General features: G+C 32.3%; 59 protein-coding genes and 7 tRNA genes (2 of these 66 only partly in view). 23 read left to right on the top strand and 43 right to left on the bottom strand.

Going from position 1 to position 57,671, the window contains the following annotated elements; all coding sequences use genetic code 11:
* A tRNA-Glu gene (locus tag HMPREF9943_RS05905) sits at positions 1-26 on the top strand; it begins 50 nt to the left of the window's first position.
* A 55-nt stretch (positions 27-81) separates the two neighbouring features.
* Here HMPREF9943_RS05905 and HMPREF9943_RS05900 read toward each other — a convergent pair.
* A tRNA-Gln gene (locus HMPREF9943_RS05900) sits at positions 82-157 on the bottom strand.
* A gap of 47 nt (positions 158-204) precedes the next feature.
* Here HMPREF9943_RS05900 and gltX point away from each other — a divergent pair.
* Complete coding sequence (gltX, locus tag HMPREF9943_RS05895) at positions 205-1,656, top strand: glutamate--tRNA ligase (RefSeq protein WP_004803044.1); 1,452 nt, start codon at positions 205-207, stop codon at positions 1,654-1,656.
* A gap of 38 nt (positions 1,657-1,694) precedes the next feature.
* Here the strand turns inward: gltX and HMPREF9943_RS05890 are convergent, their stop codons facing one another.
* The 8 genes from HMPREF9943_RS05890 to HMPREF9943_RS05855 form a co-directional block, all read right to left on the bottom strand.
* Positions 1,695-2,195: a prolyl-tRNA synthetase associated domain-containing protein gene (locus HMPREF9943_RS05890; protein WP_004803043.1), complete on the bottom strand. Its 501-nt coding sequence runs from the start codon at positions 2,193-2,195 to the stop codon at positions 1,695-1,697.
* Between the two features lie 50 nt (positions 2,196-2,245).
* Positions 2,246-3,178: a cysteine synthase A gene (cysK, locus tag HMPREF9943_RS05885; protein WP_004803040.1), complete on the bottom strand. Its 933-nt coding sequence runs from the start codon at positions 3,176-3,178 to the stop codon at positions 2,246-2,248.
* 131 nt (positions 3,179-3,309) lie between these two features.
* Positions 3,310-3,714, bottom strand: a complete 405-nt coding sequence (locus HMPREF9943_RS05880) for an RrF2 family transcriptional regulator (protein WP_004803038.1) — start codon at positions 3,712-3,714, stop codon at positions 3,310-3,312.
* A 94-nt stretch (positions 3,715-3,808) separates the two neighbouring features.
* Positions 3,809-4,675, bottom strand: coding sequence for a class II fructose-1,6-bisphosphate aldolase (fba, locus tag HMPREF9943_RS05875; protein ID WP_004803034.1), 867 nt, complete (start codon positions 4,673-4,675; stop codon positions 3,809-3,811).
* A 79-nt stretch (positions 4,676-4,754) separates the two neighbouring features.
* Positions 4,755-5,195, bottom strand: coding sequence for a hypothetical protein (locus tag HMPREF9943_RS05870; RefSeq protein ID WP_004803033.1), 441 nt, complete (start codon positions 5,193-5,195; stop codon positions 4,755-4,757).
* Positions 5,196-5,407: 212 nt separating this feature from the next.
* Positions 5,408-6,136, bottom strand: a complete 729-nt coding sequence (locus HMPREF9943_RS05865; protein WP_004803030.1) for a TrmH family RNA methyltransferase — start codon at positions 6,134-6,136, stop codon at positions 5,408-5,410.
* Positions 6,123-7,100: a tetratricopeptide repeat protein gene (locus HMPREF9943_RS05860; RefSeq protein WP_004803027.1), complete on the bottom strand. Its 978-nt coding sequence runs from the start codon at positions 7,098-7,100 to the stop codon at positions 6,123-6,125. The genes HMPREF9943_RS05865 and HMPREF9943_RS05860 overlap by 14 nt, the downstream gene beginning before the upstream one ends.
* Complete coding sequence (locus HMPREF9943_RS05855) at positions 7,087-7,353, bottom strand: hypothetical protein (RefSeq protein ID WP_004803026.1); 267 nt, start codon at positions 7,351-7,353, stop codon at positions 7,087-7,089. Before HMPREF9943_RS05855 ends, HMPREF9943_RS05860 begins: the two co-directional genes overlap by 14 nt.
* Before the next feature lie 79 nt (positions 7,354-7,432).
* Between HMPREF9943_RS05855 and HMPREF9943_RS05850 the strand changes: the two genes are divergently transcribed.
* Positions 7,433-8,236: a putative RNA methyltransferase gene (locus HMPREF9943_RS05850; RefSeq protein ID WP_004803024.1), complete on the top strand. Its 804-nt coding sequence runs from the start codon at positions 7,433-7,435 to the stop codon at positions 8,234-8,236.
* Positions 8,237-8,244: 8 nt separating this feature from the next.
* Here HMPREF9943_RS05850 and HMPREF9943_RS05845 read toward each other — a convergent pair whose 3' ends face one another.
* Positions 8,245-8,652, bottom strand: a complete 408-nt coding sequence (locus HMPREF9943_RS05845; RefSeq protein ID WP_004803022.1) for a GNAT family N-acetyltransferase — start codon at positions 8,650-8,652, stop codon at positions 8,245-8,247.
* A 534-nt stretch (positions 8,653-9,186) separates the two neighbouring features.
* Between HMPREF9943_RS05845 and HMPREF9943_RS05840 the strand changes: the two genes are divergently transcribed.
* Positions 9,187-9,963 carry a hypothetical protein gene (locus HMPREF9943_RS05840; protein ID WP_004803016.1) on the top strand — a complete coding sequence of 259 codons (777 nt, stop codon included), beginning with the start codon at positions 9,187-9,189 and terminating at the stop codon, positions 9,961-9,963.
* Here the strand turns inward: HMPREF9943_RS05840 and HMPREF9943_RS05835 are convergent.
* The 4 genes from HMPREF9943_RS05835 to HMPREF9943_RS05820 all read right to left on the bottom strand — a co-directional run bounded on the left by HMPREF9943_RS05835 (position 9,960) and on the right by HMPREF9943_RS05820 (position 14,470).
* Positions 9,960-11,999, bottom strand: coding sequence for an FtsX-like permease family protein (locus HMPREF9943_RS05835; protein ID WP_004803015.1), 2,040 nt, complete (start codon positions 11,997-11,999; stop codon positions 9,960-9,962). The genes HMPREF9943_RS05840 and HMPREF9943_RS05835 overlap by 4 nt on opposite strands.
* The gene (locus tag HMPREF9943_RS05830) at positions 11,989-12,747 is read right to left on the bottom strand and encodes an ABC transporter ATP-binding protein (protein ID WP_004803012.1); all 759 of its coding nucleotides are present in this window, start codon (positions 12,745-12,747) and stop codon (positions 11,989-11,991) included. The genes HMPREF9943_RS05835 and HMPREF9943_RS05830 overlap by 11 nt, the downstream gene beginning before the upstream one ends.
* A 74-nt stretch (positions 12,748-12,821) precedes the next feature.
* Positions 12,822-13,817 (bottom strand): sensor histidine kinase, encoded by a 996-nt coding sequence (locus HMPREF9943_RS05825; protein ID WP_004803009.1) that lies wholly within the window; start codon positions 13,815-13,817, stop codon positions 12,822-12,824.
* Positions 13,814-14,470 carry a response regulator transcription factor gene (locus HMPREF9943_RS05820; RefSeq protein ID WP_004803007.1) on the bottom strand — a complete coding sequence of 219 codons (657 nt, stop codon included), beginning with the start codon at positions 14,468-14,470 and terminating at the stop codon, positions 13,814-13,816. Before HMPREF9943_RS05820 ends, HMPREF9943_RS05825 begins: the two co-directional genes overlap by 4 nt.
* 142 nt (positions 14,471-14,612) lie before the next feature.
* On the opposite strand from HMPREF9943_RS05820, the gene HMPREF9943_RS05815 reads away from it, so the two are divergent.
* Positions 14,613-14,688, top strand: a tRNA-Lys gene (locus HMPREF9943_RS05815).
* 5 nt (positions 14,689-14,693) lie between these two features.
* A tRNA-Leu gene (locus HMPREF9943_RS05810) sits at positions 14,694-14,776 on the top strand.
* Positions 14,777-14,852: 76 nt separating this feature from the next.
* On the opposite strand, the gene HMPREF9943_RS05805 is transcribed toward HMPREF9943_RS05810, so the two are convergent.
* The 5 genes from HMPREF9943_RS05805 to HMPREF9943_RS05785 form a co-directional block, all read right to left on the bottom strand.
* Entirely contained in the window at positions 14,853-15,146 is a 294-nt protein-coding gene (locus tag HMPREF9943_RS05805) for a DUF898 family protein (protein ID WP_004803005.1), read from the bottom strand.
* A 147-nt stretch (positions 15,147-15,293) separates the two neighbouring features.
* Entirely contained in the window at positions 15,294-17,183 is a 1,890-nt protein-coding gene (locus HMPREF9943_RS05800; RefSeq protein ID WP_004803003.1) for an extracellular solute-binding protein, read from the bottom strand.
* 1 nt (position 17,184) lies between these two features.
* Entirely contained in the window at positions 17,185-18,021 is an 837-nt protein-coding gene (locus HMPREF9943_RS05795; protein ID WP_026624039.1) for an ABC transporter permease, read from the bottom strand.
* Complete coding sequence (locus tag HMPREF9943_RS05790) at positions 18,021-19,607, bottom strand: ABC transporter ATP-binding protein (RefSeq protein WP_040402702.1); 1,587 nt, start codon at positions 19,605-19,607, stop codon at positions 18,021-18,023. Before HMPREF9943_RS05790 ends, HMPREF9943_RS05795 begins: the two co-directional genes overlap by 1 nt.
* Positions 19,608-19,613: 6 nt before the next feature.
* Positions 19,614-20,147: a helix-turn-helix domain-containing protein gene (locus HMPREF9943_RS05785; RefSeq protein WP_004802997.1), complete on the bottom strand. Its 534-nt coding sequence runs from the start codon at positions 20,145-20,147 to the stop codon at positions 19,614-19,616.
* Positions 20,148-20,296: 149 nt separating this feature from the next.
* On the opposite strand from HMPREF9943_RS05785, the gene HMPREF9943_RS05780 reads away from it, so the two are divergent.
* The 15 genes from HMPREF9943_RS05780 (at position 20,297) to HMPREF9943_RS05710 (ending at position 32,192) form a co-directional block, all read left to right on the top strand.
* On the top strand, positions 20,297-20,770 hold the full coding sequence (locus HMPREF9943_RS05780; protein WP_004802996.1) for a biotin transporter BioY: 474 nt from the start codon (positions 20,297-20,299) through the stop codon (positions 20,768-20,770).
* A 147-nt stretch (positions 20,771-20,917) separates the two neighbouring features.
* Complete coding sequence (gene acpP / locus HMPREF9943_RS05775) at positions 20,918-21,145, top strand: acyl carrier protein (RefSeq protein ID WP_004802993.1); 228 nt, start codon at positions 20,918-20,920, stop codon at positions 21,143-21,145.
* Between the two features lie 41 nt (positions 21,146-21,186).
* Entirely contained in the window at positions 21,187-21,606 is a 420-nt protein-coding gene (gene accB / locus HMPREF9943_RS05770; RefSeq protein WP_004802992.1) for an acetyl-CoA carboxylase biotin carboxyl carrier protein, read from the top strand.
* Entirely contained in the window at positions 21,599-22,957 is a 1,359-nt protein-coding gene (gene accC / locus HMPREF9943_RS05765; RefSeq protein WP_004802989.1) for an acetyl-CoA carboxylase biotin carboxylase subunit, read from the top strand. Before accB ends, accC begins: the two co-directional genes overlap by 8 nt.
* Positions 22,950-23,813: an acetyl-CoA carboxylase, carboxyltransferase subunit beta gene (gene accD / locus HMPREF9943_RS05760; RefSeq protein WP_004802988.1), complete on the top strand. Its 864-nt coding sequence runs from the start codon at positions 22,950-22,952 to the stop codon at positions 23,811-23,813. The genes accC and accD overlap by 8 nt, the downstream gene beginning before the upstream one ends.
* Positions 23,814-23,815: 2 nt before the next feature.
* Positions 23,816-24,763 (top strand): acetyl-CoA carboxylase carboxyltransferase subunit alpha, encoded by a 948-nt coding sequence (locus tag HMPREF9943_RS05755; protein ID WP_004802986.1) that lies wholly within the window; start codon positions 23,816-23,818, stop codon positions 24,761-24,763.
* 12 nt (positions 24,764-24,775) lie between these two features.
* A complete protein-coding gene (locus HMPREF9943_RS05750; protein WP_004802985.1) occupies positions 24,776-25,684 on the top strand; it encodes a beta-ketoacyl-ACP synthase 3 in 909 nt (302 codons plus the stop codon).
* 9 nt (positions 25,685-25,693) lie between these two features.
* On the top strand, positions 25,694-26,629 hold the full coding sequence (locus HMPREF9943_RS05745) for a nitronate monooxygenase (RefSeq protein ID WP_004802983.1): 936 nt from the start codon (positions 25,694-25,696) through the stop codon (positions 26,627-26,629).
* Positions 26,626-27,675: an NAD(P)H-dependent flavin oxidoreductase gene (locus tag HMPREF9943_RS05740; RefSeq protein ID WP_004802981.1), complete on the top strand. Its 1,050-nt coding sequence runs from the start codon at positions 26,626-26,628 to the stop codon at positions 27,673-27,675. Before HMPREF9943_RS05745 ends, HMPREF9943_RS05740 begins: the two co-directional genes overlap by 4 nt.
* Positions 27,672-28,604 carry an ACP S-malonyltransferase gene (locus HMPREF9943_RS05735; protein ID WP_004802976.1) on the top strand — a complete coding sequence of 311 codons (933 nt, stop codon included), beginning with the start codon at positions 27,672-27,674 and terminating at the stop codon, positions 28,602-28,604. The genes HMPREF9943_RS05740 and HMPREF9943_RS05735 overlap by 4 nt, the downstream gene beginning before the upstream one ends.
* A complete protein-coding gene (fabG, locus tag HMPREF9943_RS05730) occupies positions 28,588-29,340 on the top strand; it encodes a 3-oxoacyl-[acyl-carrier-protein] reductase (RefSeq protein WP_004802974.1) in 753 nt (250 codons plus the stop codon). The genes HMPREF9943_RS05735 and fabG overlap by 17 nt, the downstream gene beginning before the upstream one ends.
* 9 nt (positions 29,341-29,349) lie before the next feature.
* On the top strand, positions 29,350-30,585 hold the full coding sequence (gene fabF / locus HMPREF9943_RS05725) for a beta-ketoacyl-ACP synthase II (RefSeq protein ID WP_004802972.1): 1,236 nt from the start codon (positions 29,350-29,352) through the stop codon (positions 30,583-30,585).
* Positions 30,585-31,010, top strand: coding sequence for a 3-hydroxyacyl-ACP dehydratase FabZ (gene fabZ / locus HMPREF9943_RS05720; protein WP_004802969.1), 426 nt, complete (start codon positions 30,585-30,587; stop codon positions 31,008-31,010). Before fabF ends, fabZ begins: the two co-directional genes overlap by 1 nt.
* Entirely contained in the window at positions 30,997-31,659 is a 663-nt protein-coding gene (locus HMPREF9943_RS09710; protein ID WP_004802967.1) for a biotin--[acetyl-CoA-carboxylase] ligase, read from the top strand. The genes fabZ and HMPREF9943_RS09710 overlap by 14 nt, the downstream gene beginning before the upstream one ends.
* A 53-nt stretch (positions 31,660-31,712) precedes the next feature.
* The gene (locus HMPREF9943_RS05710) at positions 31,713-32,192 is read left to right on the top strand and encodes a MarR family winged helix-turn-helix transcriptional regulator (protein WP_004802964.1); all 480 of its coding nucleotides are present in this window, start codon (positions 31,713-31,715) and stop codon (positions 32,190-32,192) included.
* 12 nt (positions 32,193-32,204) lie between these two features.
* Here the strand turns inward: HMPREF9943_RS05710 and HMPREF9943_RS05705 are convergent, their stop codons facing one another.
* The 11 genes from HMPREF9943_RS05705 to HMPREF9943_RS05655 all read right to left on the bottom strand — a co-directional run bounded on the left by HMPREF9943_RS05705 (position 32,205) and on the right by HMPREF9943_RS05655 (position 41,861).
* Positions 32,205-32,843: an HAD family hydrolase gene (locus tag HMPREF9943_RS05705; RefSeq protein WP_004802962.1), complete on the bottom strand. Its 639-nt coding sequence runs from the start codon at positions 32,841-32,843 to the stop codon at positions 32,205-32,207.
* Entirely contained in the window at positions 32,836-34,113 is a 1,278-nt protein-coding gene (locus HMPREF9943_RS05700) for a galactokinase (protein ID WP_004802960.1), read from the bottom strand. The genes HMPREF9943_RS05705 and HMPREF9943_RS05700 overlap by 8 nt, the downstream gene beginning before the upstream one ends.
* Positions 34,113-35,120, bottom strand: a complete 1,008-nt coding sequence (locus HMPREF9943_RS05695) for an aldose epimerase family protein (protein ID WP_004802958.1) — start codon at positions 35,118-35,120, stop codon at positions 34,113-34,115. The genes HMPREF9943_RS05700 and HMPREF9943_RS05695 overlap by 1 nt, the downstream gene beginning before the upstream one ends.
* A 121-nt stretch (positions 35,121-35,241) precedes the next feature.
* Positions 35,242-35,317 (bottom strand) — tRNA-Val (locus HMPREF9943_RS05690).
* A gap of 4 nt (positions 35,318-35,321) precedes the next feature.
* Positions 35,322-35,397 (bottom strand) — tRNA-Glu (locus HMPREF9943_RS05685).
* Positions 35,398-35,399: 2 nt separating this feature from the next.
* A tRNA-Asn gene (locus HMPREF9943_RS05680) sits at positions 35,400-35,476 on the bottom strand.
* Positions 35,477-35,567: 91 nt separating this feature from the next.
* Complete coding sequence (locus tag HMPREF9943_RS05675) at positions 35,568-37,202, bottom strand: N-acetylmuramoyl-L-alanine amidase family protein (protein ID WP_004802955.1); 1,635 nt, start codon at positions 37,200-37,202, stop codon at positions 35,568-35,570.
* Between the two features lie 93 nt (positions 37,203-37,295).
* The gene (locus HMPREF9943_RS05670; protein WP_026624051.1) at positions 37,296-38,792 is read right to left on the bottom strand and encodes a hypothetical protein; all 1,497 of its coding nucleotides are present in this window, start codon (positions 38,790-38,792) and stop codon (positions 37,296-37,298) included.
* Entirely contained in the window at positions 38,779-39,891 is a 1,113-nt protein-coding gene (locus HMPREF9943_RS05665) for a metallophosphoesterase family protein (protein ID WP_004802951.1), read from the bottom strand. Before HMPREF9943_RS05665 ends, HMPREF9943_RS05670 begins: the two co-directional genes overlap by 14 nt.
* A gap of 79 nt (positions 39,892-39,970) precedes the next feature.
* Entirely contained in the window at positions 39,971-41,173 is a 1,203-nt protein-coding gene (locus HMPREF9943_RS05660; protein ID WP_004802949.1) for an NADP-dependent isocitrate dehydrogenase, read from the bottom strand.
* A 4-nt stretch (positions 41,174-41,177) separates the two neighbouring features.
* On the bottom strand, positions 41,178-41,861 hold the full coding sequence (locus HMPREF9943_RS05655; protein ID WP_004802947.1) for a GntR family transcriptional regulator: 684 nt from the start codon (positions 41,859-41,861) through the stop codon (positions 41,178-41,180).
* Positions 41,862-41,982: 121 nt separating this feature from the next.
* Here HMPREF9943_RS05655 and abc-f point away from each other — a divergent pair, with 121 nt between their 5' ends.
* Together abc-f and HMPREF9943_RS05645 are read left to right on the top strand one after the other, a co-directional pair.
* Complete coding sequence (gene abc-f / locus HMPREF9943_RS05650) at positions 41,983-43,836, top strand: ribosomal protection-like ABC-F family protein (protein WP_004802946.1); 1,854 nt, start codon at positions 41,983-41,985, stop codon at positions 43,834-43,836.
* Positions 43,837-43,952: 116 nt separating this feature from the next.
* Positions 43,953-46,211, top strand: coding sequence for a hydratase (locus tag HMPREF9943_RS05645; protein ID WP_004802945.1), 2,259 nt, complete (start codon positions 43,953-43,955; stop codon positions 46,209-46,211).
* 63 nt (positions 46,212-46,274) lie between these two features.
* Here HMPREF9943_RS05645 and HMPREF9943_RS05640 read toward each other — a convergent pair whose 3' ends face one another.
* The 13 genes from HMPREF9943_RS05640 to HMPREF9943_RS05580 form a co-directional block, all read right to left on the bottom strand.
* Positions 46,275-46,739: a GNAT family N-acetyltransferase gene (locus HMPREF9943_RS05640; protein WP_004802941.1), complete on the bottom strand. Its 465-nt coding sequence runs from the start codon at positions 46,737-46,739 to the stop codon at positions 46,275-46,277.
* A 68-nt stretch (positions 46,740-46,807) separates the two neighbouring features.
* Entirely contained in the window at positions 46,808-48,889 is a 2,082-nt protein-coding gene (locus tag HMPREF9943_RS05635) for a glutamine synthetase III family protein (RefSeq protein WP_040402696.1), read from the bottom strand.
* A gap of 119 nt (positions 48,890-49,008) precedes the next feature.
* Positions 49,009-50,439: a PTS sugar transporter subunit IIC gene (locus HMPREF9943_RS05630; RefSeq protein ID WP_004802937.1), complete on the bottom strand. Its 1,431-nt coding sequence runs from the start codon at positions 50,437-50,439 to the stop codon at positions 49,009-49,011.
* A gap of 178 nt (positions 50,440-50,617) precedes the next feature.
* Complete coding sequence (locus tag HMPREF9943_RS05625) at positions 50,618-51,139, bottom strand: hypothetical protein (protein WP_004802933.1); 522 nt, start codon at positions 51,137-51,139, stop codon at positions 50,618-50,620.
* A gap of 65 nt (positions 51,140-51,204) precedes the next feature.
* Positions 51,205-51,909 carry a GntR family transcriptional regulator gene (locus tag HMPREF9943_RS05620; protein WP_004802932.1) on the bottom strand — a complete coding sequence of 235 codons (705 nt, stop codon included), beginning with the start codon at positions 51,907-51,909 and terminating at the stop codon, positions 51,205-51,207.
* A gap of 57 nt (positions 51,910-51,966) precedes the next feature.
* Positions 51,967-52,512, bottom strand: coding sequence for a phosphodiesterase (yfcE, locus tag HMPREF9943_RS05615; RefSeq protein ID WP_004802930.1), 546 nt, complete (start codon positions 52,510-52,512; stop codon positions 51,967-51,969).
* Positions 52,509-53,264 (bottom strand): exodeoxyribonuclease III, encoded by a 756-nt coding sequence (locus HMPREF9943_RS05610; RefSeq protein WP_004802928.1) that lies wholly within the window; start codon positions 53,262-53,264, stop codon positions 52,509-52,511. The genes yfcE and HMPREF9943_RS05610 overlap by 4 nt, the downstream gene beginning before the upstream one ends.
* An 86-nt stretch (positions 53,265-53,350) precedes the next feature.
* Entirely contained in the window at positions 53,351-53,962 is a 612-nt protein-coding gene (locus HMPREF9943_RS05605) for a GyrI-like domain-containing protein (protein WP_004802925.1), read from the bottom strand.
* A gap of 127 nt (positions 53,963-54,089) precedes the next feature.
* A complete protein-coding gene (gene galE / locus HMPREF9943_RS05600; RefSeq protein WP_004802923.1) occupies positions 54,090-55,103 on the bottom strand; it encodes a UDP-glucose 4-epimerase GalE in 1,014 nt (337 codons plus the stop codon).
* Between the two features lie 9 nt (positions 55,104-55,112).
* Positions 55,113-55,586, bottom strand: coding sequence for a peptidylprolyl isomerase (locus HMPREF9943_RS05595; RefSeq protein ID WP_004802920.1), 474 nt, complete (start codon positions 55,584-55,586; stop codon positions 55,113-55,115).
* Complete coding sequence (locus HMPREF9943_RS05590; protein WP_004802919.1) at positions 55,576-55,863, bottom strand: hypothetical protein; 288 nt, start codon at positions 55,861-55,863, stop codon at positions 55,576-55,578. Before HMPREF9943_RS05590 ends, HMPREF9943_RS05595 begins: the two co-directional genes overlap by 11 nt.
* A 289-nt stretch (positions 55,864-56,152) precedes the next feature.
* Positions 56,153-56,785, bottom strand: a complete 633-nt coding sequence (locus tag HMPREF9943_RS05585) for a DUF421 domain-containing protein (RefSeq protein ID WP_004802917.1) — start codon at positions 56,783-56,785, stop codon at positions 56,153-56,155.
* Positions 56,786-57,142: 357 nt separating this feature from the next.
* On the bottom strand, positions 57,143-57,671 hold the 3' portion of the coding sequence (locus HMPREF9943_RS05580; RefSeq protein WP_004802915.1) for an acyl-CoA thioester hydrolase/BAAT C-terminal domain-containing protein. Its footprint extends 332 nt past the window's final position; only the last 529 of its 861 coding nucleotides appear in the window; its start codon lies beyond the right edge, outside the window; the stop codon is at positions 57,143-57,145.

Raw genomic sequence — 57,671 nt, 5'->3', positions numbered from 1 at the left:
GGGTTCGAACCCCCTACGGACTACCAAAAAAAAGAAAAAAGAAAGCCAAGCTTTCTTTTTAAAATGTCATTATATAAAAAATGGCTGGGGTAACTGGATTCGAACCAGTGAAATGGCAGATTCAGAGTCTGCTGCCTTACCGCTTGGCTATACCCCAACAACAATGTTTATTATACACAAAACAAAGGAGATGTAAAGAAGAAAATGAATAAAATCAGAACAAGATTTGCTCCTAGTCCTACAGGTTATATGCATATAGGGAATTTGCGTACTGCTTTATATTGTTATTTAATTGCTAAACATCAAAATGGAGATTTTCTTTTAAGAATTGAAGATACTGATCAAAACAGAGAAGTAGATGGTGCTGTTCAGATTATTTATGATGTATTAAATGAAACCGGATTACATTATGATGAAGGACCCGATAAACCGGGCGATACCGGTCCTTATGTACAATCAGAACGTTTACCTATTTATAAAGAATATGCTTTAAAGCTTATTGAACTTGGAGCAGCTCATTATTCTTTCTCTAAAAAAGAAACATCAGATACTCAGACATTTGAAATGAGAGATCCGGATCGTTATCTGAGTAAAGAAGAAATTCAAGCCAAATTAGATGCCGGAGAAGAATATGTTATTAGGCAGACTATCCCTGAATCAGGAACTGCTTCATTTGATGATCTGATTTATGGTCATATTGAAGTCCCTTGTGATACCTTAGATGATAATGTATTACTTAAAAGTGATGGCTATCCAACATATAACTTTGCGAATGTTGTTGATGATCATTTAATGGGTATTACAGATGTCGTCAGAGGAAATGAATATCTTTCTTCTACTCCTAAATATAATCTCTTATATAAAGCATTTAACTGGGATCCTCCCAGATATATTCATCTTCCTCCTGTTATGAAAGATGAACAGCATAAACTTTCTAAAAGAAATGGTGATGCTTCTTTTCAAGATCTTAAAGCAGAAGGATTTCTTTCTGAAGCGATTATTAATTATATAGCTTTATTAGGATGGGCTCCTATGGATGAAGAAATCTTATCTTTAGATGATTTAATCAAACAATTTGAAATAGATCGTATTTCTAAAGCACCTGCTATCTTTGATAAAACTAAACTTAAATGGATGAATGGTGTCTATCTTAGAAAGATGTCTTTAGATACATTCCATGATACTATAAAGCATCTTTATCCAAAAACCATTACTAGAGAAGCGGATCTAAAAGAAGTTTCATTAGTATTACAGCCTCGCTTAGAAAGAGTGAATAAAGAAGATATAAAAGAGTTTGTAGATTTTATCAATGAATGTCTTCCTTTTGATGCCAATATCTATACTCATAAAAAGATGAAAACAAATCCATATAATTCATTAGAAGCCTTAAAATTATCATTACCTGCAATGGAAGCATGGGAAGATTATAGTGATGATGAAGGCATGATGAATATGCAAATAAATCTTGCTAAAGAACAGGAATTAAAGAATGGACGTATTATGTGGCCTATTCGTGTTGCTTTATCTAATAAAGCCTTTACTCCGGGAGGATCAGTAGAAATCGCTCATATCCTAGGTAAAGAAGAAACAATTAAAAGATTAAAACAGGCTATCAGTGATTTAGAGGATTATGTAAAAGAAAATCCGGAAAACTAAAAAGGATCAATGACCATTAATGTCATTGACCTTTTTATTTATTCCCCTAGCAAATGAACAATCTGATAATTATGCTTTACATAAGGTAAGAATACTTCAATAATATCTTCTATTCTTATCTTTAAAGTACTGGTATTATCACAAGGATGTACGCCTATATAATCTTTTTTTAGGATATCTTCATCAATTAATAATTGAACATGATTCTCTTGATCATTCATTAATCCTAATACACTTAAACTGCCCGGCAATATATCTAAGTATTCAAGCATATGCTCATTATCAGAAAATGATAAGCGAGAGGAATAAATCTGATGGGATAATTCTTTTGTTTTAAACTTCTTATCACCCGGCATCATCAATAAATAAAAAGATGTCTGCTGACGATTACACAATAAAAGATTCTTACAGATAGAGACAGCTAATAGATCTTCTATCTTTTTTAATCCTTCCATAGTATCTATAGACTCATGATCACATAAACGATAACTTATATTCAAATTATTCAATAATTTATATGTACGCTCTTTTCTATTCATAAGTTCTCCCTTACTTACTATATAAGAAACTCATCAAATGATGAGTTTTCTTATATTTCAAACAATGGTGTAGAAAGATATCTATCTCCTGTATCCGGTAAAATAACAACAATCATCTTACCTTCATTTTCTTCTCTTGATGCCACTTCAATAGCTGCTTTAACCGCTGCACCTGATGAAATACCAACAAGTACTCCCTCATGCTGTCCGATCTCTCTTCCCAGCTGGAAAGCATCATCATTAGAAACAGTAATAATTTCATCATAAACATCTGTATTTAATACCTTAGGTACAAATCCTGCACCGATTCCCTGTATCTTATGCGGTCCTCCATGTCCCTGTGATAAAACAGGAGAGCCCTCCGGTTCTACTGCAATAACCTGAATACCCGGCTTCTTTTCTTTTAAATAACTACCTGTACCGGTAATAGTTCCTCCGGTCCCAATACCGGCTACCAGGAAATCAACCTGACCATCAGTATCTTCAAATATCTCCGGACCGGTACTCTCATAATGAGCAGCAGCATTTGACGGATTATCAAACTGTCCCGGAATAAAATGATTAGGATATTTTTCAGCCAATTCATTAGCTTTATGAATAGCACCGCTCATACCGGTAGCCCCATCTGATAAAACCAACTCTGCTCCATAAGCCTTCATAAGCTGTCTTCTTTCAATAGACATTGTTTCCGGCATTACAATAATTAAATGATATCCTCTTGCTGCAGCTACACTGGCAAGACCAATTCCTGTATTCCCTGATGTAGGTTCAATAATCACTGTATCACTATCAATTAATCCCTGAGCTTCTGCATCATCAAGCATCTTCTTTGCGATTCTATCTTTAACACTCCCTGCCGGATTAAAATATTCCAACTTTGCCAGCAACTTTGCCTTTAAATGATATTTCTTTTCTAAATGTGTTAATTCTAATAATGGTGTATGCCCAATTAACTGATCTGCACTTGTATAAATATTTGACATAGTATTTCTCCTTTATTACCCTAAAAACAAATAGGTTTATATGTTTATATATGTAATCATATACCTCTGTTATTTCTTATGCAAATAAAATGATAAAAATATTTATCCAATATAAACAGATGAATTTACTATTAAATAATATAATCATTCCCTATATGTCCGGCTTCCGTTAATTCATCTAATGTAATATTTTCTAAATAGTCTTTAACAACCTTATATAATCCTTCCCAGATAGGTAATGTTTGAGAATCATCAGATAAACAAGATACCGGAGCTAACGTTCCCTCACTAATTTCTAAGATACTTGCGATTGTATATGTTTCCGGTTTTCTCACTAAACGATATCCTCCCCCTTTCCCTCTTAGTCCTTCTACAAAATGATTCTTTGATAATGATTTAATGATTATTTCAAGATATTTTTCACTAATATTCTGTCTTTGCGCTATTTCTTTAAGAGGTATATATCTTTGCGGATCATGCTCTGCTAAGTCTATCATAACTCTAAGAGCATAACGTCCTTTAGATGATATCATCATACTAACATCTCCTTTTCTATAAACCTATTATATAATAGGGTAATTTAATGTACAATAAAAAGGAACCGGATTATCCGATTCCTTAAATTACTTATTAAGCTTTTCCAATTGAACCAAAGCAAGTTAAACGATCTTTTACACCGGCTCTAATAGCTTCAAATCCAGGATTTAATAATTTACGAGGATCATATCCTTTACCCTGCTGATCTTTGCCTTCTTCAATATACTTTCTAGTAGCTGCTGCAAATACTAGCTGCAATTCAGTATTAACATTAACCTTAGATACACCTAAATTAATAGCTTTCTTAACCTGTTCATCAGGAATACCGGAACCGCCATGTAATACTAATGGCAAATCTCCTACCTTTTCCTGAATAGCTGCTAATACATCAAACTGTAATCCGGCCCAATTTGCAGGATACTTACCATGGATATTTCCAATACCGCAAGCTAAGAAATCAACACCTAAAGCCGCTACCTGTGCACATTCATTTGGATCTGCACATTCACCAGTTGAAACAACACCATCTTCTTCACCGCCGATGCCGCCAACTTCTGCTTCTACTGAAACACCTTTAGCATGACATAATGCTACAATTTCCTTAGTCTTTTCTACGTTTTCTTCAATTCCATAATGAGACCCATCAAACATAATTGAAGAGAATCCGGCTTCTAATGCAGCCTTAGATCCTTCATAAGTTCCATGATCCAGATGCAAAGCAACCGGTACAGTAATATTTAATGAATCAACCATCGCACTAACCATCGCAACAACTGTCTTAAAGCCGGTCATATATTTAGCTGCACCCTCAGATACACCTAAAATTACCGGAGCCTTTAATTCTTCACATTCAAGTAAAATAGCTTTTGTCCATTCCAAATTATTGATGTTAAACTGTGCTACACCGTAATGACCGGCTTTAGCTTTCTTTAACATTTCTGTTGCTGATACTAATCCCATTTTAATCTCTCCTTTTTCTTTCTTTATGAGTTCATCATACACTTTTTTAGCCATGTTTTAAAGTATTACAGTAATATTTTTAGAAATTATCAGTCTTATTCCTCATTCGATAAAAAAAGTCTCCAATAAACAAGCCAATAATAGAAATACTCCCCATTATTAATATCATTCCCCATTCAGGTTCATTAAGATGCTTAGAAGAAATGTTATTGGCCATACTGAAAGTTCCATATTCTGCCAACATATACATAATACCGAAAAATAAACTTACCAACCATTTCTTATGCCCCCAATAATCATTCTTACCTATAATAACAGATAAGACAAATGATGTAACAGGAAAAATAATCCATAAATATAGCAAACAAAATCCCAAAACATCAGTATCACTTGTAAAAAACCAAAAGACAATCATTGAAAATACCCATATTATTAAATAAGATAAGATAATCATCAGTTTTGATTTTCTATCATTTCTTTTAACAGTATTCATACTCTTTTTTAAATGCTTATTATCCATTTGCTTTCTCCTTTCAGCCAATAATCAAAAAATACAGCAAACATTCATCCCGGTAATATCAGGATAAGAGTTCTCTATTTTTGAGTCAGATCCTTTTCTTTATCCTGTTGCCAATATCAAGTTCCATCATCCATACCATCTTTCTATTTCCATTAGAAGAGAATATATCGTATTCGTCTAACAAACTTCTTCTACATCCTACTAAAAAGCTTTTACAATATCTTCTTATCTTTAAATTTATCTTTAGAGAAATGATATAAACCTATTCCTATTGACTGAGATAAATTTAAAGAATCAATCAAATGAGAATGAGGAATAAATACAGACTGACCTATTTTTAAATAAGAATCATCCAATCCTTTACTCTCATTTCCAAAAATCAATGAATGTTTTTTATTTGTTTGAAGATCATGAATATTTTTTGCTCCTTTGAGCATAAAAGGGTAAAATTCATGATTAGGATATTTCCTATAATAATCATCAAAACTTTTAAATCTTTGAATATGTATTGAGAATAATGATCCCATGCTGGCTCTGATAACTTTTGGATTAAAATAATCACAGGCAGGTTCAATAATTGCCAGATTAAAATATTCAAAGCCGGTCATTGTCCGGATAATAGTCCCTAAATTCCCCATATCCATTGGATTAACTAAGACAACATGATTATCATCCATCAAAGCATCTTCATAAACATTAAATATACCTACTGCAAAACAATTATCTTTAGGGGATAGCTTAGCAATCGTCTGATTATGTACCGTTAAAGGGATATGATACAGATTACACAATTCCTTAATTTTAGGATATCCTCTATTTTCTGTAATAGTACTATCTACAACTACTCTTTTTACTATCTGAGGTTTTCTTTCCAATAGTTCTATTGTTGGAAAAACACCCAAAGTATAGGATTCCTGACTTCCTTTTTTATATAATTTCATACTGTCCTCTTAACTGATTCAATAATTCTTTACTATAACGGTGATCTTCATTAATACCCTCAAGCATATATACTAATGCTTCAGCCGAGGATCTATCACCTAAATAATAAGCATAGCTATAACATTGAATAGCCTTATCCTTATTAATAACCGTTCCGCTTCCATACTGATAACAATATCCCAATTTATAAAGACATTCTTTATGAAAGAATACCGATCCTTTCTTATAAAATGTATAAGCTTTAAAAAAATCATTATTCTTTCGATAATACTCTCCTAATAAATAATAAGCTCTAGGATCTTCACTATCACTTAGATATTCAACAGAATCATTCACATTTCCCTGATTCATTTCTATCTTTCCTAATGCATAAAGGCATTCATTCTCTGATAAAGAAGCACCCTTTCGATAAAAATCAATAGCCTGTTTTTTATTAACAGGTGTTCCTAAACCTAATTCATTCATCATACCTAAATAATAATAGCTTTCATCATCACCTAAATACTCTAATTTTAAAAACAGTTCATAAGCTCTTTCATAATCCTGAATAACACCTAAACCATCATAATAAGCAAAAGCAATCACTCTTAAATCTTTAATACTATCTCTCTCTAGAGCATACTGATAAGCTTCTTCTAAATTAATAATCTCTATATTCCAGTCTATATGATAAATAATATCATTCATCATAGCTACTATAAACAAAGCATCATTTTCATCCATAGAATGATAAGTATGTAAATAATCCACCTGATCTTTAATAGAAATATGTCTATTTAAAATAAGCTGATCTGCTGCTCCTGCTTTTAAAGCCTCTACCATTAAATAAGATTCTTCATAATAATCTAATGAATAAGAGTTAATCTTTTCCTCAAACTCTTCTATATTCCATAAGATTGTTAAATCTTCTTTATCAATTAAATCTAAACATAACTCTTTAATTTTAGTATTATATATTTTCATTAATCTCTTTAACTTCTTTATATTCTCTCTCACATGATTTTTTTAATGTTTCAATATGATGTCTATCGAAAGAAGCTCCCTTATCTATTAAATCTAATAACTGCTGATACTTTACAATACATAATTGTAATAATGATGCTTTAATTTTATAATCAGGTTCATCTAATGACTGCTGATGTATTTTATTCAATGATTTATATTGTTCTTTAAACTGAAGATTATAATCTATTTTATGCTTCTTAAATAATCTCATACGTATCACCCACAAGTATTATACCTGATTTCCATTAAAATGGAAATATGCTATAATGTATCAAAAAAAGAGGTATCTTATGAGTATAGCATGTCCTAAATGTCATTTAGAATTGAAAAAGACTGATAAAACATATCAATGTATGAATCATCATAGTTATGATATAGCAAAAAGAGGTTATATTAATCTCTTATTAAATCCTGATAAATCTACAAATCATCCGGGTGATTCTAAAGAATCATTGATATCCAGAAGAGCTTTTTTAAACAAAGGATACTATGATCCTATATTATTAGAATGTACTCGTTATATAAAACAGCATACCTCTCATCCATTAAATCTATTAGATCTCGGATGCGGAGAAGGATACTACAGCAAGAAAGCAAAAGAAATATTAGGAAATACACATCATTATTATGCTTTAGATATCTCTAAGACAGCTATTGATATGGCAACAAGATATGACAAAGACATTACCTGGATGGTTGCTAATAGTAAGAATATTCCGATTACCGATCATTCATTGGATGTTATTATGGCATTATTTACAGTTGTGAATAGTGATGAAATAAAAAGAACACTAAAAAAAGATGGCTATATGATACATGTTACAGCTAACAGAAACCATCTTCTTGAAATAAAACATCTTATTTATGATGAAATTATAAATAAATCTGATAAATTTATCAGACAGCCCTTTAACATATTAGAAAGCTATGATTTTATAAAGAAAATATCTATCGGTAATAAAGAAGATACTCTTAATCTCTTAAAGATGACACCTCATTACTATCATATCAAGAAAGATAAGCGTTATATCTTAGATACACTTAATAATCTTGATGTTACTATTGACATAAAAATCACTATCTATAAGCCCTAAGAGGATTTTTATATTTCCTTATACATTAATACATGTAAAACCCCTTCATCATCATGAGTTTGATCTGTCTTCCTATAACCCAAACTCTCATAAAAATGAGAAGCTCTTACCTGTGCCTCTAAATAAATCTTATCTGTTTGATGCTTTAATAAAGATTCTGCTTTATCCATTAAAAGACTTCCCAAGTGTTTTCCTCTCGCTTCTTTTTTAACTGCTACCCTGCCAATATACCATTTATCATTCTCTTTAAAATATCTTAGGGTTCCTAAAGGCAACTTATTTTCATAAACAACTAAAAAGAAACAGGCTTGATCAATATCATCAAACTCTTCATTAAATCCCTGCTCTTCTATAAATACCTGTTCTCTAATATTCTTAACATCCTGATGTAAATAATCATAGATCTTTATTTCCATAGCCAATCTCCTTTTTTACAGTATAGAATAATTGTTTATAAAAATAAACTAATAGACTATTAAATAGTTTCTTGATAAAAAATTAGCTTTTATATTGAAATCGGTTTCATACTATGATAATATTAAGATAAATATAAGTTGTTCATCATATAATATAATAGAAAAGAAAGGTGATTCAAAATGTACAATTAAATCCCACATTTTAACAATTCATCGATAAAAAAAGGAGTGATAAAGTATATGTTTAAAAAAATTGTTATAGTATTATTAAGTTTCTTATTTATAATCAGTGGCTCATTAAAACTTACTAATGCCAAAAAGCAAAATGACTACTTATATAAAGCCCTTTTAACTGCATTAAATAATAATAGTCAAATTATCATTAAAATTAACAATTGATAGTATTAATTATTCTAGTGTAGATTTTTCTTGTTCATTTCAATTAATATGTAAATGGGATTACGGTAAGGACACAATATATTTTGATACTCACTCATTTTTTAGAACATTATCTTCATAGGAGAGATGACTATTATGAAAAAATATTCTCATTATACTATGCCTTATATCGGTTATTGTTTAATTACTATTTTTCATTATATTATCATTCGTTATTATCTTTGGTATAATAATGGACATCAGACACATAGTATTTTAAATTATGAATTAACTGTTATAGTATTAGGATTAATAGCCGGTATATGTCTATCTATACCTATCTATCTTTATATAAAAAGCAATGCTTATCTAGATAAGCAAACAATCAGAAGAAATAATCTGATTCATTTTTTTATTTTTATCATATTAATTATGGTCGGATTAAAGTTCATTGGTTATATTGATCACTGTAATATTATTTTTTCACCGGCTGTTAGTGTCTGGGGCAGTCTATTTATCTTTACTTTTATTCAGTCATATTTATCAGATCAAAAGACTTTTAATATCTCTAAGCCTCTTCATTTCGTTTTACCATATATGGGCATACTGACAATGAGCATTAATTATACTCTTGTTGCCAAAACAGGTATATATCTTAGAAGAATACTTGCAAGTGATATCATCCAGAAAACTTATATGATACCTTTAGGACTACTATTATTTATTCCTATTTATTTATGGCTGATAGGAAAACAAGATTCTTCTTATCTCAAAAAAACGGTACCTATTCATATAATAATATTTACTGTTATAATAATTATTTGCTTTAAGATTCTAAAGATAGGCTATATTTTTCTTATCATGTATAGTGTTCCTTTAGGTATATGGTTAGGTTTATTTATTATCTCATTAAGTAAAAGGAATCTAGTTTAACTAGATTCCCTTAACATATGCAGACTCATACGATAAGTCACAAAGAAATATCCACCATAAATCATTAGGAATAGTGCTCCAATCATAAGCGTACTGCTTAAGAGATATTTTGCACTTACTAATGCAGTAGATGTTAATAAGAACATACTGAATTTTATCCCGGCAACTGAATGAATAATTGCTAAAATAAGCGGAATCATAAACAGAATAAATATCTGTTTAAATAGAGAGTGCCTAAGCATCATATCATCCGCACCTAATCTTTTAAGTATTTCATAGCGATTTAATGAATCACCGGTATGAGATAATGCTTTTAAAGCCAGAATAGCTGCTGAAGAAATCAGGAAAACAATTCCTATATATAAGCCGATAAAAGTTGCCAGCAAAGATAAGCCTACAGATGAAAGCTGATTTTCTATTTTGCTTCGAAGCAAATAACCGCCGATACCTTCGGGATTATTAGTTATCATTGAATCTATAGATTTTTTAAACTGATCCTCTGTTTTTCTATTATCTGATGAATGATAATTACCAATCAGCAGTTTTGTATAAGGCTTCATCTTCGAAACTACATAATCAGGAACAATCAGAATACCCGGATTTGTACCTTTATCCATACTTACAAAGCCATTCTGACAAGAATTATATTTAGAAGCTAATTTATAGCCGTTGATAGTTAATGATGGCTTATCTTTTAATCCCTTATTCTGATAGCTGGCAGGTATATCATAATCTGTTAAGATCATATATTCATTATTAAGTGTATACTGTTTATGATGATATATTTTTGCTACTTTATTGTAGTCACTAATACTCATCATTGACCATCCGGCATTATTAATAGTTTCTAATTCTTTTTCATAATTTTTATATTTATCACCAAGTAAAGCCTTGTAGCTCATATCATTTTGAGAAGCAATGAATGCTTTTATATATATATATTCCTTTGACTGTTTATCAATATCAAATCCCGCTTTTTTCAATAGCTCGGGAATGTTCCTATCTTTCTTATCCCTGGTATAAAAAATAGCACAGTAATCAGCCGGTGATTTGCCGGATGCCTGATCATTTAAAGTTTGTCTGATTGTCATTGCGGTAGAAAGCATACAGATAGTAATAAATAAAGAAATACAGATAATAGACATTGAAACAACCATGGTATTCATCTGAGAAGATAGCTGCTTAAAAGTAAATATATTTAATCTTCTATTATATCTTTTAGTATGTTTTAGTATAGTTAAAACAATTGTAGTTCCTGAATAAAAAATAAGGAAAGTTGCAATGATTCCTAATCCGATTGGAATAAGTATACCTTCACCGTAATTTGATCCTAATCTTAATATTTTAAAAAAGGTTTTTGAATCAACAACCATATAATAAGCACTGATAGAACAAATAATGCCGGCAATTAAAAGAAGAGCTGAAATAATAGGATTTTTAAATCTTATTTTTTCATTTTCCTGTTTACATAATAATGTAATAATCTTAGATGATGAAATGGATAATGTATTAAAAATCATTACCAGTAAATATAGTACACCAAAATAGAGTATAGTCTTTATCATAGCTTTCATAGAAAAAACAAAAGCAAATTTCTTTACATCCGCAATAAACATATTTGCAACAGCAATTCCCATAATCTGAGAAAGAGCACTTCCTAATAATAACCCTGTTACTAAAGACAATGTACCTACCATAAGTGTTTCTAAAAAGAGAATAAAAGAGACTTTCTGTTTAGTCATTCCTAAAATCAAATAGATTCCAAATTCTTTTTTTCTGCGTTTAATTAAAAACTGATTGGCATAGATAATTAAGAAACCTAAAACCATTGATACAAACACACTGACTCCTGAAAGAACAGCAACAATCAGACGAATAATTTCTCTTTGATCTGATGAAATCTTCATCATAGCAGTTTGTGTTTCTATTGCATTAAAAACATAGAAAATAGCAACACCTAAAGCAACAGTAAAGAAATAAACACCATAATCTTTGATACTTTTTCGGATATTGCGATAAGCTAATTTAAAAATCATTTAAATCACCGCCCAGTAATGTTTCAACATCAATGATCTTATTGAAAAATGTTTTCCTATCATCTTCTCCTTTATAGATTTCATGGAAAACTTTTCCATCTTTGATAAAAATAACTCTAGAGGCATAAGAGGCACTTAAAGCATCATGAGTAACCATTAAAATTGTTGCATCATGTTCTTTATTTAAAAAATTCATTTTTTCTAATAAAAATTTAGATGACTTGGAATCTAATGATCCTGTCGGTTCATCAGCTAAGATAAGTGCCGGTGCAGTAATCAAGGCTCTCTGCGCGGCAACTCTCTGTTTCTGTCCGCCACTCATCTCATAAGGATACTTATTTAAAACATCTTTAATATCCAATTCTTGTGCCAGTTTTTCTATCTTTTCTTTCATCTCTTTTTCCTGATGAGAAATAGATAAAGCCAGTGAGATATTTTCATATCCTGTTAAAGTATCAATCAGATTAAAATCCTGAAAAATAAATCCCAGTTCTCTTCTTCTAAAAGAAGCAAGCTGCTTATCTCTTAAAGAAGTAATATCTAATCCATTCACATAAATATGTCCGCTTGTCACTCGATCAATAGTAGAAATACAATTTAATAAAGTTGTCTTTCCCGAACCGCTTGCTCCCATAATTGCTACAAACTCACCTTTTTCTACATTCATAGAAAGATCATCTATAGCTTTAGTGATATTTGATTTGTTTCCATAATATTTTTCAATGTGTTCCACTTTTAAAATATTCATAGTTATTTCCTCTCTTTCATCACCTAGTCTATAGTAATTGATAAAGCAAGTCGTTTGTTTAATATGATTTAATCTTACAATTTTGTCACATAATAATCATTTTTATGAAATATAATACTAACTAATGTATATTGATTCTCTTTTGATTCAATCTTTATCTCATGTCCTAAAGCATCACATAATTTCTTAACAATAAATAGTCCCATCCCTGTAGCTTTAGTTTCTATATGTCCATTCATACCTGTATATGACTTATTAAAAATTAAAGGCAGATCACTTGACTTAATACCTATCCCATTATCATAAATGCTTAAAACAGTCTGCTGAGCATCTTCTTTACAGCTTATTTTAATATAAGGAAAATCACTTCTATATTTCATAGAATTAGAAATAATCTGATTAATAATAAATTCAAGCCATTTATTATCACTCATCACCGATGATGATAAATGATCTATCTTTAACTGAAAATGATATCCCAGTAATTCATCTTTATTCTTTACTAATACATGATTAACACATTCATCTAATGATACTTCCCTAATAATATAATCCTGTGTTGTACTTTGACTTCTTAAATAATAAAGAACCTGCTGTGTATAGTTCTCTATTTTCTTAAGCTGATAAACAGCTCTCATATTCCCTAAATTATGAAACATTAAAGAAAGACTGGAAATAGGTGTCTTCACTTCGTGAATCCACACCTCTATATATTCCTTAAAGTCCTGTACTTCTCTAAAATAATCATATATCTTTTCATTCATTGATTTATTAATCTGATATAAAGAATGATACATGATCTTCCCTTCATAAAATGAAGGTTCTTGCATTGTCTCAATAATTAAATATTTCTGATCCAATTCCTGTAGTCTTTCTTCAAACTTATGATAATAAGGAATCTTTCTAAAATAGTCATAAAGTATCATACCGGTAAATACAATAAGCGTTAATACTATCTGTGCTATTAAATAAGATTCATCAATAAAAAATACTCTGCCCATAAAATATTCTAATATCATTAAAATGATAATAGCACCTATATGACATAAATGATCTTTTAAATAGCTCATAATAATAAATAACCCTGTCCTTTTCTTGTTACAATAGAATCCTTATATCCCAATTCATTTAATTTATTTCTTAATCTGGAGATATTCACAGTTAAGGTATTATCACTTACATATTCTTTATTATCCCATAAATCAGTCATCAGCTCATCTCTTGTTACAATATGACCTAAATGATTAAACATATAATTAAAAATAATCATTTCATTCTTTGTCAGAATAACCTCTTTATTAGAAGTACTTAATATTCCTTTATTAAGATCTACATAAATATCATGATAATAAGAATCCTGTTTAGTAGCAGTTCTCTTTAAGACAGCCTGTATTCTAAGTAACAATAAAGTAGGATTATAAGGCTTAGTAATATAATCATCAGCTCCATAACTCATAGAGAGTACTTCATCAGCTTCATTATCCTTGCTGGTAACCATAATCACAGGCATCTGTGTGTGCTTTCTAATCTGCTTTAAAAGCATTTCTCCATTTAAATAAGGTATTTGAATATCCAATAATAATAAATCAGGCTTATTCTCTAAGATATAATCTAAGGAATGTTCAAAATCCTTAAGAATAAGTACTTCATAATCTGCACTCTTTAATAAAATTTCTAACTCTTTCCGAATAGTTATATCATCCTCTACAATCATAATTTTCATAATCATAGCCTCCTTTTCCTATTATAAAAGAAAGTCTTTTTTATGCAAAGGAAAACTCTTTATACTTAATATCACTTTTATTAAAAAAAGCTTGCATAGAATATACATAAATGTTATATTAGCAATGGTTCTTTTTAGCAGTGACTCGCTAGCTCAGTCGGTAGAGCATCTGACTTTTAATCAGAGGGTCAGGAGTTCGAATCTCCTGCGAGTCACCATCCATGCGGATGTGGTGAAACTGGCAGACACGCTAGACTTAGGATCTAGTGCTTCGGCGTGCAGGTTCAAGTCCTGTCATCCGCACCATTTATAAATCAGCACATATGTGCTTATAAACAGACCATTAGACAAATGCCTAATGGTCTTATTTTTAATATATTTATTAATGTGTATGCTTAATCTTCCATTGTCTTAATTTAATACCTACCCAAAATCCATAAATACCAAATGTAATATAAGTAAGGATCAGCCATTTAATCCAATTACCGAATAACTGAACAGCTGTTCCATCAAAATGAAGCCTATGCCCATTAATTACTGTATGATTAATTTCCCATCTGTATATTAATGTATAAGCCCAAGGCAAGCATATTCCTAATGTTATTATTGTTATGGCTATTCCCAATATTCTATAAAATATAAGTTCTATTAATCCCCCATCAAAATAACTATCCATTTTTTTATTCTCCTTTTATTTACATTGTCAAACATCTGTTTGCAGATTCATTTTACCTATTTCTACGTTTTGTAAAGAATCTCTTGTCAAATACCTGCTAAAAACTCATAAACATCAAATGTAATACAGACAGTAACTAACAGGCTGTTAGTTATTGCTGGCGGATATTTTAACCCCGGACCATAAATTTGCGATTTCTTTTCTTGTTTTTTCATTATATTGGAATACTTCATCATTTTTATAGTTCTCTCTTGGTATATAAGCATTATTGCCCTTAAATGTTCCCTGTGAAAGCTGTAAAGCGGCTTCTTTATTAGGTGAAGTATAGCCAACATATTCTGAATTCTTAATAGCTGTCTGTTCCTCAGTAATATAATTCATAAATTCATAAGCTAAATTTACATTACGAGCATTCTTAGGAATACACATACTATCCGTCCAAATATTCGTACCTGACTTAGGAAGATAGAATCCCATATTCTTATTTTGACCCATAATATAAGCAGCATCTCCTGAGTAAACTAATCCTAATGCTTTTCTGGCATGTGCCATATTATCTATAATTTCATCTGTTACAATTTCCGGACTCATTGTTTTAACTGACTTAACCAACCAGTTATATGCTTCATTGAGTTCTTTTTTACTCGTAGTATTCATAGAATAGCCTAAAGCTTTTAGTGCCATCATAAACGAATCTCTTTCTGAATCATATAAATAAATTTGTCCTTTATATTTAGTATTCAAAAAGATATTAAATCCTTGTTTCTCTAAATCATCTAATGATACTTTTCTCTTATCATAACAAATACCAACACTACCCCAGAAATAGGGTATGGAATACTGATTCTTTCTATCAAATGAAAGATCAAGAATAGATGGATTTAAAACATTAAATGTATCATCCAGTTTACTGCGATCTATTTTCATCAACAGATTCTCTTGTATACATCTTTGAATCATATAATCACTAGGTATTAATAAATCATAAGATTCTCCATTAGCTACTTTAATATACATCTGTTCATTAGATTCAAAGTTATCCATAACAACCTTTGCTCCGGTAGTCTTTTCAAATTCAGTAATCACATCTTCAGAAATATATTCACCAGGCATATAAATATGCAGAGTCTGTCCGGAAAACGGTTTTTTAGAAACACTATTAATTCCAAATAATGAAATAATTAAAGCAGATGCAATCACGAAGCTTCCTAAATAGGTCGGCCATCTCTTTTTGATTACCAGATCTTTTGACTGATTCATTCTTTTTTCTTTAATCATTGGTCTTATATTCACAATAATAAGAACTGCTGTAATCAGTAATACAATAACTGTATTGATTGCATTGACACTCGGATTAACCCTCTTACTCATTGTATAGACCATGATACTCAGATTCTTAATACCTCTTCCGGTTACAAAATAAGAGATAATAAAATCATCAAATGACATTGTAAAAGCAATTAATGCCCCGGAAATAATACCCGGCATAATCTGAGGAACAATCACCTGAAAAATAGCTCTGGCAGGAGATGCTCCAAGATCCATAGCAGCATCAGCTAAATTAGGATCTAATGATTTTACTTTAGGCATAACTGATAAAATAACATAAGGAACACAGAATGCTATATGAGCAAGCAGTAATGTTATAAAGCCTTTTGATATATTTAAAGTAATAAATAAAAGCATAAAGCCAATAGCTGTTACAATATCAGGATTCATTAAGGGAAAATCATCTATTATAGAAATAAAGCGTCTAATTTTTTTACCTGACTGTGATAAACCAATAGCTGTAATAGTTCCCATCATTGTTGCAATCAATGTCGCAAGTATTGCAATAATAATTGTAATATATAAAGACTCCATCATACTATGATTCTTAATCATAGCTTCATACCACTTTAATGAAAACCCGGTAAAATGAGTTAATGACTTGGTACTATTAAATGAAAATATCATCATAAAAAGAATAGGCATATAAAAGAAGATAATAGATAAAACCAGTAAAATCTTTAGAAATGAATTCTTTCTTTTCTGCATCTTATTCATCCCCCTTTACTGCACCATAGGACTCCGCTTTTCTTACAAGCATCATCAAAAGCATCATAATGACTGCAATGATCATTGAAATAGCGGAACCGAAATTCCATTCACCTACTGTAATAAATTGATTTTCAATAACGTTACCAATCAAAAAATACTGACCTCCTCCTAATAGCTTAGGAATAAAGAAGGAACTTACTGCCGGCAAGAATACTAATGTAATGCCCGAAACAACGCCTGAAATAGATAGCGGAAAAACAACCCTTAAAAATGTTGCCTTAGGATCAGCCCCTAAATCATGACTGGCCTCAATAAGTGATTTATCCATCTTTGATAAAGCCGTATTAATCTGTAATATCATAAATGGAAGAAAATTATAAACCATACCAATTAATACCGCTGTTTCAGTATAAAGGAGTTGAACATGCTTAAAGCCAAGCAGATGTAAAAAACCGGTAATAATACCATCACTTGATAATAATCCTATCCATGCATAAGTACGTACAAGCATGTTAATCCACATGGGTAAAGTAATTAATAACACCAGCAGCCTCTGTTTTTCAGGCTTAGTCTTAGAAATATAATAAGCTATCGGATAACCTAGAATCAGACAGATAACTGTTGTTTTAAAAGCAATAACTAAAGATCTCCATAAGATCAGCAAGAAATCAGAATCTGTAAAGAAACGAATATAATTATTAAAGGTGATTTTAAAAGTAATAATACTGTTTCCTGTTTGCATCAATGAATACATTGCTACAAGCAGCATCGGTAAAAGCAGCATTAACACACTCCAAATGATATAAGGAGTCACCAACTGTCTCAATTTCTTCATTAGAATCCCATTTTCTCCATAACATGAATATCTTCAGGGAAGAATGTAAGACCGACTTCTTTACCTTCTTCAACATAATCCGTTGTATGAATTTTAAATTCTCTTCCTGTAGTAGAGAAAGTAACTTTATATACACCTTCATTCATATGGTCAGGATCAAAGTCATAATCCACATATAAATCAATATCATCTTCCTGATCAGTCAGTTTCCATGCCTGAGCATTTGCCCAAGTCTTTAAATCAGTATCTAAAGCAACAGATTCTTCAATTTCATCCACTGTCTTAAAGAAATTAAATGCCGAAATAGCTTCATTGGCTTTCTTATTTTCAGTTACACGCTGATTAATAACCCAGATTTTTTTAGTAATTGATGTACCATTAGCAGTTGAGAAAGTAACCTGATATTCCCCTATTTCATTCGTAAGATTAGTATCAATATGAGCAATAGACAGATTATCTTCTGTTTCATTATCCCATGCCTGTGCATCCGCACGAGCAATAATCAATGCATCCTCAATACCTTCCATATCTTCTAAATCAAGATAGAAATCATTAGCACTGATACTTTCCTTACCATCATCACTAGTGACTGCATAATTCTTATTAACATGCATATTTACAGTAACCGTTGTTCCGGGAACCGTTTCAACCATAATTTCATAATGGACGCCTTTAAATAAAACAGATAGAACTTCTCCTGTCATCTTACCTTTTTCAATATCTACAATATCAATATCTTCAGGACGAATAACCACATCTACTTTCTCATTAGACTTAAAACCTGTATCTACACATGCAAAAGTAATATCATCAAATCTTACTTTTTTATCTTCAATCATTCGTCCGGGAATAATATTTGATTCACCCACAAACTGTGCAACATATTTATTGACCGGCTCATTATATATTTCCTGCGGTGTTCCTACCTGCTGTATTTCTCCATCTTTCATAACCACAATTTTATCACTCATTGTTAAGGCTTCTTCCTGATCATGAGTGACAAAGATAAATGTAATACCTACTTCCTGCTGAATTCTTTTTAATTCATACTGCATTTCTTTTCTTAGCTTCAAATCTAATGCACCTAACGGTTCATCTAATAATAATACTGCCGGCTCATTAACTAAGGCTCTGGCAATCGCAACACGTTGCTGCTGACCTCCTGATAAGAGAGTTACATTCTTCTTTTCATAACCCTCCAAGCCAATAAGCTTAAGCATTCTCATTACTTTCTGATCAATAATATCTTTTGAAACTTTCTTTATCTTTAATCCAAAAGCAATATTATCATAAACATTCATATGCGGAAATAAAGCATATTTTTGAAAAACAGTATTTAACTCTCTTTTATAAGGAGGAACATTTTTAATATCCTCTCCATTTAAAATAACCATCCCTTCGGTAGGTTCTAAAAACCCTCCTAATATACGTAATAATGTTGTTTTACCACATCCGGAAGGACCTAATAATGTCACAAATTCATTTTCATAGATATCCAGATCTACACCTTTTAATACAATCTGATTATCAAAACTCTTTACAATATGTTTAAATTGAATAATTTTCTTTTTATCGCTCATTTCCATTCCCCCTTAAAATTGAGGAGGAGTTGTAATCCATAAAAATACTGTATCCCTTTTTAAAGGATTATAGAGATAATGACTATGATGTCCGGACAAATAAAATGCCTCTTTAGCATTTACCCGATACTTTCTATTATCAGAAACAATCAATAGACTTCCCTTTAATATATATCCAAACTCTTCCCCATTATGTGTCATCAGACTTGTTTTACAGCCTGCATGAAGTGTTAATTTAATAGGTTCCATAGCATTCTTCTGTGCATTAGGAACAATCCACTCAACAATTTCATTCTTCCTCTCATCGATAAAAACATCTTCCTTTTTAAAAACAATCTTTTCTTCTTTATCATCTTCATTAAAAAAAGCTTTTAAGCTTGTTCCCAAAGCTTCTAAGATATCTTCTAAAGCTGAAAGATTAGGCGATGTCAGATCTCTTTCCAGCTGTGAGAGGAAGCCCTTGGTGACTTCACTGCGACTGGCCAGTTCTTCTAAAGTCAGACCATTCTTCTTACGTAAATCTCTGATTTTATGACCAATATTCATAATCCCTCCGTTTTATTAATTAAACTTTTTGTTTAATTTATTAAACCAAAAAACATTATACTCCAGTATACAAAATATACAATAGTTTTTTTAATCGTTGATTTGAAATTCAAATTAGTCTATAGTAGCTCTCAAAGGAGATGAAAACAATGAATCAAAGCAAGCCGTGGCTTATATCTGCATTATTTGGAGGATCGATCTATATCCTCTCCTCCATCAGTATTCCCCTGCCGGGAATGATTCCGATCACACTTATGACATTAGGTGTCTATATCTCTTCTATGCTGCAAGAAAAGAAATTTGCGGTTATGAGTATTCTTATTTTTCTTATATTAGGACCCTTTGCCAGAATTCCAACTATTACGGGAGGCTATTTATACAGCTTAATCCCGGCCAGCTATTTCATCAGTCACATGTGTTATCAAAAAGAGAAGAATGCTATGCTTTCTTTATTATTTGCTTCACTCTTAATTTATACAATTGGTACTATTCATTTCATCTTAATGACTAAATCACCATTGATAAATGCCCTTTTAAGCTGTGTTATTCCTTTCTTGCCGGGAGACTGTATTAAAATTATTATTTCTGTCTATATGAATAAAAAAATAAAAAAATATCTATAAATTTTTGTTATTATTTTGTATATCAAATTGTTGATATAATTAGTAAATATGATAAATTAGTTATATCTACTTATTTATATTTTGAATTTCAAATCTTTACAAATAAAAATATTCAGATATAATGTGCTCGTCAAGGAGGAAAAGATTATGACATTTGAAAAAGTAAAAGACTTAATTGTTGAATCATTAAACTGTGAGGAAGATATTGTTACTATGGAAGCTTCTTTAAAAGAAGATCTTGATGCAGATTCATTAGATGCTGTGGAATTAGTAATGGCAGTAGAAGATGAATTTGGTGTAGAAGTTTCTGATGAAGAAGCTGCTAAGCTTGTGACAGTTGGAGATATTGTCCGTTATATTGAAAGTCATCAGTAATTTTTTTAATTAAATACTTTGAATTTCAAAAGGAGGTCAATATGGACTCAGTCAAAGAACTAATGGATGCTTTTGAAAAAGCATCCATTACTAAAATGAAAGTCGAATACAAAGACTTAAAACTTGAATTAGAAAAAACATCGGGTGAAGTGATTACTGCTCAGCCTTCTATCAAACAGCCTGTAGAAGTTGTTAAAGAACCGGTTAAAGAAGAAACAGGCATTGCGGTCCATTCACCATTGGTTGGTATATTTTATGACTCCCCTTCTCCACAATCTCAGCCGTTTGTGAAAGCAGGAGATCATGTTTCTAAGGGAACAACCCTTTGTATCATTGAAGCTATGAAAGTTATGAATGAGATTAAAGCAGAAACTGATGGTACTATCAAACAGATTTCTGTAAAAAATGGTGATCTTGTAGAATTTGATCAGACTTTAATGATAATTGAAGAAAATGTTTAAAAAAATACTTATTGCGAATCGTGGTGAAATAGCGGTTCGTATTATCCGTACATGCAAAGAACTGCAAATTGCTACTGTAGCAGTTTATTCTACGGCTGATAAAGACTCTTTGCATGTTGCTTTAGCTGATCAGGCAATCTGTATCGGCGGTCCACAGAGTGCAGACAGTTATTTAAATATGCATGCAATTATTGAAGCTGCAATTGAAACAGGATGTGAAGCTATTCATCCGGGATTTGGATTCTTATCTGAGAATGCCCAATTTGCTCGTCTAGTTAAATCATGTCATTTAAAATTTATTGGGCCTGATGGAGACACTATTGATGCCTTAGGCAATAAATCAAAAGCAAGAGAATTGATGATAAAAGCTCATGTTCCCGTTGTTCCCGGCAGTGATGGCTCTATTGGCAGTTATGAAGAATTGGAAAAATTAGGAGATACGATCGGTTATCCTCTCTTAATCAAAGCCAGTGCCGGCGGAGGCGGAAGAGGCATGCGTAAAGCTTTCTCTAAAGAAGAGCTTTACGAAGCTTATACAACCGCTAAAGCGGAAGCTAAAGCCTGCTTTGGTAATGATGATATGTATGCCGAGAAACTGATTTTAAATCCTAAGCATATTGAATTTCAGATTCTCGCTGATGAACATGGACATATTATTCACTTAGGAGAAAGAGACTGTTCTCTGCAAAGAAGAAATCAGAAAATGATTGAGGAAGCACCTTGCCGTATGCTTAATGATTCATTAAGAAAACAAATGGGGGAAGCAGCTATTATGGCGGCTAAGAGTGCTAACTATACAAATGCCGGTACAGTCGAATTTGTATTAGATGAAAATCAGCATTTTTATTTTATTGAAATGAACACACGTATTCAGGTAGAACATCCTGTTACTGAAATGATTACCGGTATTGATCTTATTAAAGAGCAACTGCGGATTGCTTTTGGTATGAAGCTCTCTTACTCTCAGAATGATATTCATATTCAAGGATATGCGATTGAATGCCGTATCAATGCTGAAGATCCTAATCATAACTTCACTCCCAGTCCTGCTAAGATTCAATCATTACATTTCCCCGGAGGACCAGGAGTACGTGTAGACTCTTTTATTTATCAGGGTTATCAGATATCCCCTCATTATGATTCTATGCTCGCAAAAATTATTGTTCATGCACCTACTCGCTTAGAAGCTATTCATCGTATGAGAAGAGCGTTAAGTGAATTGCTAATTGAAGGACCACATACAACTCAGACATTAGAGTTTTATATTCTTTATTCTAAAGACTATCTTAGAGGAAAGTTTGATACATCATTTATTGAAAATCATTTAGAGGAGATGATCTCAAATGGATAAACTGTTAAAAAGAAGAAAACAGGAACTACAATCATTCAAAGATTATCTGGGTAAAAAAGATTTTTCCAAAACTAAAGAAATACCTGAAGGCATTTATACAAAATGTCCGGGATGTGGAGAACTCATACCTACAAGCACTCTTAAAGATAATCTTCATGTCTGTCCTCAATGCCATCATCATCTTTTTATAAACAGTCAGGAGCGTTTATATGAGCTCTACGATGGACATCAATATAAAGAGTACTATCGTTTTCTGGATACTAAAGATCCTTTAAGCTTTCCGGAATATAAAGATAAAATTGATATTGCTAAAAAGAAAACCGGCATGAATGACGGTATTATCGTTTCAAAAGGAAATATCGCTAAAACAAAAGTTGTCGTTATTGTGATGGATAATCGTTTTATGATGGCTTCAATGGGTAGTGTTATTGGAGAAAAAATAACCCGTGGCATTGAAATGGCTACCAAGAAGAAATACCCTCTTATTATCTTTAGTTCAAGCGGCGGAGCACGCATGCAGGAGGGTATTTTTTCCTTAATGCAGATGAGTAAAACATGTAATGCTTTAAAAAGACATCTAGATGCCGGTTTACTTTATATTTCTTATTTAACACATCCTACTTTTGGCGGTGTCACTGCCTCATTTTCGATGCTGGGCGATATTAATATTGCTGAACCCGGAGCATTAGTAGGATTTGCCGGTCCAAGAGTTGTCGAAAGTACAATGAAAACCGCATTACCGGAAGGCTTTCAGACATCTGAATTTTTATTAGATCATGGATTTATTGATCTGATTGTTGAAAGAAGTCAGATGAGAGATACACTGAGTAAACTCTTAACCATTCATGGAGGTTAATCATGAACTTAAAAGAAAAAGAAATAAAAATAGAAGAACTGGAAAAGAAGCTTTCTATTATTAAAAATGATGAAGCTTATAAAGATCATCTGGATATTAATCGTATTGAAGAAACTATTAATGCTTATAAAAAGACAGCTTATCAATCATTAAGTGCCTATGACCATGTTTATTTAGCCCGTAAAACAGAACGTCCACATATTCATGATTATATTGACAATCTATTTGATGATTTTTTTGAAATGCATGGTGATAGATATTTTAAAGATGATCAGGCAATTGTAGGCGGAATTGCTTATTTTCATCATATTCCTGTAACTATTATAGGACACCAGAAAGCCAGAAATCTTCAAGATAATATGAAATGTCAGTTTGGTATGGCTTCTCCGGAAGGATATCGGAAAGCTATCAGATTAATGAAACAGGCAGAAAAATTTCATCGTCCGGTTATTACCTTTATTGATACTCCCGGTGCTTATCCGGGTATTCATGCTGAGGAAAATGGAATTGGTGAAGCTATTGGTCAATCTTTAATGATGATGAGCAGTTTAAAAGTACCAATCATTGTCTTTGTGGCTGGAGAAGGAGGATCAGGAGGTGCTTTAGCACTTTCTATTGGTAATTATATTGCGATGATGGAAAATGCTGTCTATTCAGTATTATCTCCGGAAGGATTCTCCTCTATCTTATGGAAAGATGTTAAAGGAGAACGTATTGAAGAAGCCTGTGAAGTGATGAAGCTTACTGCTTCTCATCTTCTAGAATATTCTATTATTGATGAGATTATTCCCGAAGCTCCGGGTGGTATTCAAAACAATCCGGCTTACTCTTATCGTAAGATGAGAAATATTCTCTTTGATCAGCTGGAAAGATTAACTAGACTTTCAGAAAACCAGCTTATCAATGAACGTTATAAAAAATATCGTAAGATTGGTGAAATCTATGAATAAAAGGAGAAAACTATGGGATTAAAAATCATAAGTACAGGTTCCTATGTGCCAAAAAAAAGAGTCAGCAATGATGACTTAAGTAAGCTGGTAGATACCAACGATGAATGGATTACCAGTCGTACCGGTATTTCTTATCGCCATTTTGCTTCCGATCAAGATACTGTCGAATTAGCCTTTCTAGCATCTTTAAAAGCTATAGAGACTATTGATAAAAAGAAGATTGGAATCATTATTGCAGCTTCTATCACAAATCCTTATCATACTCCTTCAATAGCTTGTCTTATTCAAGAAAAACTCGGCTTACCGGAAGATATTTTAGCCTTTGATTTGAATGCAGCGTGTTCAGGATTTGTTTATAGCTGTCATGTCGCACATAGTCTATTATCTTCAAGTAAAAAGCCTTATGCATTAATTGTAGGAGCAGAAAAGCTCTCATCTATTATAGATTTTACAGATCGTTCAACATGTATCTTATTTGGTGATGGAGCAGGCAGTGCAGTCGTAGCATATCAGAAGAGTCCTTTTTATCAGATCACAGGATCTCAGGGAAATTTAGAAGCTTTATATGCTAAAGAATATCTTTCCATGCAGGGACGTGCTGTATTCCGTTTTGCTACTCATGTAATTGAGAAATGTATTATTGACTTACTTAATGTAAGTCAGCTGGATATAAATGATATTGATTATTTTATTATTCATCAAGCTAATAAACGTATTATTGCTCATGTTTATAAAAAACTGCATATTCCGGCGGATAAGTTCTATACAAACTTACAGGAATATGGCAACACTTCAGGAGCAAGCATTCCCTTAGCTCTTGATGAAATGAATCAGAAAAAACTTCTAAAAAAGGGAATGCGTTTAATGATGATAGGATTTGGCGGTGGTCTGACTTATGGCGGGAACATTGTCGAATGGTAGGAGAAAATTATGTGGTTAAATGAAAAATTCAATTTGAAATATCCTCTTATTCAAGGAGGAATGGCAAGAGTTGCAACAGGTCATTTTGCAGCTCAGTGTGCCAACGCAGGTATTCTAGGATTAATAGGTTCCGGCGGAATGACTCTCGAAATGTTAAAATCAGCTATTGATGAAGCAAAAACTTATACAGATAAAATATTCGGTGTTAATTTAATGCTTTTAAATCCGGATGCAGATAAACAGGCAGAACTTGTTGTCAAAGAAGGAATTAAAGTAGTAACAACCGGAGCCGGAAACCCCGGAAAATACATGAAGATGTGGAAACAGGCAGGTATTACTGTAATCCCTGTTGTTGCCAGTGTCGCAATGGCAAAAAGAATGGAACGTGCCGGTGCTGATGCAGTCATTGCCGAAGGATGTGAATCAGGCGGTCATGTAGGTGAATTAACTACAATAACTCTTGTTCCACAGGTTAAAGAAGCAGTCTCTATTCCTGTCATTGCTGCCGGCGGTATTGCTTCAGGCAAACAGGCATTAGCCGCCTTAGCTTTAGGTGCAGATGGCTTTCAGGTAGGAACAATTCTGCTTTCAAGTAAAGAAGCACCTATTCATCCTAATTATAAAGAAGCACTTCTTAAAGCAAAAGATACCGGTACAGTTGTAACAGGAAGAATTGCCGGTACACCGGTTCGTATTTTAAAAAATAAAATGTCAAAGACTTATATTCAAAAAGAAAAAGAAGGAGCTGATTTAATGGAACTTGAAAAGTTTACATTAGGAGGACTGGCTAGAGCTGTTATTGAAGGAGATACTGATACAGGATCTTTAATGGCCGGTCAGACAGCCGGTATGCTTCATTCTATTCGTCCATTAAATATAATCATTGAAGAACTCTTTAATGACCTCAAAAAAGAAAAAGAGAAGCTCCAAGAGGTGCAATTATGAAAATAGGTCCTTACGAACTGAAGATTCCTCTTATTCAAGGAGGAATGGGAGTGGGTGTTTCATTAGGAAATCTGGCCGGTCATGTTGCTTTCAATCACTGTATGGGTGTCATATCCAGTGCTCAAATCGGTTTTAAAGAAAAAGACTTTTATACCAATACTAAGAAAGCTAATCTAAGAGCTATTGATCAGGAGATTAAAAAAGCTAAACAGATTGCTTCCGGCAATGGCATAATTGCTATGAATATTATGACAGCTTTAAGTGATTATAAGGATCATGTTGTGCAAAGTGTTAAAAGCGGTGCAGATGCTATTATCTCAGGTGCCGGTCTGCCATTAAAGCTGCCGGAGTATGTTAATAAAGAAACTTTAATTGCTCCGATCGTCTCTTCCGGTAAAGCTGCCGGACTGATCCTAAAAAGCTGGGATCGTCATTATCATCGTATTGCCGATTTTATAGTGATTGAATCATCACTAGCCGGGGGTCATCTGGGATTCAAAAAAACTGATTTAATAAATCAGACTTGCCAGTCATTAGAAGAAATACTTAAAGATGTAAAAGAAATAATTATAGAATTTGCTTTAAAATATCACAAATCTATTCCTATCTTTGTGGCCGGAGGTATTTTTGACAGTAAAGATATCAGACATTTCATGATGCTTAATGCTGATGGTGTTCAGATTGGAACACGCTTTATAGGAACTCATGAATGTGATGCCTCACCGATTTATAAAAATGCTTTTATACAAGCCAAAAAGGAAGATATTACACTTGTTACATCACCTGTCGGGATGCCGGGAAGAGCTATGAGAAATGTCTTTATTCTAAAAACTGAAAAAGGTAAAATCCCTATTCATCGCTGTTTTAGATGTATATCTTCCTGTGATGTCATCCATGCTCCATACTGTATTACTGAAGCTCTTATTCGTGCAGTAAATGGAGATTTAGATAACGGACTGATCTTTACCGGAAGTAATGGATATCGTATTGATAAAATTATTTCCGTTAAAGAACTCATCAATGAATTGAAAGGAGCTTTTATATGAAAATAGGATTTATCTATGCCGGTCAAGGTAGTCAGCATCAGGGAATGGGTCAGGATTTTTATTTAAATAATAAATTCTGTCATGATTTTCTAGATCAGCTTTCTCCATCGGATTTTAATTTTAAAAAAATCATGTTTGAAAAGAATGATCTTTTAAATCAGACTGCCTATACCCAGCCATGTATGGGTGCAGCTGCTGTAATGACTACTCATATGCTTAATGAATATAATATTTATCCGGATTATGTCTGCGGTTTATCACTTGGTGAATACAGTGCTCTTTTTGCGAGCGGTGTTTTTGACTCTGATACTTTAATAAATACCTTAAAATTAAGAGGATGGGCAATGAAAACAGCCGCTAAAAATATTGACTGTGAAATGCAGGCTATTTTAGGATTAGATCGCTCTCTTTTAGAAGAAGCTGTTGATGAAGCCGCTTCTTTAGGTGTTGTCTCTATAACAAATTATAACTGTCCCGGACAGCTTGTTATTAGTGGAGAAAGACAGGCAGTTAAAAAAGCTGCTGAACTGGCTTTAGAAAAAGGTGCTAGAAAAACCGTTAAACTGGCGACAAGCGGTCCTTTTCATACCAAACTGTTATTACCTGCTTCACAGGTATTACATGACTATTTTAAAACTATTACTTTTAAGCCAATGAGAGTGCCTGTAGTTTTTAATACTTTAGGAAAAGAAAAAGAAAATGAAAGTATTCCTGAGCTTTTAGAAAAGCAGGTTATGAGTCCTGTTTATTTTGAAGATTCTATTCGTTATATGATTGATCAGGGAGTCGATACATTTATTGAAATAGGTCCGGGTAAAGTATTAAGCGGCTTTGTTAAGAAAATAAATAGAAATGTAAAAATACTTCAAGCTGAAGATATGAAATCGTTAGAAAAATGTAAGGAGGAAATCTATGGATCTGACAAGTAAAATAGCTTTAATTACAGGCGGTATTAAAGGTATAGGTAAAGCAACGGCTCTTACTCTAGCATCAAAAGGAGCGAACATTGTTCTTAATTATAGAAAAAATTCTAATAATGATGAAATAGCCTTAAAATTACAAAAAGAAATAGAGTCTTTAGGCGTTCAGGTACTGCTTGCAAAAGGTGATATTTCAAATGAAGAGGATGTTAAAGAGATATTTAAGCTGATCAAGGATCATTTTGGAAGACTTGATATTTTAGTCAATAATGCCGGTATTACCAGAGATAATCTGATTATTCGTACTAAAACAGAGGATTTTAATCAGGTTATAGATGCCAATTTAAAAGGAACATTTCTATGCATGAAATATGCCAGCAAAATAATGATTAAACAAAAATATGGAAGAATCATTTCTTTATCATCAGTAACCGGTATTATTGGTAATCCCGGTCAGACAAACTATGCCGCCAGTAAAGCAGGAATTATCGGTATGAGTAAATCTCTTGCTAAAGAACTGGGAAGTCGTCATATTACAGTAAATGTTGTTGCACCGGGATTTGTTGAAACAGATATGACTAAGAAATTAGATCAGGAATATCTGGAAAATATGATTCATCATATTCCACTAGAAAGATTGGGAAAGCCTGAAGACATCGCCTATGCTGTCGCATTCCTTGCAAGTGATGAAGCATCTTATATTACCGGACATGTCTTACAAGCTGATGGCGGAATGGCCATGTAGGAGGAGATTATGAAAAGAAGAGTTGTTGTAACAGGATTGGGCAGTATTAATGCGATTGGACACAATGTAGCGGAAACATGGGAAAGTATTAAGAATGGTATTAATGGTATTGATACAATCTCTCTATTTGATGCCGATCATATGAAAGTACAGCTGGCCGGTGAAGTAAAAAACTTAAATCTAAAGGATTATCTTAATCCTAAAGAAGCACGTAAAATGGATAGATTTACACAGCTTGGCATGATTGCATCTTTAGAAGCTTATAAAGATGCAAGACTCAATGAAAGCATTATTAATACTCATCGCTTTGGTGTAAATGTATCCAGCGGTATTGGCGGCTTAAAGACTATTGAAGATAATTATCAGAAAGGCTTAGAAAAAGGCTTTGATCGTGTTTCTCCTTTTTTTATTCCTATGGCTATCAGTAATCTGGCATCCGGTCAGATTGCGATTGCGATTAAAGCTCAAGGTATGGCCAGCTGTCCTGTAACCGCCTGTGCCGGAGGAACAAATGCAATCGGTGAAGCCTTTAGAATAATTAGAGATGGCTATTTGGAGATTATGCTGGCTGGAGGATGTGAAAGTTCAATTACCCCTCTAGGCATTGGTGGTTTTACTGCTATGAAGGCTTTAAGTGAAAGTCATGATAAGAATCGTGCTTCTATTCCTTTTGATGCTCAAAGACATGGATTTGTAATGGGAGAAGGTGCCGGTATTCTTATATTAGAAGAGCTGGAACATGCCTTAAAAAGAAATGCTCCTATTTATGCAGAAATAATTGGATATGGAGTCAGCTGTGATGCTTATCATATGACAGCCCCTTCTCCTAATGGAGAAGGCGGAGCTTATGCAATGGATAATGCCCTAAAAGATGCTGATATTGATTATCATGATATTGATTATATTAATGCTCATGGAACATCTACTTTATTAAATGATTCCGGAGAAACAGCTGCTATAAAAACAGTATTTAAGGAACATGCTAAAAAACTGTTCATCAGTTCTACAAAAGGAAATACCGGTCATTGCCTAGGTGCAGCCGGAGGCATTGAAGCTGTAATCTGTATCAAGGCATTAGAAAACAGCTATGTCCCGGCTACAATCAATTATCGGGAAAAAGATCCGGAATGTGATTTGAACATCACCCCAAACAAAGGACAGGCATTAAACATGCATTATTGTATGAGTAACTCATTAGGATTTGGCGGTCATAATGCTTCAATTATTTTTAAGGAGTACAAATAATGGAACTTAATAGTAATCAAATTCAAGCTATCAATCCTCATCGCTATCCCTTTGCATTAGTAGATAAAATCACTGATTACAAACCCGGTGAATATGCCAAAGGTATTAAATGTATCAGTGTTAATGAAATGCAATTTATGGGACATTTTCCCGAACATCATGTGATGCCGGGAGTCTTAATTGTTGAGGCTTTAGCTCAGACAGGATGTATTGCAATATTATCACAGCAAGAAAATAAAGGTAAGCTTGTCTTCTTTGCAGGTATCAATAACTGTAAATTTAAAGGTCAAGTCATTCCGGGCGATGTCGTTTCCTTAGAATGCAAGCTGGTAAGACAACGAAAAAATATTGGTATTGGAGAGGCAATCGCAAAAGTTAATGATAAAATCGTAGTTAAGGCGGAATTAACTTTTGCGATACAATAAAATGAATTATATTCATTTTGAGAGTCTTCCATCCACAAATGACTATGTTAAAGAACATTTAGATCAGCTAACCCCTCCCTGTATTATACATACTGATATTCAGACAAAAGGAAGAGGAAGAAGAGATCATCAGTGGATCTCTGAAAATGATTTGATGTTTTCTTATTTGACAGATAAAGAAGCCTTTCATGCTTCTATGCAAATGGCTTTATCAATTCTTTATACTCTTCATTTCTATCATTTAAAAGCCACTGTTAAGTGGCCTAATGATATCTTTATAAATGACCGGAAAATAGCCGGTATCTTAACAGAAACCCTAAATAAATATACAATCATCGGTACCGGTCTTAATATCACTAATAGCCTTTATCTTAGTCTGAATCATCTGTTAGAATATCAGATTTCATCAAAAGATTTACTAAATAAAATTATGGCATATTATACATTTCTGGAATCATTGTCTTTAGATGATATTATTCATACCATCAACAAATATTCATATCTCAAAAATAAAAAAGTTATTTATTTAAATTATGGAATCACTCAGTTTCTTCATCTAAATACCGATGGTACCCTTACAATTCTAGATGAGCATCAGAAAATACATCATATTATCTTAAATCAGCTCTCTTTATCTCAAAAAGAGTAGATATATGTTGAATTACAAAGAGTTTTACTATAAAGTAATATTTAAAGGAGAGAATGAATAAATTAATGGACACACGTGATGAAGAATTTATGGATGTGTTAACAAATGTTTTTAAGCTGGCGATGAAGACTCAGGAAGATTATCTAAAAAACAGTAAATTTCCTGAACTGTCTTTAACTGAAATACATGTTATTGAAGCGGCCGCAAAAGAACCTTTTCCAACCATGAGCAATGTTTCTCAAAGATTAAAAATCACTCTGGGTACTCTTACTACAAATGTAAAAACAATTATAAAAAAAGGTTTCTTATATAAAGAAACCTACGAAAATGATAAACGTTTTACTTTTCTTAGACTCACCAGTAAAGGTTTTGAAGCTTTAGAAGTTCATGATGAATTCCATAAAGAAATCAGAGAAATCTATAGACGCTATATTCCCGAAGAACGTTTCAATTGGGTACATGAAACTTTTATTCAAGTCGAAAATAGCTTAATAGACTATTATAAAACACTGAAACATTCAGAAAAAATCTGAATGTTTTTTGCTTTATAATTCACTGAAATCTGTAATAACTTTTATAACTCCGGGATAATGAAGATACTCTTCTCCCTTACCTGCTGTATCTAAAACAATAATATGACGACAGCCACAGGCATAAGCATTTTCAATACCGCTCTTTGAATCTTCAAAAATCAGACAATCTTCAATCGGAACCTGAAGATTCAAAGAAGCCTGTAAAAACATTGCTTTCTTATCATGATAATCTCCATTATCATAAACAATCAGATCTTTATCGAACCACTTTTCTAAATCAAATGATTTAATAAAGAAATCAATATTCTCTTTAATGGAGGCACTCGCAATAGTATGAGGTAAAGAAAGCTTTTCTAAATATTCTTCCGCTCCCTTAATCAAATGAAAGTTTTTCTGATCCTCTAAACAATATTCCCGATAATACTTTTCTTTAAGTAAAGAATAATAGTGAATCCTTTCTTCATCTAAACACTGACCTGAAAGAAAATAAATAATCTCTTTATTAGGAACACCATTAAAATATGTATATAATTCCTCTTTTTCTATTGGCTTATTTCTTAATAGAAGAGAAATTCGATTCCAGGCTTTAATATGCTTATCATTATCAATAAAAAGAGTACCGTTAAAATCAAAAATATTAGCTTTAATCAAAGATTTTCTTTCCTCCATATTTTCTTATCTTCAGCACATGACAGCTTCCCTTACCAAATACTTTCTCTATTTCTTTCTGATATATCTGTACATAATTATCACTCACAAAAGCCTGTATTGTACCGGCAAAACCTCCGCCATGAACGCGACAAACGCCCTTATCACCTAATATATCTTCACTTATAGCTAATCCTATAGAAATAGGCTGATGATGAGGTTCTATTGTTGTAAAGACATTCTGAAGGTATTTGTAGCTGCTGTTTCCTGATGAGGCAACAAAATGCTTGAATAAATCAAAATCTTTCTTCTTAAGTGCTTCTACAAGCTTTTCTACTCGTTTATTTTCTTTAAAGAAATGATAAGCTCTTAAAACAGCACGATCGCCGCACTGGATTCTCAGATCAGCAACTCTTTCCATAAACTTCTCTTCATCAACATCTCTTAAATATTCCTCATCAAAGACATGAGCTATAGATTTCATTTCTCTAGGAATAGCAGCATACTCATTAGTGAGTGAAGCATGAGATCCTTTTGTATCTACGATACATAAACTATGATGGAATATTCCAAAATCTATATCTATAGGTTCTACCAGTGGTGAATAAGGATCCTTAAAATCAATAGAAATTAATCCGCCTACTGCACAGGCACACTGATCCATTAAACCACATGGCTTACCGAAATAAACATTTTCAGCATATTGTCCCGCTTTCGCAATAGTCACCATATCAATAGACATATTATTATATAATCCATCAATAATAGTTCCGATAAGATCTTCAAATGCTGCTGATGAAGAAAGTCCTGCACCAATTAAAACATCACTCGTAATATAAGCTTTAAATCCGCCAACAGAATAGCCTAGTTCCTTCAATCTTGAAACAACACCTTTAATTAAAGCAGCCGATGTTCCTTCTTCTTCCTTCTTTTTTTCTAAATCATTTATATCTATCTCTTTAATATTAAAATCATCTGATACAACCTTAATAATATCTTTTTGTTTGCTTACCACCGCTATCGCATCTAAATTAATAGCTGCTGCCAGTACACGTCCATGCTGATGATCTGTATGATTACCTCCTACTTCACTCCTTCCGGCTGCCGTATACATCTCTATATCATCATCACCATATAAATGTTGATATTCTTTTAATGCCTGAATATAACGCTTATTCTGATAATCAATTAAAGAAGCATCTCCATAAAGATCTAATAAGATCTGATTATGCTTCTGAGATTCTAACTGTTTAATTAATGTCTGTATGTTCATTATCTTGTTTTAAATGTATATGATGTCTTTTCATCATATAACTGACCTTTCTTTAATATTGTTTTTGAATGTTCTTCTAAATGAATACTATCCGGCATATACTGTGTTTCTATACATAAAGCACTTCCGGCATTTAATGGTTTATTATTCTTTCCTATTCTGCCATCAAGATAGTTTGCACTATAAATCTGAGCCAATGGATAAGTTGTATTCACAGTGAGCTCTATTCCAGTTTTTTCACTATACAAAGTGACTTGATCTTTTGAATCATCAAAAATAAAAGGATGATCATAGCCATGCCCTATTTCAAGCTGTTTATTAGTCTGATAGATCATATCTTTAATCTTTGTTTCATGACGAAAATCAAAAGGTGTACCATCCACAGCAGTCAAAGTTCCCGTTACCAGTCCATTTGTATCTGACTCTGCCATAACCGATGACTTAATCTTTAAATAATGATTATCTATTTTATCAGGTATACCATCCAAATTAAAATAAGAATGATTGGTAATATTAATCAACGTATCCTGATCACCGGATGCCTGATAAGAGATTTCTAATGTCTCTTTATTTAAACGATAAGTAGTCCTCATTAATAAATTACCCGGAAAATTCTCTTCCCCATCCGGTGATAGATAAGTAAAGATAACGCTATCATCTTCAATTTTATAATTAAATAAACGATAAGAGAAGCCGTGAATTCCACCATGAAGAGTATTAGGACCATTATTAATCGCAAGATGATATTGCCGGTTATTCAAAGTAAATTGTCCCTTTCCTATCCTGTTAGCTACTCTTCCTACCAATGCTCCCAGATAGCCATCATACTTTAAATAATCGCTATAATCATCATATCCTAATACTACATCTTGTAGATTATGATGCTTGTCTTTAACCAGTATCTTTGTGATTGTACATCCTAAATTTAATGTATGAACTTCTAAATATTCATTTTTTAGAATAATTTCATCCAATACATTATTAATACGCTTAACTTCTGCTGCCATATTATATCCTTTCTAATAAGTTATCTAAACTAATTATATGGATACAAAAGCAGGTAGTCAATTGTTTACCGGAAATTTACTAAAACAATAAAAAAAGATGTATTTCTACATCAAATAAAAATGGTGGGAGCTAACGGGCTCGAACCGCTGACCCTCTGCTTGTAAGGCAGACGCTCTCCCAACTGAGCTAAGCTCCCATCATGGTGACGGATACGGGATTCGAACCCGTGAATGCATGCGTGAAAGGCATGTGAGTTAACCGTTTCTCCAATCCGCCACTGGCGCCTCAAGTAGGACTCGAACCTACGACCCCCTGATTAACAGTCAGATGCTCTAACCAACTGAGCTATTGAGGCATTCAATTATTGCTTAATTAATATACACTAGAATATATAAAAATGCAATACTTTTTATAAAACAATAGAAAAATAAGGCTGCTTATCAGCCTTATTTACGTGTTTTATCCCATTTTCCACTACCATTAACATGATATTTCCCAATCCACTTATTAGCCGACATTGCTCCTGATGATTCCAAATAATACCATGCTCCTTTATCCTTAATCCAGCCTGTAGCCATTGCTCCATTAGATTCCAGATAATACCATGTATCTTTGTATTTAATCCAGTCCGTAGCCATTGCTCCATTAGATTTTAGATAATACCATGTGCCTTTGTATTTAATCCAGTCCGTAGCCATTACTCCATTAGATTTTAAATAATACCATGTGCCTTTATCCTTAATCCAGCCGGTCTGCTTATTACCATTAATGTAATAATACCAGCTGCCATTTATTTTAGACCAGCCGGTCTTTACACTTGCTGATGTATTAAGAGATATCGGTGAATAATTTAGATATTTATCCTGATGATCAGGGTATTGTGTTGAATAAGGCATATTCTTATACACAGGAATATAAAGATTTTTCTTCTTCTCATCTAAATGATTTCTAGATACACAATAAGCATATGTCAGTTTTTTAGCTTCCGTGATTGGAGCATGAATATTCGTCATATACGAATGTGTATAAATCTTATATTTACTTGACTTATTAACATTAAATCTTTGTAAATATAATGACCACTGACCGCCTTTGATGTATTTATTTCCCAGATATTCCATACCTCCATAAATACTCTTTTCAACAGTATTCCAGCCCTGCTTTTTAGCATAATTAATACCATCCTGTGCTCCGCCATTAGCTCCAATATTAAAGATATTGTAATACTTTTTACCACTCTTATCACCGGATGCTTTACCGCCTTTATAACCTAATCCACCATTTTTACCCTGTTCGACAGCTGCTCGAGTTAAAGAGTTAAATAAAGAAACATCATATTTTCTTGAAGCCTGATAAAAAGTATTTGCATATTTTGATAATACTGTGCCACTTAATACTGATTTAGCATCCTGTAATACCTCTGAATCATTATAAGAAAGTTTATTAAAAACAATACCATTATAAGCATCTAAATAATTTCTAGGATCCATCAGATACTTTACTGTATCTAGAGAAGCTCTTCGCCATGAAGAACCTTCTAATACCTTAGGAGAAGTAATCAGATGAGAATTATTTGAACTAATTAAAGCTGACTTCTGAAACTGTGAAGCTGCAGTATTAAAATCAAGACCTGTCTCTACCGGAATAAAATTCCATAATGGATAGACAGAATGCATATATCTTAATCTTAATTTATAAGATTCAGGAAAAGATGAAATCTTCTTTTCAAATGCAGCATCATATTGATATTTTCCAAAACGATAGCCACTTGAATATTTCTTATTATAAACATATCCTTTTAATTTTCTATTATTCTTATAATACTCTACATAGTTCCATGTATCCCCATCACTATCTTTAACTTCTCCAAGAAAAGCCAAAGACTGACCAAATTGAATGGTTGAAAGAGTCTTTGAATTATTTGATGGTTTCTCTTTTACATTATAAGTAAAGTTATATTCTAAGATACCAACAAATGGAGCTTTTAAAGCTTCTACATGAACTGATGAAAACCTTATTGGTATACATAAAGCAAGTGCAGCACCTGTCAAAATAAGAATTTTATATTTGTATCTCTTCATGAATTTATCACCTCGTATCCCTATCCTAACATAAATTATCTATAATACAAAATATATTTTAATTAATTTAAAATAATTTATATTATAAACAAATCAATTTATATTATAAGTAAATTTATATGTATTATAATACTGATTTAAACCAAATACTGTAACATTTACTTTCCCCTTTTTAGTATGAGAAGAATAGCGTATTGTATAATCTATATTTTCTCTTAATAAATTTACACCGGAATAAACTTTTAATTGAGGTGTTACCGGATTACCTGTATATTTTATATTCTTTTGGTATTTAAATTTCATCTGCGATATATCTTTAAAGAAATAATATTTATAAAACGACATTCTATTCAGTAAGTCAGTTCTATCCGGATAGTCTGTATTTTTAGGCATATTTAAATATACCGGAATTAAAAGCCTTCTGGTAATATTTTCATTCTTAATATTCATATAGCCATCAAACATATGTTTTGCTTCGTTGACCGGTGCCATAATATTAGTCATATAGGAATGTGTTCCCAAATTCTTATAATGAATATCAAAACGCTGTAAATATAAAGTATCCTGACCGCTTTGAATATATTTTCGACTAAGATAGTCGGCTCCGCCATTAATAGCCTTCTCTCTCGTATCCCAGCCTTGTTTTTTAGCATAATCAATACCATCCTGTGCTCCGCTGTTAGCTCCAATATTAAAGATATTATAATAAATCTTACCGCTCTTATCTCCTCTAGCATGACCGCCGATATTTCCTGCTCCGCCGCTTTTAGTTTCCTTAGCTGCCTGCTCAACAATTGCTCTGGCGATTAAATTAGATAATGAAATATTATATTTAAGAGCCGCCTGATAATATAATGTTTCCCATTTTTTATTTGATGTTGGTTCCATGCCTGTCATAAATGTATCAGCCAGCATTTTTCTGGCATCATTAAGAGTTTCTTCTTTATTTAATGTCTGTTGTTCAAACATAACAGATTGTGAAGCTGATAAATGATTACGTGGATCAAGATAATATCTGACTGTATCTATATTTGCTTTTCTCCATACTTTTCCTTCTATAATCTTTGTGGATTCAATTAATGAATTCTTATCAGAAGCAATCAATGCTTTTTTCTGATAAGCTTTAGCTGCATCTTCAAAGCTATGATTACTATACATAATACGAAAATGCCAGTGACTATATAAACTATGAATATATCTTAGTGACTGACGATAACTCTCAGGAAACTTCTGTATCTTAGCTTCAAATGACTCATCAAATTCATATTTTTTAAGTTTATCTTTTAAAACATATCCGGTTAATCTTTGACCATTTACATAAGCCCCTATTTTCTCATAAGACTGATGTAAATAAGTAACATGAGCAACTACGATCAAAGGTGTTCCTACCGGCAATGTATGTAATGTTTGACTCGTTTCATCAGGAGCTTTCTTTAATACTCCCGCTTCTTTTACTAAGCTGATATATCCCTCAACAGGTACTTCTCTTCTTCCTAATATAAAATAAGCTGTTCCCAACATACATATCGCAATTAGAATCATAATTATTCTCTGTAAAAACAGTTTCTTTCTCTTTTTATTTTTTTTCACTTATTCTCACATCCTTATCTTCTACCCATCCGGTTTGTTCATTACACAATACATAATCATAATCTTTAAATCTTAATAAGATACTGATAGGATCTCCTTTATTTCCGGAAATCATATGATCTGTATAGTCATCAAGACAATAAAAGTGTCCATCTCTTTGATAAAGGTACTCATTCTTAATATCTAATATCATATGAGTGTTGACTTGCTGACATAATGAGAAAGATTCTTTCTTTTCCAGTATCTTTACTTCAAAGTCAGGAAATGAAATTTTATGAAACAAATGATTTCCTTCTATATCTCTTTTTAATATACCTTGAGGCAAAGGCTGATATTTTGCAGTCTGATAACTGATTTTTCCATCTATACTATTAATAATTAAAGCATTAAGTTGTGCTATCGGCTTAACGCCTATCCCTCCATCTATAGATATGATACGTTTATTAAAATCAAAAATAATATCATTATTAATAATATTCTTATAATTAGAAACAGGAATATGACCGACAATAACTGTTTCTTTAAAAGGATGACCATAATCTAAGAATCGCTGCATTTCTAAATAAGAAGAAAGCCCACATTCTTTATAATTATCTCTTGGTTCTAAACCGGCATGAACAAAAATAAAATCATTAAATTTTAAAGTTACCGGAAGATGTTTTATAAACTGTAAATGTGTATGAAGACTTTGTTCAAGTATATGCTGAATGCTTAAAGAAGAATGAGTATTAAAATCTAAATGCTTTTGATGCATTAATGTTCTGATTGCCCCATTAGCTGAAACCTTATTTAAATAATGAGAGATATGAGGAGCCAGCTCAGGGATTGTCAGCATGGCGGTCATCGCCCACTCACAATTACCCATAAGAATATAAACTCTGGGATAATGAGATAGCTTTTCAATAAAAGCCATTGTTTCTAAGACCTGATCTCCTTTTTCTACATAATCACCTATGATTACTAAATAATCTTCTCCTACTTTATAATGAATAGAATCAAGCAATTCTATAAAGAAATCAAGATGTCCATGAATATCGGAAATCGCAATCAGACGATAATCTTCTCCCACTTTCACTGTCTTATGTTTAGCCTTCAGCATACCGATCTCCTTATTAAAGGTATTGTAAGAAAAAATAATAAGGAATGCAAGCAATGAAAAAACCTTTCTTTTGAAAGGTTTATAATAAAGCTTCAATTTCTTTTCTAACAGCTTTTAAGAAATCTTCAGAATTTACTTCCTTAACTTCAATATTTTCAGCTAATAAAACCAAATCCTTCGTAAGAATACCGTTATTTAAAACATGAAGACATGCTTTTTCTAACACATCAGCATAATAGACAAGAGCATCAATTTTATCTAATTCTCCTCTTTTTCTAAGAGCTCCACTCCAGGCAAAAATAGTTGCGATTGGATTTGTTGATGTCTTTTCTCCTTTTAAATAACGATAATAATGACGTGTTACTGTACCATGAGCTGCTTCATATTCATAATGACCATCCGGAGAAACAAGGACACTTGTCATCATTGCAAGTGAACCGAAAGCTGTTGATACCATATCACTCATAACATCACCATCATAATTTTTACAAGCCCAGATAAATCCGCCTTCACTTCTCATTACTCTGGCTGTAATATCATCAATTAATGAATAAAAATAAGTGAGTCCCTCTTTTTCAAAAAGATCTTTGTATTCCTTATTATAGATCTCTTGGAAAATATCTTTAAAACGATGATCATAAATCTTAGAAATAGTATCCTTTGTCCCAAACCATAAATCCTGTTTTTGATCTAAGGCATAATTAAAGCAGCTTCTTGCGAATGACTCAATAGAATCATCTGTATTATACTGTCCTTGTAGTACACCGGGTGTTTCAAAAGAAAATATTTCTTTTTCAATCTTATCTTCTCCTTCAAATACCAACTTAGCAATACCTTTCCCGGGAACTTTAATCTCGGATGATTTATAAACATCACCATAGGCATGTCGGGCAATAGTAATAGGTTTTTTCCATTTACTGACAATAGGACTAATACAATCAATCATAATAGGTTTTCTAAATACTGTTCCATCTAATATCGCTCTGATTGTTCCATTAGGTGATTTCCACATTTCTTTTAAATGATATTCTTCTACTCTTTGTGCATTAGGCGTAATAGTTGCACACTTCACTGATACACCATATTTCTTATTAGCATAAGCGGCATCTACTGTAACCTGATCATTCGTAAGATCTCTATTTTCTAATCCTAAATCATAATATTCTGTTTTAAGATCTACAAAAGGAAGAATTAATTCCTCCTTAATATCTTTCCACAGGATTCTTGTCATTTCATCTCCATCCATTTCTACTAATGGTGTTTTCATTTGTATCTTAGTCATAATTCTACCTCTTCTTTTCCTTTGATGCATAATATTTACGTACAAGCATTTGTGATTTATTAATATGACTGACAATCAAAGACTTAGCTAAATCTTTATCCCTATCCATAATCGCATCTAATATTGCCTTATGTTCCTTAAGTGATGTTTCCATTCTCTGATGCTGTTTTAAAGAATGTCTTGTAGTTACCGAAACATAATAATGAATATCTTTTAAAACCTGCATCAGATAAGATGACTGTGTCGCCTGATAAATCATTTCATGATAAAGAATATTTAAATCATGAATCTTCTCATTATCTTTTTTCTTTGTATAAAACTCCATTAAATCATAAACATCTTTAATCTTTGCCAGATAAATATCATTGATACGATCTATCGCAAGCCCTACTGCAAGTGACTCAAGAATCTTTCTGACTTCAAACATATCATCTATATCTCTAGGCTTAAATCCTTTCACAAAGACACCTTTATTCGGAATACTTTCTACCAATCCTTCTAATTCCAGCTGTTTTAAAGATTCTCTAACCGGTGTCCGACTAATATTGAACTCTTTAGCTAAAGTCAGTTCATTAAGTTTATCACCATGATTATATTCTTCATTTAAAATCCGGTCTCTCAAGATATTAAATATCTGATTCCCCAGTGATCCATGTTTTGTCACTTCAAATAAACTATGTGATGGCATATTCTTATCCTCCCATATTGTATACAATTATACATAAATTATTAAATTAAACAATAAATCAAAAGAAATTCTCTTGTTTTTATTTATTTTTTTATATGTTAGAATAAACAAGGTGATAAATATGATATTAAGTTGTTCTTCATTAACTAAACTTTATGGTGATCAGGAAGTATTAAAAAATATAACTTTTAACATAGAAGCAAAAGATAAGCTGGCTGTTATTGGTGAAAATGGTGCCGGTAAAAGTACTTTATTAAAGATTCTGCAAAATGAAGAGTCTTATGATAGCGGTACTCTTTCCATTGCAGGTGATGTCACAATAGGCTATTTGTCACAAGATCATAATTTTGATTTATCTTTAAGTATCTATGAGACTTTAGAAAGTCCTTATAAGAATTTAAAGAATATTGAAAAAAGAATGCGTTATTTAGAAACACAAATGACTCATAGTGACCATTTAGACTCTATTATGAAAGAATATGATGCTTTAACTGTCCGGTTTGAAGAATCTGATGGATATACAATTGAATCAAATATTAAGGGTATCTTAAATGGTTTAGGTTTTCAAAAAGATATCTGGTATCAGCCGGTCAGTATCTTATCCGGAGGTCAGAAAACAAGAATTATATTGGGTCAACTATTATTAAGTGAACCTGATTTACTACTGCTTGATGAGCCTACCAACCATTTAGATTTAGAAGCTATTGAATGGCTTGAAAATTATCTTAAATCTTATCCTAAGGCTATTATTGTTGTGTCACATGATCGATATTTTATTGATCAGGTTACCGACTCTATTATGGAAATAGAAAATGGAAAATCAAAAATATATCATTGTCATTATAATGAATATGCACAGATTAAAAAACATAATAGAGATATCGATTTGAAGCATTATTTAAATAATCAGAAAGAGATAAAAAAGATGCAACAGTCTATTGATACATTAAAATCTTTTAATCGAGAGAAGCAATTAAAAAGAGCACATTCAAAAGAAAAAGCCTTGGAAAAAATGCAAAAGACGGAAAAACCAAATTCTCTTCCTTCTCCTATTCATATCTCTTTTCAGCCGGAAATAGAAAGTGGATATGATGTCTTAAAAGTTAAGGATCTTTCAATGAGCTTTACTCATCCTTTATTTGATCATATCAGCTTTGAAGTCAAAAGAAATGATAGAATTGCTTTACTTGGTCCTAATGGTATAGGTAAAACAACTTTATTTCATTTAATATTAAAAGATCTTATTCCTGATAGCGGACATATTCATTTAGGAGTAAAAGTAACTATTGGATATTATGATCAAGAACATTCTTCATTGAATATAAACAATACTATCTTTGATGAAATAAGCAATGCTTTCCCTAAAATGAACAATACTCAAATAAGAAATATTTGTGCCGCATTTCTTTTTAAAGGAGAAGATGTATTTAAGACTATTGATATTCTTTCCGGAGGAGAAAAAGGACGTATAGTCTTAATGAAACTGCTCTTAAATAAAGCAAACTTTCTTATTTTAGATGAGCCTACCAATCATTTAGATATACAGTCTAAAGAGGTTTTAGAAGATGCTCTGCTGGACTTTGACGGTACGATTCTTTTCATTTCTCATGATCGTTATTTTATTAATAAAATCGCAACTAAAATACTAGATATGTCTGAACATGGTGTAGATGAATATAATGGTAATTATAGTTATTATTTAGAGCATTTGAAGATAAAATCTGAACAGAAAGAGACAGCTGTTAGCCAATCTAAAATAGTAAATCAGGCTGATAGGGCTTTAAAAAACAAGCTGAAGAAAGTTGAAAATGAAATTTCTTCTTTAGAAAATACTATTAAAGAAAAAGAAGCTTTGCTTGGAGAAGAAGAGATTATAAATGATTATAAGAAGTATAATGAATGTACGGATACAATCGAACAATTAAATAATGAACTTGAGGAAAAGCTTCTTTTATGGGAAGAACTAAATAGTTAGACAGGATAGTTATCCTGTCTTTTGTATTGAAATAAAAACATTTACTTCATTATTCTTTTATACTATAGTGAATAAAAGAAATAAATATTTTAGCTATTTCAAAAAGGGAGATTACAATGATTAAATTATATAATGAAGGTATTTTTCTTAAAGATGGTTATACTATTATTCCTGAAAGTCAGTCTCATTATGATAAAAATGAAGCAAAAAAAGGGACTATTGCTTATCATATTATGAACAATCATAATATGAGTAACAATATGGAACACTTAAGAATAAAATTTGATTCAATGGCATCACATGATATTACTTATGTAGGTATTATTCAGACTGCGAGAGCTTCCGGTATGAAAAAATTTCCATTACCTTATGTTATGACATGCTGTCATAACTCATTATGTGCAGTAGGAGGCACAATCAATGATGATGATCATCTGTTTGGCTTAAGTGCCGCTAAAAAATATGGAGGTATTTATGTTCCTCCTCATATTGCAGTTATTCATCAATATATGAGAGAAAACTTTGCCGGATGCGGAAAAATGATCTTAGGTTCTGATTCACATACACGCTATGGCGCTTTAGGAACTATGGCTATTGGTGAAGGAGGAGGCGAATTAGTGAAGCAGCTTCTAGAGGATACTTATGATATAGATCTTCCTGATGTTATTGCAGTATACCTTGATGGAAAGCCTCATCCTTGGGTTGGTCCTCATGATATTGCTTTAGCTATTATCCGTGAAGTCTTTAAAAACGGCTATGTAAAAAATAAAGTTATGGAATTTGTCGGTCCCGGTATTAGTACAATAGATACTGATTATCGCAATGGTATTGATGTTATGACAACAGAAACAACCTGTCTTTCTTCTATTTGGAGAACTGATGAGGATACACATGATTATTTAAAAGAACATCATCGCGAAGCTGATTATAAAACATTAAACCCTGATTCCATTGCTTATTATGAAGGCTGTGTTTATGTTGATTTATCAACTATCAAACCAATGATTGCCTTACCTTTCCATCCTTCTCATGCTTATGAAATCGATGAACTTTATGAAAATCTTATTCCTATTTTAAAAGAAACAGAAAAAGCTGCTGCTAAAGTTTCTGAAGGAAAAGCTCATTTTACTCTATTAGATAAAGTCACTTCTGATGGAAAGCTAATGGTTCAACAGGGAGTTATTGGCGGATGTTCCGGCGGTACTTATTCTAACATTGTTGAAGCAGCTCATGCTCTTAAAGGAAAAACTATTGGTAATGATGAATTCTATTTATCAATTTATCCATCATCTCAGCCGGTTTATACTGATTTAGACAGAAAAGGCTTCCTTGCTGATTTAATGGATAGCGGTGCTCTAATTCGCTCAGCTTTCTGCGGTCCTTGTTTTGGTGCCGGTGATATTCCTGCTAATAATGCCATATCAATAAGACATAATACAAGAAACTTCCCTAACAGAGAAGGTTCTAAGCCCGGTCAGGGACAAATGAGTGCTGTTGCTTTGATGGATGCCCGGTCAATAGCTGCTACTGCTGCGAATGGAGGTATTCTTACTTCCGCAGAACATCTTGATATCTGGGGAGATATTCCTGAATATCACTATAATGACCGCAGTTATCAGTCAAGAGTTTATAACGGTTTTAATCATCCGGATAATACAAAAGAATTACGTTATGGTCCCAATATTAAAGACTGGCCTAAGCTAGGTGCTCTAACTGATCATATTCTCTTAAAAACCGCTTCTAAAATAGAAGATGAAGTGACGACTACAGATGAACTTATCCCTTCCGGTGAAACATCATCCTATCGCTCTAATCCGCTGGGATTAGCTGAATTTACTTTATCTAGAAGAGATCCTCTCTATGTACAGCGTTCTAAATCTATTAGAGATTTAGAACAGCAGAGATGTTTAGGGCATACTTCCAAGTCTTTAGAAAATATCTTTAATATAATAAAATCTATTAAAGGCTTTGAAGCACTGAATCCTTTAGAAGTAGAAATAGGTTCTGTACTCTATGCTAATAAGCCGGGAGATGGCAGTGCCAGAGAACAGGCAGCCAGCTGTCAAAGAGTATTAGGCGGGTTAGCTAATATTACTCAGGAATATGCAACAAAGCGTTATCGCTCTAATTGTATTAACTGGGGAATTCTTCCATTTCATCTTAAAGGACAGCCGGATAATCTTAAGATAAATGATTATATCTTTGTTCCTAATATTAAAGAAAAACTAGCTAACTCTTTAGATAACATTCCTGCCTATATTATTAGAGAAGACAGCTACATTCCTATCTCTCTTTATATTCTTGATATGACTGATAATGAAAAAGAAATTCTTAAGGCCGGATCTCTTATTAATTATAATAGAAATAAACAATAGTATAATACAGATATTCTCTCTATGAATATCTGTTTTTATTTCCATGGAAATAAAAACAGAAGACTATAAAGTCTTCTCCATAATATAGCGAACAATACGTACACCTCGCATTTCATTTACATATTCTTCCAACATGACATATCCTAAACTCTCAAAAAATGGTAACGATGAAATTGTAGAAATAGTATTGATTCTCTCATTGCCTTTCTTTCTTGCATAATTTTCAAGCTCATTCACAAGCTTGGTTGCAATTCCTTCTCTTACATGATCTTTATCTATATATAAGCGATCTAAAAAGCCGGTTTGTCCAATATTTCCAAACCCTATAATAGTATCCTGATTATCTACTGCAACAAGTGTATGATTCTTATTAAGCTGTGTTTCCCAATGATAAACATTAGGTTTACCAGGTGCCATAGCATCCAGCTGTTCTTCTGTATAATCATTCGCATTAATACTATGTACCGTGTCATAATACAGGCTCATTATCTTTTCAAGATCATTTATTTTATATAGTCTGATTTTCATGTTAACCACCCCGTGTGACTATTATATCAAATCATATAGAAAAAGAAAAGAAAGGTTACTTTCTTTTCTTAAAGACCAAACATTAAATCTATATAATCCGGCATTGGCCAGTCTCCCTTAGCTACTATCGTCTCTAAATGATCCGCTGTTTTTCTTAATGCTTTCATTGCAGGAATCACACGATCTCGATAAGCTAAAGATGCTTTTTCTATTTCTGATTCATCAAATGATTTTGCATAAGTTAATTCCTGATACAAATCTTCCATTTGTGCTCTCATTGTTGAGGCATGTTCACTTAAATCAACAAGATCTCTTAAGATAAATTCATTATCAAGATTGAGTGCCGCTAAACCTTTTGCATCCTCAGTGACCTGACCAATATATCTTAAAACAGCCGGATATATTTCACTCTTTGCCATCTTATAAGCAGTTCCGGCTTCTACTGAAATAGTTTTAATATAATTATCTAAAATAATCTCATAGCGTGACTCTATTTCTACCTTAGAATAAATATTCTGATGTTCTAATAATGAGATATTCTTTTCAATTCTCAATGCCTTAGCAGCATCTACAGTATTCTTATAATTAGGAAGACCTCTCTTAGCTGCTTCTTCTTCCCATTGCTGCGAATAACCATCACCATTAAAAATAATTCTCTGATGTTCGCTAATAAATTTTTTGATAATATCCATAATACTCATCCCGGAATCAATAAGATCACTCATTTCTTCCATTTCCTGAGCAAAAATAGTATTAAGCATCGTATTAGCATTAGAAATAGACTGTGCTGAACCAACAGCTCTAAATTCAAACTTATTACCTGTAAAAGCAAATGGAGATGTTCTATTACGATCAGTTGTATCTTTAGAGAAGGTTGGAATAACACTGACTCCCGTCTTAAATCTTTCACCGGGTAAGTGACTATTATGAGAATTATTAATAATATTGCTAACAACATCATCTAATTCTTCACCTAAGAAAATAGAAATAATTGCAGGCGGTGCTTCATCAGCACCCAATCTATGATCATTGCCGGCACTGGCAGCTGTTAATCTTAATAAGTCAGCATACTCATCAATACCTTTAATAGTGCAAGCAAGCTGTGCTAAAAATGGTATATTGCTAAGAGGGTCTTTACCGGGATTCATAAGGTTTATTCCTGTATCCGTAGATACAGACCAGTTATTATGCTTACCGCTGCCATTAACACCGGCAAACGGCTTTTCATGAAGCAAACATCTTAAGCCGTGCTTTTTAGCAATATCTTGAGCAAGCTGCATTAATAAATGATTATTATCAGCAGTAATATTCACAATCGAATAAACACAAGCAACTTCATGCTGAGCAGGAGCTACCTCATTATGCTTAGTTTTTGAAGGAATACCATATTTCCATAATTCATGATCAAGGTCAGTCATAAAAGCATTCACTTTTCTTTTTAAAGAACCAAAATAATGATCCCCCAATTCCTGCCCTTTTGGTGCCATAGCACCATAAAGAGTTCTACCGGTAAGCTTTAAGTCCATTCTTTTCTGATAGTATTCGTCAGGAACAAGGAAATATTCCTGTTCTGCCCCAACTGTTGCTTTGACATGTTTTACATCATCTAATCCAAGTTTTGGAAGAAGTCTTAAAGCTGATTTCTCTAAAGCATCACAGCTTCTTAATAGCGGTGTTTTTTCATCTAAAGCATCTCCGGTATAGGAACAAAATAATGTCGGTATATATAATGATCCATTTCTTACAAAAGCTGACGATGTACAATCCCAGCTGGTATAACCTCTAGCTTCAAAAGTAGAGCGAATCCCACCACTTGGAAAAGAAGAAGCATCAGGTTCTCCTTTTCTCAGTGTCTTACCGCTAAACTCTAAAACTGCACCACCATCACTCGGTTCTAAAAAAGCATCATGCTTTTCAGCAGTTAAGCCGGTCAATGGCGTAAACCAGTGTGTAAAATGGGTTGCACCATTTTTAATTGCCCAAATTTTCATAGCATTAGCAACAACAGTCGCACATTCCTTAGTCAGAGGCTCTCCCTTATCTAAAGACTCATGAAAAGCTTTGTAAGCAGATTTAGGAATTCTTTCCTTCATTACATCATCACTAAAGGTCAGACAGCCATATTCTTTTAATAAGTCATCCATCTCCATTTTCATATCCCCCTCTATATGTGCTTATTATAGCTATATTTTATTCTATCGTCTATCATTATTTTTATAGATGCTTAATAAAAAAAGAAGAGTGAGAAATCACTCTTCTTATATCAATTCTATTCAGCTGCTGCCTGCTTGTTCTGATAAGATTCATAAGCAATCAGGAATGGGATGTATACAACTACAGAAACTGCAACAACAATTAACTGAGAAATTGCACCCATAATATTACCGCCTGTAGCTAAGAATCCTAAGATTACCGGTGGCATTGTCCAAGGTACTTCTATTACGATCTTTGGACAGAATCCTGAAGAAACTAATATCCAACCAACAATCATAGTGATAACCGGAGCAAAGATAAATGGAATGTCTAGGATTGGGTTCAATACTAGAGGGATACCAAATGTCATAGTTTCATTAATATTGAATAAACCTGGAACTACAGAGATACCGGCAATAGTTCTGTTATCTTCACGTCTACTGAAAATGAAGATAGCGATTACTAAACCGATTGTAACACCTGAACCACCGAATTCAGCAAACATCTGTAACATAGTTAAGTTCATTACATTAGGAATTGCCTGTTTAGATGTATAAGCTGCTACGTTAGCATATAATAATGGTCTAAAGATTGGTTCTTTAACAGCTGCTAACATGTTGTTACCATGGATACCTACGCACCAGAATAACATGATAATAACATACATAATACATACTGCGATGATATTATCACCAACTAATTTTTGTAACGGAGCCTGCACTGAATTATAAATTAAAGCATTTAATTCAGCCTTAGTTACCAACTGACAAATTAATCCGATTGCACCGATTACGATACAAGTTAAAGCTGTAGGAATTAAAACCTCGAATGCTTTAGCTACCCCTGGAGGTACCTGTTCAGGCATTTTGATTTTTAATGCATCATTTTTACGGAATAAGTTATAGATTTCAAGACCGACAATAGCAACAATTAAACCGGTGAATAAACCAGTTGCACCTGTATAGCTGCTAAAAATACCGCTCCATGAGAAGTTACCGCCATTAACCTCAGTTAATGGTGAAGCCGGATTAAGAGCATTGAAATCTTTAACAATCTTACCAAAATCAATGTATTGTGTTAAAGATAACCCAATATTCTTACCTGCCTTATCAACACCACTGATAGCTAAAGAAGTGATGTTAGCAGATGTTGGAGTAACCATTAACCAAAGAATGAAACCTAATAATGCAGGATAAGCACCAGTTTCACCATTTGCATTAGCAATTTCCTGAGCTAATAACATAGTTACACCAATAGTAATACAAGAAATAGTAGCATACTGCATAGCACTAAAGATTGGATTAAGCACTTCTAAAGCCATAATAGGTTTCCAAAGAGCTCCTAACCCTGTGCTACTGTTTACTAATACATTTGTCCATAATACACCAATCGCACCTGTAATAGTGGCTGGCATAAAGTTCTGGAATGCATTTTTGATAGCATTTAAGTACTTGTTTTGACCAAATGCAGCACCAACGCGTCCCAATGTGTCAGCAAAAGCGTCCATATAAAATTTTTCCTCCCTTTGAAATATTTTCGACATAATCAGTATATGTCTTTTACATTTAAAAGTCAATACCTTTTCATTAAAAGTACCATACTTTTAAAATACAATGATTATAACAATATAATTTAATTTCAAGAATCTGAAAATGCTTACATTTCAACCTAAAAAAAGAAGCTTTTTAAGCTTCTTTCTGACTATTTTTCTCACTTTTTTTTCTTCTTTTTCTCTCACGCTTTTCAATTGAACGATGAATATCAGTATATGCTGAAACACTACAATGAATACGCTTGTTCTCAGATAATACAGCACCTACAAAATCAAGTGGTGAATGAGGATAGAAACAAAAACGCTTTTTTGTATCCATATAGATTTCAATCGCATGTGGACGAGTAATCAGATCCGCAAGTCTTGGAACCGGATCAGTAATAATCTCCGCTTTCATCAAATCAATAATTTTATCTTTATAAAGTCTTTTCTTCATAACAATCTGTTTATTTCCTACCACATAAGCATAAGGACGACATCCTAAAAAATAATAAAGTATAGCTAAATCAAAGATAAACAGAACAATCATCTGAACTGATGTCAAGTTTTTTGTACCATTTAAATAATCCGCCAAAAATAGAATACTGGATAATATAACTACTATTAGAAAAATTCCTACCGCTAAATTTGGCTTTGCTTTAAATTTCTGTTCCATAGAGATTTCCTTTCTTACAACAATTAGTAATTATACATTAATAATTCCATGAACACAATAACTCTTTATCCATTCACAAAAATTGTCTGAAATTCATAATGTGCATAATGATAACGTGATAATGTATATTCAAAGATAGTATTATTGCTTAGATAAGCAACCTGTTCTTCCTGTATATAAGGTTCATTTTCCTTCAAGCCAAGAAAATCCTGTTCCAGACTTGTAGATAAGGCACTGCTAATACTTATATGACAGCTTTGAAGCTTAAGATTAAGTTCTTTTGAAATATAATCATAGATTGAGCCTTTAAGAATCTGAATCTTCAGATTGGGTATCTGATTCAAAGGAATATAAGATATATCAATCAAATAAGGTTTACCATCTACATATCTATTACGAATGATATGATAAACAAAATCTCCTATCTCTATCTGTAATTTACCGGCAAGAAATTCATCACAGGGAATCACTTCAAACTCAATGACATCACTGCTAACCTTACTTGTTTCAAATCTCTTTGTCAGACTTCTGTTAAAGATTGAATTCGGCTTATCATCTAAGCTAATATCCTTAATAAAGGTGCCTGCTCCTCTTCTTCTAATAATAAGACCTTCTTTAACTAGAATATCCAAAGCTTTTTTCATTGTTTCTTTATTACAATGATAATTGACACATAAAACATACTCATAAGGGAGCTTTGTACCGATAGGATATTCATGCGTCATAATTTTATCTCTTATTTTATCTGCAATCTTCTTATACTTAGGCATACTCTCCCCTCCATATATAAAAATACCATACTTTTAAATATGTTTCACGGGATTTTTTTATTTTTTAATATTTAATCTATTAATTTCTTGTTTATCTATATTATAAAGAATAAATGTTTCATTTTCGTAAATAATAAAACTCTTCTCTCCCTTTTTAGGTAAAGAAATCGAATTAGGATTAACTTTATAATAATTATTTTCTTTAATTAGTACCGGAATGTGATAATGTCCATAAATATAAACATCTCCCTTATTTAAATAAGGAAAATGATTCTCATCATATAAATGTCCATGAGTTATAAAAAAATTATGTCCATCACAGTTTAATAATAAATAATCACTGCGTATTGGGAAATCTAAGACCATCTGATCAACTTCAGCATCACAGTTTCCTCTTACAGCAATAATTTTATCCTTATATTTATTTAACAAAGGAATACATTTTTTAGGAGCATATCCTTTAGGTAAATCATTTCTTGGTCCATGATAAAGAATATCTCCTAAAATAATAAGCTTATCAGGATGTTCTTCATCAAAATAATCTATCACTCTTTTCAAATCATCATAAGAACCATGTATATCAGAAATAATCATCAGTTTCATAAGCTGATCTCCAATCCTACAGGACAATGATCACTACCAAGAATATCACTGTAAATATAGGCATCTTTAAGTTTATCTTTTAATCTTTCACTGGTAATAAAATAATCAATACGCCATCCGGCATTTCTTTCTCTTGCTTTAAACATATAACTCCACCATGAGTAAGCGTCCGTCTGATCAGGATAAAAATAACGAAAAGTATCGATATATCCATGACTTAATAACTGTGTCATTTTTTCTCTTTCTTCATCAGAAAAACCGGCATTCTTATGATTTGACGATGGATTCTTTAAGTCTATTTCCTGATGAGCAACATTCAGATCACCACATAATATGACAGGCTTTGTTTTATTTAGCTTATCCAGATAAGCTAAGAAATCATCTTCCCATTTCATGCGATAATCTAATCTAGCTAACTCTCTTTTACTGTTTGGTGTATAACAGCCAACAAAATAAAAATGATCGAATTCTAATGTCAATACTCTTCCTTCCTGATCATGCTCTTTAATATCTATACCATAATAAACATGATTAGGCTTAATCTTAGTCAGTATAGCGACACCGCTATATCCTTTTTTTACTGCACTGTTATAAAAAGCATGATATTCAGGAAAATCTAAAACAATCTGATCAACCTGAGCCTTAGTTTCCTGTAATGCGAATATATCAGCATTAATCTTTTTAAAAGAATCTTCAAACCCTTTTGTCAGACAGGCTCTGATTCCATTGACATTCCATGATGCTAATAACATAATAATCCTCCTTGATAATCTTTATTTTACTAAAAAACATTCTATTAATAAAGCAATACCAATTAAAAAAACTCTTACGAGTTTCTTTAATTTCTTTCCTTAATTGCATATCTTACAATAGTCTTTAATTTCTCTTCCGGCACCTTAGCAGGATCATTCAAATAAACCTCATGATGAAAGCCAACAAGCTTCATATTCTGAATAGTGATAAATTCCATAATCTGTGTTGTTGTATGAATTTCTTCATTATATGCTCCTTTATGAAGCATCTGAACACATTCACCTTCTGTATACCTTTTAAGATATACATCAACAATATAAGGATTATCTTTCTTATTGGCAGCTGACTGTTTAATGATTTCAAATGTTGACTCATCCAATAATTTAGGCTGTGCCATCATTAAAGTGAACTTAATCATTTTCTTTCTTGTAACATCAAAACGAGAATTATCATACGTATCCCAAAGACCTTCCAGAGGGGAAATTAAATAAAGAAGATCTTTTTCTTTCTTAAAGTATTCTCTTATTTCCTGAGACATTATGCGTAAGGCTTCGCTTTTTAATCTGAATTCTTCAACTTTTGGATTTCCTATTCCATCAATCATAATAAAATTGAATTCAGGTACATTCACAATATCAATTTTCTTAGTAGAAGCATCATATTGTTTTTTGTATTCTCTACGGATTCCTTCCTTCATGTTTAAACCTCCAACACTTTAATTATATGTGATTTTTTATCTAATATCTACATTTTTAGAAAAATAATAAATATTTTTGATTATTTTAGGATAAAATATCCAAAAACAAAACAGGAGGTATCTCCTGTTAGTCTCTATAGCCATTAGGATTATTCTTTTGCCAGTTCCATGAATCCCGACACATATCTTCTAAATGACGTTTAGCTTTCCAACCTAATACTTTCAATGCTTTATCAGCATTACTATAGCATACAGCTAAATCTCCTTCACGTCTAGGACCCATTTCATATTTTAATTTTAGATTATTGGCTTTTTCAAATGCATGTACAATATCTAATACAGAATAAGGTGTTCCGGTTCCTAAATTAATAATATCTGTTCCTTTTCTTGTTTTTGCATATTCAACAGCCTTAACATGTCCATCAGCTAAATCCATAACATGAATATAATCTCTCTGGCATGTACCATCAGGAGTTGGATAGTCATTACCAAAAATTGTTAAATGATCTCTTTTACCAACTGCCGTCTGAGAAATATAAGGCATCAGATTATTAGGAATACCTTGTGGATCTTCTCCTATTCTTCCTGATGGATGAGCACCAATCGGATTAAAATAACGTAATAAGATAACACTTAATTCTTTATCAGCAGAACTGGCATCGGATAAAATCTGTTCCATCATCCATTTTGTCCATCCATATGGATTAGTACATACACCTTTTCTAACATCTTCATATAATGGTGATACATTATCACCATAAACAGTAGCTGAAGAAGAGAATACAATATTATGAACATCATTGTCTCTCATAACTTCTAATAATGAAAGAGTTGTATCAATATTGTTACGATAATATTCAATAGGCTTTTGAACAGATTCACCTACCGCCTTTAATCCGGCAAAATGGATAACACAATCAATCTTATTTTCTTTAAAAATCTTATCCATCGCCTGATTATCTTTTACATCAGCTTCATAATGCTTAATCTTCGTGTTTGTTAGCTGTTCAACTCTTAATATAGCTTCTTCACAGCTATTATCATAGTTGTCAACAATAATTGCTTCATGTCCTGCTTCTATAAGAGCTAAAGCTGTATGAGAACCAATATAGCCAGCTCCTCCTGCTAATAATATCTTCATATTCTTCTCCTAATATATTGTAATATCTTTAATAATCTGAGGATTATATGGACAGTCTCTAAAATCTCTCTTCTCATCAACAATATTATCAATCACATCTAATCCTTCTAAAACTTTACCAAAAGCTGCATACTGTCCATCTAAATGAGGTGCATCAGCATGCATAATAAAAAACTGAGAAGATGCACTATCAAGAATCATTGTACGAGCCATAGATAGAACACCTCTAGTATGTTTTAAATTATTCTTTACACCATTTGATGCAAATTCACCCTTAATAGGGTCAGCAGACTTAGCCTGCATATTTTTATCTACGCCACCTCCCTGAATCATAAATCCGGGAATAACTCTATGAAAAATTAATCCCTGATAGAAATGCTGATTACATAAATTTACAAAATTTTCAACTGTTAAGGGAGCAATGTCAGGATAAAGCTCTCCTGTCATTACTGAGCCATTTTCCATTTCAATTTTAAAGTTCATCCTCTTTCTCCTCATCATGTACTTCAATCCGCTTTACTTTTTTTCTAGCAAGCCTGATTCTAATAATAAAGAAAATAATAACTAAAATAAATAATCCCAAAAAGATCTTAAATATATCTTCCATCTGTTTAAAATTAAATGCTAATCCGACAGTCAGACATAACCCGATAATATTCATAGCACCTACTAATTTATATTTAGAATCATATAAAAAATTCAAAGCAAAAGCATTAACTGCAAATAATCCTAACAATAATGCAATTCCTGTATAATCCATAGCATTCATCTCCTAACCAGAACCATTCTATCACAGACAAGGTATTTTTTCATTATTTTCTTTTATAGACATTATAATTTTATCCATCTAAAATCATTCATATTATCCAATATTAATTTATGAACATCATCGTTATTTCTTAATTCAATTTTATTATTCTTAATAGATATATCATACCGGTGACCATATCTTTTCCTCAACTGATTCAGCCGGATAAAACTTCATTTTATCTTCTCCTTAAAATTTTTCTGAAATATATAACCCGTCATAAATAACATAAAAGAAAATTCTAATGATAGAGTATCAATGTCAGCTTGCTATCGACATACTCCCCCAAAAATATCTCGCTGTATTTACTTACTCCCTGTTTTTCCATTTCTTTTAAAAGCCATTCCTCATCCCTGCCTATTACAGTTAAAATATCCGTTTGCAATTGTCCATCCGTTATCAATGGAAATTTTGGATTTTCTTCTCCTTCCTGAATAATGATTAATTGACCATCTTGTTCCACTACTGCTCTTTTTACTTTTTTTGTCGAGTAAATATTATCCGTTCGAAGCTTAAAAGATACATCATGAGCAGATAAGCCCGCTTTTTTACAATTATCAATATTAACTTCACCATTATCAATAATTATTAATGCTTTACCATCTATTAACTGTTTTGCTTTCACACTATGTTTTTTAATCCATTTTAAGACCAGTACCAGTGCACACCAGATACATAAGATACAAATATAATCCAGTATTTGAATATCATTATTATAAATAACTCCTCCAATAATACCGCCAAGCACATAATTCTGTACCTGATCACTAGCAGATGATGGTGACAAGTTTCCTTTTCCTGAAATATTTATTATCATTATTAAAGCCAAAAAACCGATTACTAATTTTATTGTGACTAATATAAATGCATTCATAAATTCTCCTTTTATATTTAATTCCAGTCTAAAAAACAAATTAATTCCATATTTTATATAGTATACCTGCTTATAAAGCAGTAATTGCAGCAATGACGCCAAATATTACGCCCGGTATATTTGTTATCACAAGAGGCCAGTCTATTTTCTTTTGAAAAAAGCCATAGCTGACCCATAAAGTACAATTTATTGCAGCAACCATAGGCTACAAAAAACACTTTTAACCCCATGTATATTATTCATTATTTGTGGAAAATAGGATATATACATAAACATAGCAGTACATATTGCTACCTATCCCATAATTTTAAGTGTTTTTTGATTCACAACTTTACCTTCTTTCTAAATTTAATATTCTTATTTCCATTCTTCATGCACCCAATTTATAAGTTCTTTCTTCAAATTCTCCCTTTCATTTGCACATGCCGCCATATTATTTCTTTCAGACTTGAATGCAAGCTTATATATAAATGGCAGCTTTGTTAATAGGGCATGACTCATATTTTTATAAGCAACATGTTTATACTTATATGAATAATTTATTTTCTTCAATTTATTTTCAATATACATTGCATAGTCATAAGAAGGCCATACAGTATCATTCTTTGATGAGAACATCAGTATCGGAGCTTTTATATTTTCTATTTTTATAAGACTATCCGGGGTAATGTCTTTATCTTTATTAAAACTAATGATATGCAGCTCTCTATATTCTCTAAGTATTCTAAGAATATCGAATGTTCTCGATTTATATGGAGCATAAGGCAGTTCTTTTCCTCTATAGCTCCAGCAGGATGTTCCGGACGGTCTTTTATCTTTTTTCCTGCCTATCAATCCCTCACTGACAAAATATGATGGAACACGTACAATAACACAGGAAATATCA

Origin of the sequence: Eggerthia catenaformis OT 569 = DSM 20559, from assembly GCF_000340375.1 — a bacterium.
GTDB classification, from domain to species: domain Bacteria; phylum Bacillota_I; class Bacilli_A; order Erysipelotrichales; family Coprobacillaceae; genus Eggerthia; species Eggerthia catenaformis.
The sequence above is the reverse complement of the archived record's forward strand: the minus strand, read 5'-3'. Positions and strand labels throughout refer to the sequence as shown.

What these genes read in the sequence shown, in the direction of transcription:
- gltX (WP_004803044.1), top strand. Translation starts at nt 205, where the DNA reads ATGAATAAAATCAGAACAAGATTTGCTCCTAGTCCTACAGGTTATATG.
- HMPREF9943_RS05890 (WP_004803043.1), bottom strand. Translation starts at nt 2,195, where the DNA reads ATGAATAGAAAAGAGCGTACATATAAATTATTGAATAATTTGAATATA.
- cysK (WP_004803040.1), bottom strand. Translation starts at nt 3,178, where the DNA reads ATGTCAAATATTTATACAAGTGCAGATCAGTTAATTGGGCATACACCA.
- HMPREF9943_RS05880 (WP_004803038.1), bottom strand. Translation starts at nt 3,714, where the DNA reads ATGATGATATCATCTAAAGGACGTTATGCTCTTAGAGTTATGATAGAC.
- fba (WP_004803034.1), bottom strand. Translation starts at nt 4,675, where the DNA reads ATGGGATTAGTATCAGCAACAGAAATGTTAAAGAAAGCTAAAGCCGGT.
- HMPREF9943_RS05870 (WP_004803033.1), bottom strand. Translation starts at nt 5,195, where the DNA reads ATGGATAATAAGCATTTAAAAAAGAGTATGAATACTGTTAAAAGAAAT.
- HMPREF9943_RS05865 (WP_004803030.1), bottom strand. Translation starts at nt 6,136, where the DNA reads ATGAAATTATATAAAAAAGGAAGTCAGGAATCCTATACTTTGGGTGTT.
- HMPREF9943_RS05860 (WP_004803027.1), bottom strand. Translation starts at nt 7,100, where the DNA reads ATGAAAATATATAATACTAAAATTAAAGAGTTATGTTTAGATTTAATT.
- HMPREF9943_RS05855 (WP_004803026.1), bottom strand. Translation starts at nt 7,353, where the DNA reads ATGAGATTATTTAAGAAGCATAAAATAGATTATAATCTTCAGTTTAAA.
- HMPREF9943_RS05850 (WP_004803024.1), top strand. Translation starts at nt 7,433, where the DNA reads ATGAGTATAGCATGTCCTAAATGTCATTTAGAATTGAAAAAGACTGAT.
- HMPREF9943_RS05845 (WP_004803022.1), bottom strand. Translation starts at nt 8,652, where the DNA reads ATGGAAATAAAGATCTATGATTATTTACATCAGGATGTTAAGAATATT.
- HMPREF9943_RS05840 (WP_004803016.1), top strand. Translation starts at nt 9,187, where the DNA reads ATGAAAAAATATTCTCATTATACTATGCCTTATATCGGTTATTGTTTA.
- HMPREF9943_RS05835 (WP_004803015.1), bottom strand. Translation starts at nt 11,999, where the DNA reads ATGATTTTTAAATTAGCTTATCGCAATATCCGAAAAAGTATCAAAGAT.
- HMPREF9943_RS05830 (WP_004803012.1), bottom strand. Translation starts at nt 12,747, where the DNA reads ATGAATATTTTAAAAGTGGAACACATTGAAAAATATTATGGAAACAAA.
- HMPREF9943_RS05825 (WP_004803009.1), bottom strand. Translation starts at nt 13,817, where the DNA reads ATGAGCTATTTAAAAGATCATTTATGTCATATAGGTGCTATTATCATT.
- HMPREF9943_RS05820 (WP_004803007.1), bottom strand. Translation starts at nt 14,470, where the DNA reads ATGAAAATTATGATTGTAGAGGATGATATAACTATTCGGAAAGAGTTA.
- HMPREF9943_RS05805 (WP_004803005.1), bottom strand. Translation starts at nt 15,146, where the DNA reads ATGGATAGTTATTTTGATGGGGGATTAATAGAACTTATATTTTATAGA.
- HMPREF9943_RS05800 (WP_004803003.1), bottom strand. Translation starts at nt 17,183, where the DNA reads ATGCAGAAAAGAAAGAATTCATTTCTAAAGATTTTACTGGTTTTATCT.
- HMPREF9943_RS05795 (WP_026624039.1), bottom strand. Translation starts at nt 18,021, where the DNA reads ATGAAGAAATTGAGACAGTTGGTGACTCCTTATATCATTTGGAGTGTG.
- HMPREF9943_RS05790 (WP_040402702.1), bottom strand. Translation starts at nt 19,607, where the DNA reads ATGGAAATGAGCGATAAAAAGAAAATTATTCAATTTAAACATATTGTA.
- HMPREF9943_RS05785 (WP_004802997.1), bottom strand. Translation starts at nt 20,147, where the DNA reads ATGAATATTGGTCATAAAATCAGAGATTTACGTAAGAAGAATGGTCTG.
- HMPREF9943_RS05780 (WP_004802996.1), top strand. Translation starts at nt 20,297, where the DNA reads ATGAATCAAAGCAAGCCGTGGCTTATATCTGCATTATTTGGAGGATCG.
- acpP (WP_004802993.1), top strand. Translation starts at nt 20,918, where the DNA reads ATGACATTTGAAAAAGTAAAAGACTTAATTGTTGAATCATTAAACTGT.
- accB (WP_004802992.1), top strand. Translation starts at nt 21,187, where the DNA reads ATGGACTCAGTCAAAGAACTAATGGATGCTTTTGAAAAAGCATCCATT.
- accC (WP_004802989.1), top strand. Translation starts at nt 21,599, where the DNA reads ATGTTTAAAAAAATACTTATTGCGAATCGTGGTGAAATAGCGGTTCGT.
- accD (WP_004802988.1), top strand. Translation starts at nt 22,950, where the DNA reads ATGGATAAACTGTTAAAAAGAAGAAAACAGGAACTACAATCATTCAAA.
- HMPREF9943_RS05755 (WP_004802986.1), top strand. Translation starts at nt 23,816, where the DNA reads ATGAACTTAAAAGAAAAAGAAATAAAAATAGAAGAACTGGAAAAGAAG.
- HMPREF9943_RS05750 (WP_004802985.1), top strand. Translation starts at nt 24,776, where the DNA reads ATGGGATTAAAAATCATAAGTACAGGTTCCTATGTGCCAAAAAAAAGA.
- HMPREF9943_RS05745 (WP_004802983.1), top strand. Translation starts at nt 25,694, where the DNA reads ATGTGGTTAAATGAAAAATTCAATTTGAAATATCCTCTTATTCAAGGA.
- HMPREF9943_RS05740 (WP_004802981.1), top strand. Translation starts at nt 26,626, where the DNA reads ATGAAAATAGGTCCTTACGAACTGAAGATTCCTCTTATTCAAGGAGGA.
- HMPREF9943_RS05735 (WP_004802976.1), top strand. Translation starts at nt 27,672, where the DNA reads ATGAAAATAGGATTTATCTATGCCGGTCAAGGTAGTCAGCATCAGGGA.
- fabG (WP_004802974.1), top strand. Translation starts at nt 28,588, where the DNA reads ATGGATCTGACAAGTAAAATAGCTTTAATTACAGGCGGTATTAAAGGT.
- fabF (WP_004802972.1), top strand. Translation starts at nt 29,350, where the DNA reads ATGAAAAGAAGAGTTGTTGTAACAGGATTGGGCAGTATTAATGCGATT.
- fabZ (WP_004802969.1), top strand. Translation starts at nt 30,585, where the DNA reads ATGGAACTTAATAGTAATCAAATTCAAGCTATCAATCCTCATCGCTAT.
- HMPREF9943_RS05710 (WP_004802964.1), top strand. Translation starts at nt 31,713, where the DNA reads ATGAATAAATTAATGGACACACGTGATGAAGAATTTATGGATGTGTTA.
- HMPREF9943_RS05700 (WP_004802960.1), bottom strand. Translation starts at nt 34,113, where the DNA reads ATGAACATACAGACATTAATTAAACAGTTAGAATCTCAGAAGCATAAT.
- HMPREF9943_RS05695 (WP_004802958.1), bottom strand. Translation starts at nt 35,120, where the DNA reads ATGGCAGCAGAAGTTAAGCGTATTAATAATGTATTGGATGAAATTATT.
- HMPREF9943_RS05675 (WP_004802955.1), bottom strand. Translation starts at nt 37,202, where the DNA reads ATGAAGAGATACAAATATAAAATTCTTATTTTGACAGGTGCTGCACTT.
- HMPREF9943_RS05665 (WP_004802951.1), bottom strand. Translation starts at nt 39,891, where the DNA reads ATGCTGAAGGCTAAACATAAGACAGTGAAAGTGGGAGAAGATTATCGT.
- HMPREF9943_RS05660 (WP_004802949.1), bottom strand. Translation starts at nt 41,173, where the DNA reads ATGACTAAGATACAAATGAAAACACCATTAGTAGAAATGGATGGAGAT.
- HMPREF9943_RS05655 (WP_004802947.1), bottom strand. Translation starts at nt 41,861, where the DNA reads ATGCCATCACATAGTTTATTTGAAGTGACAAAACATGGATCACTGGGG.
- abc-f (WP_004802946.1), top strand. Translation starts at nt 41,983, where the DNA reads ATGATATTAAGTTGTTCTTCATTAACTAAACTTTATGGTGATCAGGAA.
- HMPREF9943_RS05645 (WP_004802945.1), top strand. Translation starts at nt 43,953, where the DNA reads ATGATTAAATTATATAATGAAGGTATTTTTCTTAAAGATGGTTATACT.
- HMPREF9943_RS05640 (WP_004802941.1), bottom strand. Translation starts at nt 46,739, where the DNA reads ATGAAAATCAGACTATATAAAATAAATGATCTTGAAAAGATAATGAGC.
- HMPREF9943_RS05635 (WP_040402696.1), bottom strand. Translation starts at nt 48,889, where the DNA reads ATGGAGATGGATGACTTATTAAAAGAATATGGCTGTCTGACCTTTAGT.
- HMPREF9943_RS05630 (WP_004802937.1), bottom strand. Translation starts at nt 50,439, where the DNA reads ATGGACGCTTTTGCTGACACATTGGGACGCGTTGGTGCTGCATTTGGT.
- HMPREF9943_RS05625 (WP_004802933.1), bottom strand. Translation starts at nt 51,139, where the DNA reads ATGGAACAGAAATTTAAAGCAAAGCCAAATTTAGCGGTAGGAATTTTT.
- HMPREF9943_RS05620 (WP_004802932.1), bottom strand. Translation starts at nt 51,909, where the DNA reads ATGCCTAAGTATAAGAAGATTGCAGATAAAATAAGAGATAAAATTATG.
- yfcE (WP_004802930.1), bottom strand. Translation starts at nt 52,512, where the DNA reads ATGAAACTGATGATTATTTCTGATATACATGGTTCTTATGATGATTTG.
- HMPREF9943_RS05610 (WP_004802928.1), bottom strand. Translation starts at nt 53,264, where the DNA reads ATGTTATTAGCATCATGGAATGTCAATGGAATCAGAGCCTGTCTGACA.
- HMPREF9943_RS05605 (WP_004802925.1), bottom strand. Translation starts at nt 53,962, where the DNA reads ATGAAGGAAGGAATCCGTAGAGAATACAAAAAACAATATGATGCTTCT.
- galE (WP_004802923.1), bottom strand. Translation starts at nt 55,103, where the DNA reads ATGAAGATATTATTAGCAGGAGGAGCTGGCTATATTGGTTCTCATACA.
- HMPREF9943_RS05595 (WP_004802920.1), bottom strand. Translation starts at nt 55,586, where the DNA reads ATGAACTTTAAAATTGAAATGGAAAATGGCTCAGTAATGACAGGAGAG.
- HMPREF9943_RS05590 (WP_004802919.1), bottom strand. Translation starts at nt 55,863, where the DNA reads ATGGATTATACAGGAATTGCATTATTGTTAGGATTATTTGCAGTTAAT.
- HMPREF9943_RS05585 (WP_004802917.1), bottom strand. Translation starts at nt 56,785, where the DNA reads ATGAATGCATTTATATTAGTCACAATAAAATTAGTAATCGGTTTTTTG.